Origin of the sequence: Curtobacterium sp. MCLR17_055, from assembly GCF_003234305.1 — a bacterium.
Taxonomy (GTDB): Bacteria; Actinomycetota; Actinomycetes; order Actinomycetales; family Microbacteriaceae; genus Curtobacterium; species Curtobacterium flaccumfaciens.
Genome location: NZ_QKSX01000018.1, coordinates 1 through 56,898 on the forward strand (window position 1 = coordinate 1; position 56,898 = coordinate 56,898).

The 56,898-nt window shown below is 71.7% G+C and carries 48 protein-coding genes and 1 other RNA gene (1 of these 49 only partly in view); 34 read left to right on the plus strand and 15 right to left on the minus strand.

Annotation, left to right across the window (positions count from 1 at the left end):
- Window positions 1-77: 77 nt before the first annotated feature.
- Together DEJ09_RS14735 and DEJ09_RS14740 are read left to right on the plus strand one after the other, a co-directional pair.
- Complete coding sequence (locus DEJ09_RS14735) at window positions 78-926, plus strand: DUF1684 domain-containing protein (protein ID WP_111089114.1); 849 nt, start codon at window positions 78-80, stop codon at window positions 924-926.
- 101 nt (window positions 927-1,027) lie between these two features.
- Complete coding sequence (locus tag DEJ09_RS14740; protein ID WP_111089081.1) at window positions 1,028-2,050, plus strand: transporter; 1,023 nt, start codon at window positions 1,028-1,030, stop codon at window positions 2,048-2,050.
- A gap of 69 nt (window positions 2,051-2,119) precedes the next feature.
- Here DEJ09_RS14740 and DEJ09_RS14745 read toward each other — a convergent pair whose 3' ends face one another.
- Window positions 2,120-2,680: a histidine phosphatase family protein gene (locus tag DEJ09_RS14745; RefSeq protein WP_111089115.1), complete on the minus strand. Its 561-nt coding sequence runs from the start codon at window positions 2,678-2,680 to the stop codon at window positions 2,120-2,122.
- Between the two features lie 103 nt (window positions 2,681-2,783).
- On the opposite strand from DEJ09_RS14745, the gene DEJ09_RS14750 reads away from it, so the two are divergent.
- From DEJ09_RS14750 to DEJ09_RS14760, 3 genes are read left to right on the plus strand one after another with little or no spacing between them, the layout of a single operon-like run.
- Window positions 2,784-4,022 carry an LLM class flavin-dependent oxidoreductase gene (locus DEJ09_RS14750; RefSeq protein WP_111089082.1) on the plus strand — a complete coding sequence of 413 codons (1,239 nt, stop codon included), beginning with the start codon at window positions 2,784-2,786 and terminating at the stop codon, window positions 4,020-4,022.
- Window positions 4,019-5,404, plus strand: a complete 1,386-nt coding sequence (locus tag DEJ09_RS14755; protein WP_111089083.1) for an NtaA/DmoA family FMN-dependent monooxygenase — start codon at window positions 4,019-4,021, stop codon at window positions 5,402-5,404. The genes DEJ09_RS14750 and DEJ09_RS14755 overlap by 4 nt, the downstream gene beginning before the upstream one ends.
- On the plus strand, window positions 5,401-6,543 hold the full coding sequence (locus tag DEJ09_RS14760) for an LLM class flavin-dependent oxidoreductase (protein WP_111089084.1): 1,143 nt from the start codon (window positions 5,401-5,403) through the stop codon (window positions 6,541-6,543). The genes DEJ09_RS14755 and DEJ09_RS14760 overlap by 4 nt, the downstream gene beginning before the upstream one ends.
- Window positions 6,544-6,755: 212 nt before the next feature.
- On the opposite strand, the gene DEJ09_RS14765 is transcribed toward DEJ09_RS14760, so the two are convergent.
- Genes DEJ09_RS14765 through DEJ09_RS14775 form a run of 3 tightly spaced genes read right to left on the minus strand, consistent with a single transcriptional unit; the run spans window position 6,756 to window position 9,701 of the window.
- Window positions 6,756-7,772, minus strand: a complete 1,017-nt coding sequence (locus DEJ09_RS14765) for a transporter substrate-binding domain-containing protein (RefSeq protein WP_111089085.1) — start codon at window positions 7,770-7,772, stop codon at window positions 6,756-6,758.
- A gap of 40 nt (window positions 7,773-7,812) precedes the next feature.
- Window positions 7,813-8,586 carry an amino acid ABC transporter ATP-binding protein gene (locus tag DEJ09_RS14770; RefSeq protein WP_111089086.1) on the minus strand — a complete coding sequence of 258 codons (774 nt, stop codon included), beginning with the start codon at window positions 8,584-8,586 and terminating at the stop codon, window positions 7,813-7,815.
- A complete protein-coding gene (locus DEJ09_RS14775) occupies window positions 8,586-9,701 on the minus strand; it encodes an amino acid ABC transporter permease (RefSeq protein WP_111089087.1) in 1,116 nt (371 codons plus the stop codon). The genes DEJ09_RS14770 and DEJ09_RS14775 overlap by 1 nt, the downstream gene beginning before the upstream one ends.
- Before the next feature lie 154 nt (window positions 9,702-9,855).
- Here DEJ09_RS14775 and DEJ09_RS14780 point away from each other — a divergent pair, with 154 nt between their 5' ends.
- From DEJ09_RS14780 to DEJ09_RS14795, 4 genes are all read left to right on the plus strand, one after another.
- Window positions 9,856-10,107: a DUF4287 domain-containing protein gene (locus DEJ09_RS14780; protein WP_111054606.1), complete on the plus strand. Its 252-nt coding sequence runs from the start codon at window positions 9,856-9,858 to the stop codon at window positions 10,105-10,107.
- 60 nt (window positions 10,108-10,167) lie between these two features.
- On the plus strand, window positions 10,168-11,154 hold the full coding sequence (locus DEJ09_RS14785; RefSeq protein ID WP_111089088.1) for a hypothetical protein: 987 nt from the start codon (window positions 10,168-10,170) through the stop codon (window positions 11,152-11,154).
- A gap of 82 nt (window positions 11,155-11,236) precedes the next feature.
- Window positions 11,237-12,616, plus strand: a complete 1,380-nt coding sequence (locus DEJ09_RS14790) for an alpha/beta fold hydrolase (RefSeq protein WP_111089089.1) — start codon at window positions 11,237-11,239, stop codon at window positions 12,614-12,616.
- Window positions 12,613-14,163 carry a GMC family oxidoreductase gene (locus DEJ09_RS14795; RefSeq protein WP_111089090.1) on the plus strand — a complete coding sequence of 517 codons (1,551 nt, stop codon included), beginning with the start codon at window positions 12,613-12,615 and terminating at the stop codon, window positions 14,161-14,163. The genes DEJ09_RS14790 and DEJ09_RS14795 overlap by 4 nt, the downstream gene beginning before the upstream one ends.
- A gap of 28 nt (window positions 14,164-14,191) precedes the next feature.
- Here the strand turns inward: DEJ09_RS14795 and DEJ09_RS14800 are convergent, their stop codons facing one another.
- Window positions 14,192-14,758, minus strand: coding sequence for a GIY-YIG nuclease family protein (locus tag DEJ09_RS14800; protein ID WP_111089091.1), 567 nt, complete (start codon window positions 14,756-14,758; stop codon window positions 14,192-14,194).
- Window positions 14,759-15,676: 918 nt separating this feature from the next.
- Window positions 15,677-16,522 (minus strand): siderophore-interacting protein, encoded by an 846-nt coding sequence (locus DEJ09_RS14805; RefSeq protein WP_111089092.1) that lies wholly within the window; start codon window positions 16,520-16,522, stop codon window positions 15,677-15,679.
- Between the two features lie 84 nt (window positions 16,523-16,606).
- Here DEJ09_RS14805 and DEJ09_RS14810 point away from each other — a divergent pair, with 84 nt between their 5' ends.
- The 10 genes from DEJ09_RS14810 to DEJ09_RS14855 all read left to right on the plus strand — a co-directional run bounded on the left by DEJ09_RS14810 (window position 16,607) and on the right by DEJ09_RS14855 (window position 27,146).
- The gene (locus tag DEJ09_RS14810; RefSeq protein WP_111089093.1) at window positions 16,607-17,290 is read left to right on the plus strand and encodes a heme oxygenase (biliverdin-producing); all 684 of its coding nucleotides are present in this window, start codon (window positions 16,607-16,609) and stop codon (window positions 17,288-17,290) included.
- A gap of 183 nt (window positions 17,291-17,473) precedes the next feature.
- Window positions 17,474-20,131, plus strand: coding sequence for a phosphoenolpyruvate carboxylase (locus tag DEJ09_RS14815; RefSeq protein ID WP_111039858.1), 2,658 nt, complete (start codon window positions 17,474-17,476; stop codon window positions 20,129-20,131).
- A gap of 347 nt (window positions 20,132-20,478) precedes the next feature.
- A complete protein-coding gene (locus DEJ09_RS14820; RefSeq protein WP_258370585.1) occupies window positions 20,479-21,687 on the plus strand; it encodes a multidrug effflux MFS transporter in 1,209 nt (402 codons plus the stop codon).
- A gap of 59 nt (window positions 21,688-21,746) precedes the next feature.
- Window positions 21,747-22,082: an STAS domain-containing protein gene (locus tag DEJ09_RS14825; protein WP_017886068.1), complete on the plus strand. Its 336-nt coding sequence runs from the start codon at window positions 21,747-21,749 to the stop codon at window positions 22,080-22,082.
- Window positions 22,082-22,495: an ATP-binding protein gene (locus DEJ09_RS14830; RefSeq protein WP_035808261.1), complete on the plus strand. Its 414-nt coding sequence runs from the start codon at window positions 22,082-22,084 to the stop codon at window positions 22,493-22,495. Before DEJ09_RS14825 ends, DEJ09_RS14830 begins: the two co-directional genes overlap by 1 nt.
- Before the next feature lie 130 nt (window positions 22,496-22,625).
- Window positions 22,626-23,609 carry an AraC family transcriptional regulator gene (locus tag DEJ09_RS14835; protein ID WP_111039860.1) on the plus strand — a complete coding sequence of 328 codons (984 nt, stop codon included), beginning with the start codon at window positions 22,626-22,628 and terminating at the stop codon, window positions 23,607-23,609.
- A gap of 64 nt (window positions 23,610-23,673) precedes the next feature.
- Entirely contained in the window at window positions 23,674-24,297 is a 624-nt protein-coding gene (locus DEJ09_RS14840; protein ID WP_111089094.1) for an alpha/beta hydrolase, read from the plus strand.
- Between the two features lie 106 nt (window positions 24,298-24,403).
- Entirely contained in the window at window positions 24,404-25,444 is a 1,041-nt protein-coding gene (locus DEJ09_RS14845) for a hypothetical protein (RefSeq protein WP_111089095.1), read from the plus strand.
- 119 nt (window positions 25,445-25,563) lie between these two features.
- Entirely contained in the window at window positions 25,564-26,409 is an 846-nt protein-coding gene (locus DEJ09_RS14850) for a Nif3-like dinuclear metal center hexameric protein (RefSeq protein ID WP_111089096.1), read from the plus strand.
- A 2-nt stretch (window positions 26,410-26,411) separates the two neighbouring features.
- Window positions 26,412-27,146 (plus strand): zinc ribbon domain-containing protein, encoded by a 735-nt coding sequence (locus DEJ09_RS14855; protein WP_111089097.1) that lies wholly within the window; start codon window positions 26,412-26,414, stop codon window positions 27,144-27,146.
- Window positions 27,147-27,521: 375 nt separating this feature from the next.
- On the opposite strand, the gene rnpB is transcribed toward DEJ09_RS14855, so the two are convergent.
- The 3 genes from rnpB to map all read right to left on the minus strand — a co-directional run bounded on the left by rnpB (window position 27,522) and on the right by map (window position 29,725).
- Window positions 27,522-27,882, minus strand: an RNA gene (gene rnpB / locus DEJ09_RS14860) — RNase P RNA component class A.
- A gap of 188 nt (window positions 27,883-28,070) precedes the next feature.
- Window positions 28,071-28,820 (minus strand): polyphosphate--glucose phosphotransferase, encoded by a 750-nt coding sequence (gene ppgK, locus DEJ09_RS14865; protein ID WP_027465446.1) that lies wholly within the window; start codon window positions 28,818-28,820, stop codon window positions 28,071-28,073.
- A 41-nt stretch (window positions 28,821-28,861) separates the two neighbouring features.
- Complete coding sequence (gene map / locus DEJ09_RS14870) at window positions 28,862-29,725, minus strand: type I methionyl aminopeptidase (protein ID WP_027465447.1); 864 nt, start codon at window positions 29,723-29,725, stop codon at window positions 28,862-28,864.
- A 184-nt stretch (window positions 29,726-29,909) separates the two neighbouring features.
- On the opposite strand from map, the gene DEJ09_RS14875 reads away from it, so the two are divergent.
- The 6 genes from DEJ09_RS14875 (at window position 29,910) to DEJ09_RS14900 (ending at window position 39,703) form a co-directional block, all read left to right on the plus strand.
- On the plus strand, window positions 29,910-30,089 hold the full coding sequence (locus tag DEJ09_RS14875; RefSeq protein ID WP_111023013.1) for an SPOR domain-containing protein: 180 nt from the start codon (window positions 29,910-29,912) through the stop codon (window positions 30,087-30,089).
- A gap of 125 nt (window positions 30,090-30,214) precedes the next feature.
- Window positions 30,215-31,552 (plus strand): type I glutamate--ammonia ligase, encoded by a 1,338-nt coding sequence (gene glnA / locus DEJ09_RS14880; RefSeq protein WP_027465449.1) that lies wholly within the window; start codon window positions 30,215-30,217, stop codon window positions 31,550-31,552.
- A gap of 36 nt (window positions 31,553-31,588) precedes the next feature.
- A complete protein-coding gene (locus DEJ09_RS14885) occupies window positions 31,589-34,540 on the plus strand; it encodes a bifunctional [glutamine synthetase] adenylyltransferase/[glutamine synthetase]-adenylyl-L-tyrosine phosphorylase (protein ID WP_111089098.1) in 2,952 nt (983 codons plus the stop codon).
- Window positions 34,541-35,065: 525 nt separating this feature from the next.
- Window positions 35,066-36,700 (plus strand): glycosyltransferase family 2 protein, encoded by a 1,635-nt coding sequence (locus DEJ09_RS14890; RefSeq protein ID WP_111030163.1) that lies wholly within the window; start codon window positions 35,066-35,068, stop codon window positions 36,698-36,700.
- Window positions 36,693-38,279, plus strand: a complete 1,587-nt coding sequence (locus DEJ09_RS14895) for a glycosyl hydrolase (protein ID WP_111089099.1) — start codon at window positions 36,693-36,695, stop codon at window positions 38,277-38,279. Before DEJ09_RS14890 ends, DEJ09_RS14895 begins: the two co-directional genes overlap by 8 nt.
- On the plus strand, window positions 38,276-39,703 hold the full coding sequence (locus DEJ09_RS14900; RefSeq protein WP_071403961.1) for a UDP-glucose/GDP-mannose dehydrogenase family protein: 1,428 nt from the start codon (window positions 38,276-38,278) through the stop codon (window positions 39,701-39,703). Before DEJ09_RS14895 ends, DEJ09_RS14900 begins: the two co-directional genes overlap by 4 nt.
- A 473-nt stretch (window positions 39,704-40,176) precedes the next feature.
- On the opposite strand, the gene glnA (DEJ09_RS14905) is transcribed toward DEJ09_RS14900, so the two are convergent.
- Window positions 40,177-41,601 (minus strand): type I glutamate--ammonia ligase, encoded by a 1,425-nt coding sequence (glnA, locus tag DEJ09_RS14905; protein ID WP_027465453.1) that lies wholly within the window; start codon window positions 41,599-41,601, stop codon window positions 40,177-40,179.
- Between the two features lie 140 nt (window positions 41,602-41,741).
- On the opposite strand from glnA (DEJ09_RS14905), the gene DEJ09_RS14910 reads away from it, so the two are divergent.
- Window positions 41,742-42,197, plus strand: a complete 456-nt coding sequence (locus tag DEJ09_RS14910) for an RDD family protein (RefSeq protein ID WP_071244549.1) — start codon at window positions 41,742-41,744, stop codon at window positions 42,195-42,197.
- A 679-nt stretch (window positions 42,198-42,876) separates the two neighbouring features.
- On the opposite strand, the gene DEJ09_RS14915 is transcribed toward DEJ09_RS14910, so the two are convergent.
- Window positions 42,877-43,593 (minus strand): DUF4191 domain-containing protein, encoded by a 717-nt coding sequence (locus tag DEJ09_RS14915; protein ID WP_027465455.1) that lies wholly within the window; start codon window positions 43,591-43,593, stop codon window positions 42,877-42,879.
- Between the two features lie 128 nt (window positions 43,594-43,721).
- Between DEJ09_RS14915 and DEJ09_RS14920 the strand changes: the two genes are divergently transcribed.
- Entirely contained in the window at window positions 43,722-44,531 is an 810-nt protein-coding gene (locus DEJ09_RS14920) for a hypothetical protein (protein ID WP_146245741.1), read from the plus strand.
- Between the two features lie 88 nt (window positions 44,532-44,619).
- On the opposite strand, the gene sucB is transcribed toward DEJ09_RS14920, so the two are convergent.
- From sucB to DEJ09_RS14935, 3 genes are all read right to left on the minus strand, one after another.
- Entirely contained in the window at window positions 44,620-46,128 is a 1,509-nt protein-coding gene (sucB, locus tag DEJ09_RS14925; RefSeq protein WP_111089101.1) for a 2-oxoglutarate dehydrogenase, E2 component, dihydrolipoamide succinyltransferase, read from the minus strand.
- Between the two features lie 70 nt (window positions 46,129-46,198).
- The gene (lpdA, locus tag DEJ09_RS14930) at window positions 46,199-47,572 is read right to left on the minus strand and encodes a dihydrolipoyl dehydrogenase (RefSeq protein ID WP_111022800.1); all 1,374 of its coding nucleotides are present in this window, start codon (window positions 47,570-47,572) and stop codon (window positions 46,199-46,201) included.
- Between the two features lie 156 nt (window positions 47,573-47,728).
- A complete protein-coding gene (locus DEJ09_RS14935; RefSeq protein WP_111089102.1) occupies window positions 47,729-49,216 on the minus strand; it encodes a leucyl aminopeptidase in 1,488 nt (495 codons plus the stop codon).
- 76 nt (window positions 49,217-49,292) lie between these two features.
- On the opposite strand from DEJ09_RS14935, the gene DEJ09_RS14940 reads away from it, so the two are divergent.
- The 6 genes from DEJ09_RS14940 to DEJ09_RS14965 all read left to right on the plus strand — a co-directional run bounded on the left by DEJ09_RS14940 (window position 49,293) and on the right by DEJ09_RS14965 (window position 55,767).
- A complete protein-coding gene (locus DEJ09_RS14940) occupies window positions 49,293-50,222 on the plus strand; it encodes a proteasome assembly chaperone family protein (protein ID WP_027465460.1) in 930 nt (309 codons plus the stop codon).
- A 157-nt stretch (window positions 50,223-50,379) separates the two neighbouring features.
- A complete protein-coding gene (locus DEJ09_RS14945) occupies window positions 50,380-51,699 on the plus strand; it encodes a nitrate/nitrite transporter (protein ID WP_111089103.1) in 1,320 nt (439 codons plus the stop codon).
- A gap of 193 nt (window positions 51,700-51,892) precedes the next feature.
- Window positions 51,893-53,152, plus strand: a complete 1,260-nt coding sequence (locus tag DEJ09_RS14950) for an RNA polymerase sigma factor (protein WP_111089104.1) — start codon at window positions 51,893-51,895, stop codon at window positions 53,150-53,152.
- A gap of 6 nt (window positions 53,153-53,158) precedes the next feature.
- On the plus strand, window positions 53,159-54,418 hold the full coding sequence (locus DEJ09_RS14955) for a MurT ligase domain-containing protein (protein WP_111089105.1): 1,260 nt from the start codon (window positions 53,159-53,161) through the stop codon (window positions 54,416-54,418).
- Window positions 54,415-55,188, plus strand: a complete 774-nt coding sequence (locus tag DEJ09_RS14960) for a type 1 glutamine amidotransferase (protein ID WP_111089106.1) — start codon at window positions 54,415-54,417, stop codon at window positions 55,186-55,188. The genes DEJ09_RS14955 and DEJ09_RS14960 overlap by 4 nt, the downstream gene beginning before the upstream one ends.
- A 129-nt stretch (window positions 55,189-55,317) precedes the next feature.
- Complete coding sequence (locus tag DEJ09_RS14965) at window positions 55,318-55,767, plus strand: hypothetical protein (RefSeq protein WP_111089107.1); 450 nt, start codon at window positions 55,318-55,320, stop codon at window positions 55,765-55,767.
- Window positions 55,768-55,836: 69 nt separating this feature from the next.
- Here DEJ09_RS14965 and DEJ09_RS14970 read toward each other — a convergent pair whose 3' ends face one another.
- The gene (locus DEJ09_RS14970) at window positions 55,837-56,061 is read right to left on the minus strand and encodes a hypothetical protein (RefSeq protein WP_017886093.1); all 225 of its coding nucleotides are present in this window, start codon (window positions 56,059-56,061) and stop codon (window positions 55,837-55,839) included.
- A 167-nt stretch (window positions 56,062-56,228) separates the two neighbouring features.
- On the opposite strand from DEJ09_RS14970, the gene DEJ09_RS14975 reads away from it, so the two are divergent.
- A protein-coding gene (locus DEJ09_RS14975; protein ID WP_071244557.1) for a type IIA DNA topoisomerase subunit B crosses the window boundary here: on the plus strand, window positions 56,229-56,898 show its beginning. It continues 1,457 nt past the right edge of the window; only the first 670 of its 2,127 coding nucleotides appear in the window; its start codon is at window positions 56,229-56,231; its stop codon lies off the right edge, out of view.

Below are 56,898 nucleotides of genomic sequence, written 5' to 3' on the forward strand. Positions count from 1 at the left end.
ACCGTACGACGCGTGGCCCGCCGACGCACGGCGACACGATCGTCGCGCCGCCGGGCCACGCGTCGTACGGTCGACCCATGAGCACGACGACCCCGACGAGCGACACCACCCCGACGACTCCGACGTCCCCGGCCGCACCGACCTTCGCGGAAGCATGGACCGCCTGGCACGACGACCACGAGCAGGCCCGGGCGAGCGAGCACGGCTTCCTCGCGATCACGAGCATCCGTTGGCTCACCGCGACGCCGGAACGGTTCGAGGACGCCCCGGGCAGCTGGTCGACGGACGAGGACGGCCCGGTGGTCGCACTGGCCGACGACGAGACGATCGAGGTCGACGGACAGCCGGTCACCGGGACGCACCGGTTCGGCCCGCTGCCGGAGCGCTCGAGCACGAACGTGGTGTGGCACGACGGCGACGAGACCGTGGTGATCGAGGTCGCCCGGCGCGGCGGCAGTGACCTGCTCCGCCCGCGGCACCCGTCGAACCCGACCCGCGTCGGCTACCAGGGCACCCCGGCGTACTCGGCCGCTGAGCGCTTCGTCGTGGACGCGCACTTCGAGCCGTTCGACACCCCGCGCGAGGTCACCGTCGGCAGCGTCGTCGACGGCCTGCTGCACGTGTACGAGGCCCCCGGCGTCCTGACGTTCGACCTCGACGGGCCGCGGTCGCTCCTGGCGTTCAACGGGCACGCCGGCGGTCTGCACGTGCTGTTCACCGACCGCACGAGCGGAGTCACGACGTACGCGGCGAACCGGAGTCTCGACATCGCCGCGCCGGATGCCGACGGTGCCACCCGCATCGACTTCAACCGGGCGACGAACCTGCCGTGCGCGTACACCCCGCACGCGACCTGCCCGCTGCCGCCCGCCGAGAACCGGCTCGACGTCGCGGTCGAGGCGGGCGAGCAGCTGCCCGCAGCCTGACCGCGGAGCACGCACGGCCCGCGGGCACGCACGCCCCGCCGCGCGCACGGCCCCCGACCGCGCGACGCCGCAGCCGACCAGTCCACGAGAATGGGGGAGCCATGCCACGACCCACCTCCCGCATCCCGCTCAACACCCTCGCCGTCCCGTTCGGCCTCGCCGGCTTCGCCGAGACGTGGTCGTACGCCGCTCCCGTGCTGCACCTGCCCGCCGTGGTGCCGCAGGTGTTCTGGGCGATCGCGGCCGTCGCGTGGGTGTGGCTGCTCGGTGCGCACGCCGTCCGGGGCGCACGCGTCAGCGAACGGCTCGTCGACCAGCTCCGCCACCCGGCGCAGGGACCGATCGCCGCGCTCGTGCCCGCGACCGCGATGCTGCTCGGCGTCGACCTCGCGCGGTTCGCCCCCGTCGCCGGGCAGGTCCTGGTACTCGTCGCCGTGGCCACCGCGGCCGGGTTCGCCGCCTGGCTGCTGAGCACCTGGTTCGAGGGCCGGCTCGCCCTGGAGTCCGTGCACGGCGGCTACCTGCTGCCGACCGTCGCCGCGGCCCTGGTCGCCTCGGTGGCCACGCACGAGGTCGGCGTCGGCTGGTTGTCCTGGCCGGCCCTCGGCGTCGGCGTGTTCTTCTGGGGCGTCATGACCGGCCTGCTGCTCATCCGGCTGGCGTTCCGGCCGGCGCTGCCGGGGCCGCTCGTGCCGACGATGGCGATCCTGGTCGCGCCGCCGGCGGTCGCCACCCTGTCGGTGTTCGCTCTCACCGACGACGCTGTGACGCTGCCCGTGCAGGCCATCGCGGGGCTCGGCGTCCTGATGGTCCTCGTGCAGCTGGCCCTGCTCCCGCGGTACGTCCGCCTGGCGTTCTCGCTCGGGTTCTGGTCGTTCGTGTTCCCGGCCGCCGCGGTCGCCACCGCCGCGGTGGAGTGGTTCCGGGCACTCGCGCTGCCGTCCGCCTGGATCCCCACCACCGCGTTGCTGGCGCTGCTGAGCGTGCTCGTCGCGGTCGTCGGTGCCCGCTCGATCGGCCTCGCCGTGCACCACCTGCTCGGGCAGGCCGAGCGCACCCTGCACGACGCCGACGACGAGGACGCCGCCCCCGGCCCCGTGACGGGCGCGACGCTCGTGGTCTGACGAGCGGGGCGGTCGGGCCGCGCAGGCGGCGGACGGGAGGCCCGTGGCGGCCCCGCCCCGCGCCTCCCGTCAGGTCCCTGGGACGCCTCTCCAGCCGCTGGTCGCCCGCCAGGCGAGCGCGTCGAAGTGGAAGACGCTGCCCATGCCGGGCTGGTCGAGGGCGCGCGTGATCGGGAGGCCGCGCAGGTGGGCCAGGAGCAGCGCGCCGACCGCGCCGTGCGAGACGATCGTGAGGTCGCCGATGGCGCAGTGCCGGCGGACGGCCGCGACGATGCGCTGCTGGGCGTCGATCGCCCGCTCCCAGCCGCGGACCGACTGCTCGGGCTCCGCGAAGAACGCGTCGACGACGGCCTCGAACTCGGACGGCGGCAGGTAGCCGGTCGCGCTCCGGTCGATCTCGCCCAGCAGGGGGTCGCGCTCGACCGGCAGTCCGACGGCGCTGGCGAGCAGGTCGGCGGTCTCGACGGCCTTGCGCTCGGTGCTCGAGACGATCCGCCGGGAGCCCGGCGTCCACGCGAGCCGGTGTGCGGCGGTGGCCCGGACGCGTCCCTCGGGCGACAGCCCCCACGACTCGATCGGGACCGCGGGGTCGACCACCACTTCCGCGTGGGTCAGGAACGACGAGACCATCCGGCGATCCTCGCACGGTGCGAGGTACGTCACACGGCGACACCGTCGGTCACGTTCCGCAACACCGCTTCGCCGCCCCGCCGAACCGTCCTAGCGTCGCCCCATGACCGTGCCCGATCGCATCACCCTCGTCACCGCGCTGCAGGGCGCCGGCTGGCACCCCGCCGCCTGGCGCGCCGCCAGCTCGGCAGCGCACCGGCTCACGAGCCTCCGGCACTGGCGGGACGTCGTCGTCGAGCAGGACCGGCTCGGCGTCGACGCCGTCACCCTCGAGGACTCCTTCACCGCCGGCCCCACCGACCCCGACGGCGACCTCGACACGTCGACCGTCGTCGGCCGCCTCGACGCCCTCCTGGTCGCGAACGCGGTCGCCCCGGCGACCCGCGCGATCGGTCTGGTGCCGACCGTCTCGGTCACGCACACCGAACCGTTCCACGTCGCCACGGGCCTCCAGACCCTCGACCACGTCTCGCTGGGGCGGGCCGGATGGCGGATCCAGGTGAGCCCGACGACCCGCGAGGCCGCCCTGTTCGGCCGCCGCCCCGGCGGCGACGACGCTGCCACGCTGTTCGACGAGGCCCGCGAGGCCGCCGAGGTCGTCTCCCGCCTCTGGGACAGCTGGGACGACGACGCGATCATCCGCGACGTCACGACCGGCCGCTTCATCGACCGCGACCGCATCCACAACGCGGCGTTCTCCGGCTCGTTCGTCTCGGTGCACGGCGCGTCGATCGTGCCGCGGTCGCCGCAGGGGCGCCCGCCGGTGTTCACGCTCGCGCACCGCGCCGACGCGGCGGCGTTCGCGGTGGACGCCGCGGACGTCGTGCTGGTCACGCCCGGCTTCGACGGCCTGGAGGATCGGGGTGCGCTGGCACTCGTCCGTGACGCCGAGCAGGCGGCCGGGTCCGACCTCCGTCGTCCGGTCCTCGCGGACCTCGCGGTGCTCATCGGGTCGTCGCCGGCGGCCGCCGCCGACGAGCTCGCCGCGCTCGACGCGGCAGCGGGCGCTCCGTACGCCGTCGGCTCCGGGTCGGACACGTCCGTCCTCGCGACGACGGTGTCGGACCTGGTGGCACGGATCGCGGACCTGCGGGCCCTCGGGTACGCCGGCGTCCGGCTCCGTCCGCTGCGCATCCCGATCGACTCGACCGCCATCGCGCGGCAGCTCGTCCCCGCGCTCGTCACCGCGGGGCTCCGCGCCGACGTGGCGTCCCGTCCCACCGCCGACCTGCGCACGCGGCTCGGCATCGCGCCGGCGGTCAGCCGGTACGCGCGTCCTGCCGTCACCGGTGCCGGTGTCAGTTCCGGTGTCGGTTCCGTCTCCTCGGGGGTCTCAGCATGAGCGTCAAGCGTCAGGTCCACCTCGCCGCCCACTTCCCGGGCGTCAACAACACCACCGTCTGGAGCGACGACCGCGCCGAGAGCCAGATCGCGTTCTCGTCGTTCGAGCACTTCGCCCGGAACGCCGAGCGGGGGTGCTTCGACTTCCTGTTCCTCGCCGAGGGGCTGCGGCTCCGCGAGCAGAAGGGACGCATCCACGACCTCGACGTCGTCGGGCGCCCGAACACGCTCGCGATCCTGGCCGCGCTGGCCGGCGTCACCGATCACATCGGGCTCGTCGGCACGCTGCAGACGACCTTCAACGAGCCCGTGGAGCTCGCGAAGCAGCTCGCCACGCTCGACCACCTGACCGACGGCCGCGCCGGCTGGAACGTCGTGACGAGCTCGGACGCGTTCCACGGCGCGAACTTCCGCCGTGGCGGGTTCCTCGACCACGCCGACCGGTACACGCGAGCCGCCGAGTTCGTGGAGCTGTCGCGCGAGCTCTGGGACTCGTGGGAGTCGGACGCGATCGTGGCGAACGGGTCGGGCGCCGCCGGGACCCTGGGCGTCGGGGCCTTCGCCGACCGCTCCCGCATCCACGACGTCGACCACCACGGCCCGCAGTTCGACGTGACCGGCACGTTCCCGGTGCCGCGCAGCCCCCAGCGGCACCCCGTGGTCGTGCAGGCCGGCGACTCCGACGAGGGCCGCGACCTCGCCGCCGGGTACGCCGAGGTGGTCTTCTCGCTGCACACCGAGTTCGACGACGCGCAGTCGTTCTACCGCGACGTGACCGAGCGCCTGGAACGGGTCGGCCGGTCGAAGGACGAGCTGCTGATCCTGCCCGGCGCGACCTTCGTGCTCGGCGACACGGCGGACGAGGCCGAAGAACGTTCCCGGGCGATCCGCCGCGCCCAGGTCAGCCCGGCGACGGCGATCGCGTTCCTCGAACAGGTGTGGAACCGTGACCTGTCGTCGTACGACGTCGACGGGCCGTTGCCCTCGATCGAGCCCGACCTGGAGGGCGCCGACATCACCCGTGGCCGCGTCCGCCACACCCGCGACGTCCCCGCGCTGGTGCAGTCGTGGCGTGACCTCGCCGCGGCCGAACACCTGTCGATCCGTGACCTGGTCATCCGGGTTTCGACCCGTGGCGGCTTCGTCGGGACGCCCGCACACATCGCCGCCGAGATCGACCGGTACGTGCAGGAGCGCGCCACCGACGGGTTCGTCGTCGTGCCGCACACCAACCCGTACGGTCTCGACGAGTTCGTCGACCGGGTCGTCCCACTGCTGCAGGAGCGCGGCGTCTACCGGCAGTCGTACGACGAGGGCGCCACGCTCCGCCAGACGCTCGACCTGCCCGGACGGGTCCTCGACCGGCAGCGGGTGCTCGCATGAGCCGGGTCCCGCTCTCCGTCCTCGACCTCGTGCCGGTGAGCAGCGGGTCGACCCCCGCCGAGGCCCTGGCGAACACGATCGACCTGGCCGTCGCCGCGGAACGTGCCGGGTACGCCCGCTACTGGCTCGCCGAGCACCACCTCAACCCCGGTGTCGCCGGCAGTGCGCCGACCGTCGTCATCGGTGCGGTCGCCGCAGCCACCTCGACCATCCGGGTCGGCAGCGCCGCGACCCTGGTCGGCAACACCCGCGGGCTGCAGATCGCCGAGACCTTCGGCACGCTCGCCGCGCTGCACGGGCCGCGCATCGACCTCGGGCTCGGCCGCTCAGGAGCACCAGCACCGGGCACCCCGAAGCCGCCGTCGCTCGCCCCGCGGACCGACCAGGTCATCGACGGCCTGCTCGTCCCCGCGCCGTTCGAGTTCCGCATCGCGCCGGGCAGCCGGTTCGCCCTGCAGGGGGAGCTGCTCGGCCGGGTGCCGGGCGACGTCGAGCGGTTCACGGGCGAACTCGACCTGATCCGCGGCCTGTTCGCGGGCACCTGGTCGCGGGACGGTGCGGTGATCGAGGCCCCACCGGCCGCGAGCGCCGCCGTCGAGCTGTGGATCCACGGCTCCACCGGCGGCGAGAGTGCCCGGATCGCCGGCGCGCTCGGGCTGCCGTACGGCGCGAACTACCACACGTCCCCGGGCACGGTCCTGGCGTCGGTGCAGGCCTACCGCGACGCGTTCCGCCCGGGCGTGCTCGACGCCCCGCACGTCATCGTGTCGGCCGACGTGCTCGTGGCGCCGACCGCGGCCGAGGCGGACCAGCTCGGGCTCGGGTACGCCCAGTGGGTGCACTCGATCCGCTCCGGCGTCGGTGCGATCGAGTACCCCACCCCGGACCAGGCTCGGGAGGTGCGGCTCCCCGCTGAGGCCGAGGCGTCGGTGGCGGACCGGCTCGCGACGAGGTTCGTCGGCGACCCGGCACACGTCGCGGACCGGCTCGAGACGCTCCGGCGGGTCACGGGCGCGGACGAGTTGCTCGTCACGACGATCACGCACGACCACGACGCCCGGGTGCGCTCCTACGAGCTGCTCGCCGCGGAGTGGGCGGCGCCTGTCGTCGAGGGGGAGTCCGCTCTGGCTGCGGGATAGCTCGCTGCGTGCGCATGTTCCGACGTCCCACCTGTCGTTCGACTGGTGGGACGTCGTTCGTTGCGCACGCATCGGGTGCGTGTGCATGTTCCGACGATCCACGAGTCGTTCCCCTCGTGGATCGTCGATTGTCGATCGTCGAGCGGGGAGTGCCCCCCCGCACGCACGACACCCCCGCGACCACGACGGCCACGGGGGTGTCCCGGCACACCTCAGCTGTTGTCGAGCGGCAGACCCTCGGGGTTCACCTCGGACGTCTTCACGGCCTCGTTCGACAGGTTGTAGGCCGCGAGCCACTTCGCGTAGGTGCCGTCCTCGATCAGCTCGTCGATCGCCGCCGCGACGGGCTTCGCGATCCCGCTGCCCTGCTTCGTCGTCGCGGCGATGAGCCCCTGCAGGGACGAGCCGGCGCCGGAGTACGTGCCCGCGGTCTTCGTCGCCTTCGCGGTGCCCTTGCTCTGCGTGTTCTGGTAGGCGATCGTCGGGTTCGGGCCGAAGTATGCGTCGATCTTGCCCGAGTCGAGCGCGAGCTTGATCGCGTTGCCGTCCGGGTAGTACTTGATCGTGAAGTCCTCGCCCTTCGCCCGGAGTTCCTTCTGCCACTCGAGCAGGATGTTCTCCTGGTTCGTGCCGGAACTCACGGACAGGGTCTTCCCGGCGAGCACGGACGGGTCGCCGTCGAAGCGCAGCGAGCTCGACGCCAGCACCTGGAACGCCAGGTTGTCCTGCCGGTACGAGGCGAAGTCGTACTTCTCCTTGCGCTCCTCGGTCACCGTGACGTTCGAGAAGCCGGCGTCGTACTTGCCGCTGTCGATGCCGACGAACAGGTTGTCCCACGTGGCGTTCTGCACGTCAGCGCGCAGCCCGAGCTTCGCGGCGACGAGCCGTCCGAGGTCGGGCTCCGAACCGGTGATCGTCTTCTGGTCGTCACCGGTGAAGGCGAGCGGTGGGAACCCGGCGGGCAGGGCCCCCACGCCGATCGTCAACTTGCCGGACTTCCGGACCGCGGCGGGGAGCGCGTCGTGCAGCTTCGTGTCCTCGGTGACCTCGACGGTCGTCTCCTTCGCCGCACCGTTCGAGGCGGCGCCGATGGTGACGGAGCCGTCGGGTGCGCCGCTCGTGTCGGCGGAAGCGCCCGCGGAGCACCCGGCGAGGGCGACGACGACGCCGGCTGCGAGGACGAGGAAACCGGCGCGGTTGCGCCAGCGGGACGGGGTGGTCGTGGACATGGTTCTCCTTGGGGTGCGTGCGGGGATCAGGGGTCAGGGGTCAGCGGACGCGGGACAGGAAGTCGCGCGTGCGGGTGTGCTGCGGGTGGTCGAGCACCTGGGCCGGCGGCCCCTGCTCGACGACCCGCCCGTGGTCGAGGAACACGACGTGGTCGGCGACCTCGCGGGCGAAGGCGATCTCGTGCGTGACGATGACGAGCGTGGTGCCCGTGTCCGCCAACCCCCGGATGACGCCGAGCACCTCGCCGACGAGCTCCGGGTCGAGCGCCGAGGTCGGCTCGTCGAGCAGGACGACCGACGGCTCGAGCGCCAGGGCCCGGGCGATCGCGACCCGCTGCTGCTGCCCGCCGGACAGCTGCCGGGGGCGGGCAGCGCCGCGGTCACCGAGTCCGACCCGATCGAGCAGGGTCTGTGCCCGCGCTCGGGCCGTGGCGACGGGGACCCCGGCGGCGATCGGCCCCTCGGCGACGTTCTCGAGCGCGGTGAGGTGCGGGAACAGGTTGAAGTGCTGGAACACGAACCCGATCCGGGCACGCTGCCGCAGGATGTGCCGCTCGGGCAGCTCCTTCCAGCGCGGGACCCCGTCGCGGCCGGTGCGCAGGCGGACGCCGATGGGCTCGTCGCCGACGGTGACGACCCCGCGGTCGAGCGGTTCGAGGTGGTTGATCGCCCGGAGCAGCGTGGACTTGCCGGAACCGGAGGGGCCGAGGACGACGGTCACGCTGCCGGACGGCAGCGACAGGTCGATGCCGTCGATGACGACGCTGTCCCCGAACGCCTTGACGGCCCCGTGGATCGCGATGGCGGCGCTCATCAGATGCTCCTGTCGTCGACGGTGGAAGCGGACCCGGACGCGACCGCGCGCTCGGCGGCGGCTGCCCGTGTGCGGCGACCCGCGCCTCCAGGCCGTCCCGGACCACGTCCGGGCCCGCCGCCCCGCAGCGCGCTCCGCACCCGCTGCCACGGTGTCGGCGGCAGCGCACGGACCGACCCGCGGGCCGTCCAGCGCTCGACGTAGTACTGCACGATCGAGACCGCGCTGGTGAGCACGAGGTACCAGATGGTGGCGACGACGAGTAGCGGGATGATGTCGCCCGGGTACGTGCTCGACAGGTTCTGCACCACGCCGAACAGGTCGAGCAGTGACACGTAGAACAGCAGCGAGGAGGCCTTCAGCAGGCCGACGACCTGGTTCACGAACGCCGGGACGATCGACCGCAGCGCCTGCGGCATGATCACCCGCACGAACTGCCGGCGACGGGGGAGCCCGAGCGCCTGCGCGGCCTCGTGCTGGCCGTGGTCGACGGCGAGCACCCCGGCACGGACGATCTCGGACGCGTAGGCGATCTCACTGAGGCTCAGCCCGATGACCCCGATCGCCAGGTCGCCGAGCAGGTTCGCGGTCGGCACCTCGAACTGCGGCCCGAAGGGGATCCCGATGCCGATGGTCGGGTACAGCGACCCGAGGTTGTACAGGAAGACGAGCACCAGGATGAGCGGCACCGACCGGAACAGCCACACGTACCCCCACGCCAGCCCGGACAGGACCGGGTTGTGCGACAGCCGGGCGATGGCCACCAGGATCCCGCCAGCGAAGCTGATCACGGCGCTCAGCGCGGTGGCGGTGAGGGTCAGCTGCAGGCCGGTCAGGACCGCCGGACTGAACAGCCACTTGCCGACGGCCGGCCAGCCCCACTGCTCGTTCGTGAACAGCGTCTCGCCGAAGTTCAGCAGCACGACGAGCACGAGGGCCGCGGCGATCCACCGCAGCGGGTGCCGCAACGGCACGACGGAACGGTCGAGTGCGGCGTGTCCGGCCGCGTCGATGGTCGCGGTCTCCGGCCTGGAGGCGCGGCTCGCCCCGGTCGTCCGGCCCGCGTCGTCGACGCTGGTCGCCTCCCACTGCGGGGCCCTGGTGGTCTCGGTCATGTCGCGACCGTAGGAGGGCCGGACGCCGCCGACAACGCCTCGCGCAACACCCCGCCACGCGGCGCAACACCCGGCCATCCGGCGCAACGCGGCGTCACAGAACGGTGTCCTGCGTGACGTTCCGTGACGGCCGACGGAGCGCTACCGTTGCGCCATGACAGCGCATCGTGTGACCGCCCCGGTGCCCCCGGCGGACGGCACCAAGGTGAAGGGTCCGGCGTCGTACTTCCCGAGCATCGAGACGACCTACGGGCGCCCGGTGCAGGAGTGGCTCGACCTGGTCGCCGACCGGCTCGACGACCACCAGCACATGGAGGTCGTCGGGTGGCTCAAGGCCGAGCACGGCCTCGGGCACGGGCACGCGAACGCCCTGGTCGCCTACGTGAAGCACGCGCTGGCCTCCTGAGCGGTCGCGTCGCTCGCTTGTGGTGCGGCGGGTGTCGGTGGTCGTTCCTAGCGTGGGGGCGTGGCCGAACCCGTCGATGCGTGGTGGCGCCGCCGACAGTGGTCGCGCGGCGAAGCGGTGCCGTACGCCGTCGGACAGTTCCGCGCCGACTGGGCGCCGTACCCCGTGCTCATCCGGCAGTACCACCCCGACTGGAACCACGGCGTCGTCCTGACCCAGGTCCCCCCGGCGGCCGAGGTCCTGCTCACCTGGGAGTGCGACGTCGGGCACGTCTTCGTCGCGACCCCGTCAGAACAGCGGTCCCGCCCGGGCCGTGAACGCCGCCGCTCCGTGTGGTGCCCCGAGTGCGCGGTGCAGGCCCAGCCGCAGCGGTGGCCGGTGCTGCCGTCGGACTGGCCGCAGGCCGTGCCGGTGCCGCAGCGGGTCGTCCGGAGTGCCGGACGACAGACGCTGCCCGCGGCTCCGGTGCGCGGGGTCCCGGCCGGGGCCGTCGCGTCGAGCCGTTCCCGGTCCCGGTCCCGTCGGCCCGTCGCCGGCTCGGCCGGAGGGGCGCCAAGGCGGACCGCCCAGCCCGTTCCCCGCACGATCTGCCCGAAGACCCCGCGGCTGCCGTCGGGTGAGTCGTTCACGAGCGTCTGTGCCCCGGCGACGGCCTCGGCGGTCGAGGCCGAACTCCGGGGCATGCTGTCCGAGCGGTTCGCGTTCACCTACGACCACTCCGCCATCCGACTCGACCGCCCGTTCTTCGACCACGTCGAGGCCTGGCCGGACATCATCCTGCCCGAGCTCCGCGTCGCCATCGAGTACGACTCCACCGGTCGGCACGGCCTCGAGCACGTCGGCCCGCGGCAGGAGACCGACCGGAAGAAGGACCGCGCCGTCCGCGCCGTGGGGTGGGAGGTCGTCCGCATCCGCACCGGGCGGCTCCCCGCGCTCGGCCCGTACGACCTGCAGGTCTCGGGGATCTCCGGCCGGACCGTCGACCGGCTGGCGGACACCCTGCGCGAGCTCCGGGGCGCGCTGTTCGTCGACGCGTACGCCCGGTGACGCCGTCGATCGGGGTACACGCGCGACCCGGCGGGGTACGGCCCGGCTGGGAGCGGTCGCGAGCGACGGGTAGGTATACAGGGTGACCACCGTCTTCTGTCTCCACGCCCTCGGCGCGAGTTCCGAGGAGTTCGCGCTGCTGCGCGCCGAACTCCTCGGCGACCTCGACCTGATCGGCATCGACCTGCCCGGCTTCGGCCGCAGCCCGGCGTCGTCCGGCACCACCGTCGAGGAGATGGCCGTCCTGGTGGAGCGCGCGATCGGGGCGAGCGGCTCGACGGAGTGGATGCTCCTCGGGCACTCGATGGGCGGCAAGGTCGCCACGGTGGTGGCCGACCGCACGATCTCCGGCGCGAACGGCCTGTTCGGACTGCGGGCCGTGCTGCTCCTCGCCGCGTCCCCGCTCGCTCCCGAGCCGATGGACGACGACCGCCGCTGGACGATGCTCTCGTGGGCTGCCGGCGGCCCGATCTCCGTCGAGGACGCCGAGGAGTTCGTCTCCGCCAACACCGCGTCGCCCCTGGCGCCTGCGCGGCACGTCGCGGCGGTCCAGGACGTCGAGCGGACCGACCCCGCGGCCTGGACGGACTGGCTGTCCCGCGGCAGCCGCGAGGACTGGTCGGACGCCGCACCGAACCCCGTGCCCGCCCTGGTGCTCGCCGGTGCCGAGGACGGCGACCTCGACGCGGACGCCCAGCGCCGCCTGACCCTGCCGCACTGGCCGAACAGCGAGCTCCACGTCGTCGACGGCGCCGCCCACCTGCTGCCCTGGGAACAGCCCGAGGCCGTGGCCGAGCGCATCCGCGACTTCTGGCAGCGCCGCGTCACGGGGTCGCCGGTCGTCCCCGTGGAACACGCCCGCGTGATCGCCTCGCCGCGGGTCAGCGCCCGGACGCGGGGGCTGCTGGCCCAGCGCGCCCTGCCCGACGACCCGGCCGCCGCACCCCACGCGCTCACGCCGACGCAGCTGGACACCCTGCGCGCCGTCGCGCGGATCGTCGTCCCGCAGCCCGGCACCGACCAGGTCGACCTGGCACTGCGGGTCGACGCGCAGCTGGCCGCGGGGCTCGGCGACGGCTGGCGGCCGGACGGCCTGCCGGTGGACGCCGAGGCCTACCGTGCCGCGCTCGACGTGCTCGCTGCACCCGCCCGCGACGGCGTGCTCGACCAGGCCCTCGAGTCCGTGGCGGTCGGGCGGTACCGCGCTGACGGCGACCTCGACGCCGAGCAGCTGCGCGCGTGGTTCGAGGACGCCAGCGTCGACCTCGTGAAGCACTGGCTCGCACACCCCGCCACCATGGCCGCCATCGACTTCGACGGCTACGCGAACGGCGGCGACGGCGTCCGCAAGCAGGGCTTCCAGCTGCTCGCGGCGGGCGAGCGCGAGGCCTGGGAACCCGAGGCCCCCGCCGGCACCGCCACCACGATGGACACCGCACCGACGACCGGAGCTGCACGATGAGACTCGACGGACAACGCACGTACGGCACGGACGACGTCGTCGACGTGGTCGTGGTCGGCACCGGGGCCGGGGGAGCACCGCTCCTCGCATCGCTGGCCCGCCGTGGCCTGACGGTCGTCGCGCTCGAAGCTGGCCGCAACACCGAGCCGGGCGACCACGTGCCGGATGAGGTCGCCGCCCCCGGTGACATCAACTGGATGGACGAGCGGCTGAGCGGCGGCGGAGCCCCCACGGCCTTCGGCCCCAACAACAGCGGCACGGGCGTCGGCGGGTCGACGCTGCACTGGGGCGCGTTCACCCCGCGGCCGAGCGAGCACGATCTGCGACTGCGGACCGAGAGCGGCGCGGGGCAGGACTGGCCGATCAGCCACGCCGAACTCACCGGCTGGATCGAGCAGGTCGAGCACGACGTCGGCGTCGCCGGCCCCGAGCACTACCCGTGGGACCCCTCCCGCCGCTACCGGATGCGCCCGCCGGCCCGGAACGCCTCATCGGACATGATGATGCGCGGCACCGCGGCCGCCGGGATCACCGCGACCGACGCCCCGGTCGGCCTGACCACCGAGGACCGGCACCAGGAGCACCACGGGCTGCGCCAGGCCTGCGTGTCCTGCGGCTCGTGCCACCAGGGCTGCCGCAACGGCTCGAAGGTCTCGATGGACACGACCTACCTGCCGGCCGCCGTGGCGTTCGGTGCGGAGATCCGTCCGGAGTCCTTCGTGCACGGCATCGAGCTCGACGCGGCGGGACGGGTCGAGGCGGTCCTGTACACCGCCGCCGGCCGCGAGCACCGCCAGCGCTGCCGGACCCTCGTCCTCGCCGCGGGCGGTGTCGAGACGCCGCGACTGCTGCTGCACACCGGTGTCGCGAACGGCAGCGGGCAGGTCGGCCGGAACTTCACCGCGCACGGAGCCACCCAGGTGTGGGCGCGGTTCGACGAGTCGATGCGCTCGTACCGCGGGTACCCGTCGTCGATCATCACCGAGGACTTCGTCCGACCGGCGGACGCCGACTTCGCGGGCGGCTACCTCATCCAGAGCCTGGGCGTGCAGCCGCAGACCTTCGCGACCTCGCTGGTCCGGGGCGGCGGACTCCGCGGTGCCGAGCTCGTCCGGGCGCTGCAGGACTACCCGTTCTCGGCCGGCGTCGGCATCAACGCCGAGTGCCTGCCGTACGACGACAACCGCCTCGAGCTGACCGACGAACTCGACGAACACGGTGTCCCGCGTGCTCGGGTGTCCTTCACCCCGGGGTCGAACGAGGAAGCGATCCGCCGCCACGCGGTCCGCACGATGACGACCATCGTCGAGGCCGCTGGCGGTCAGGACGTCCGGGTGCTCGAACGCACGGCGCACACCATCGGCACCGCGCGGATGGGCACGGACCGCGAGACCTCCGTCGTCGACCAGGACGGCCGCTCGTGGGACGTCCCGAACCTGTGGATCGCCGACAACTCGGTGTTCCCGAGCGCGGTCATCGCGAACCCGGCGCTGACGATCATGGCGCTCTCGCTCCGTACCGCCGACCGCATGCTGCAGGCCGCCTGAGCAGGAGCCCCGACCGCCCGGTCGGGGCTCAGCCTCGGAGCGCGAGCGCCTCGCTCGTCCACCGGGCGTGCAGGTCCCAGGGGTCGTCGACCCCGGCAGCGACGGTGTCCACGTGGGCCAGGAGTTCCGGCGTGACCCGGAACCACTCGGTACCCGGGTACCGGCTGGCGGCGAACGTGGCGTGCCGTCGGCGTTCGAGGGTCCGGTCACCGCGCTCGAACGCCAGCAGGTCCTGGTGCGGGATCGCCGCGAGCCGCTGCCGGGGGTTCATCGTCGTGCCGATCTTGATGCGGTCGCCGAAGTCGTCGCGCATCCGCAGGTAGTAGACGACGTCGACCCGAGGGGGAGCGAGGTCGCCGTCCGGCACGTCACCCCATCGCCACTCGCACCGGGCACACACCATGCCCGAGGGGTACCGCACCCCGATCCGCGAACCGCACGCCGGGCACGGGGCGGGCAGTGCGTCCTCGACGCCGGGGTGTTCGGCCGCGAGGTCGGCGACGAACGCGACGTGCGCGCCGCACAGGGGGACGCCCGCGAGCCCGTCCGCGAGCACGCCTGCGCAACCCGGCACGCAGCACGACGAGGTGACCATGCGCCGAACGCTAGCCCGACCCACCGACGTGCCCCGGGCCTCCCGGCCGCTGCGCGCGCTGGGCCCACCGGGCATCCCGGGCGTACCTGGTCGAACCGGGCGTCCTTGGTCGAACCGGGCGTACCTGGTCGAACCGGGCGTCCTTGGTCCGTTCTTCCGACCAGGTATGCCCGTTCCCACCAGCCATCGCGCGCGCTCTGGGAAAGAACGGGCGTTCCTGCGGGAAACGGGCGCCCCGCACGTCCGCCGAACCGGGCGTACCGACCGAGATCGGGCGTGCCGGGCGTACCTGGTCGAATCGGGCGTACATGGTCCGTTCTTCCGACCAGGTACGCCCGTTCCCACCAGCCATCGCGCCCGTTCTGGGAAAGAATGGGCGTTCCTGCGACAGCCGGGTGCCTCGCACGTCCGCCGAACCGGGCGTACCGACCGAGAAACGGGCGTGCCGGCCGAGAACGGGCGTGCCGGCCGAGAACGGGCGTGCCGGCCGAGAACGGGCGGGCCGGGCGTACCTGGTCGAATCGGGCGTGCCTGGTCCGTTCTTCCGACCAGGTATGCCCGATTCCACCAGCCATCGCGCCCGTTATGGGAAAGAACGGGCGTTCCTGCGGGTACCGCGCGCCCGGCCGCCGGGCGTGCCGACCGAGATCGGGCGTGCCTGGCTGAATCGGGCGTACCTGGTCCGTTCTTCCGACCAGGTACGCCCGTTCCCACCAGCCATCGCGCCCGTTCTGGGAAAGAACGGGCGTTCCTGCGACAGCCGGGTGCCTCGCACGTCCGCCGAACCGGGCGTACCGACCGAGAAACGGGCGTACCGACCAAGATCGGGCGCACCCGGTCCGCTCTTCCGACCAGGTACGCCCGTTCCCACCAGCCATCGCGCCCGTCCTGGGAAGGAACAGACACGCAGGCCCGCTGTCAGTCGGTGAAGATCACCCCGACGGGCTCGCGCTTCTCCTCCTGGAACTCGTCCTCACCACGTCCGAGCGCCCAGTACGCCGACAACGACATCTCGCGCTTCTCCAGCCCCCAGTCGTCCTGCAACAGCCGACGGATCGCCTTCATCGCGGTCCGCTCGCCGTGCGCGAAGACCTGGACCGGCCGGGAGGCACGCGGCAGCCCGCTGGCCGTCTCCAGCAGGAGCGTGCCCGGCTGGGCGCCGGTGGCGTCCCGGTGCAGCCACCGCAGGTCGACCCCGGCCGGGTGCCGGATGTCCTGCTCGTCCGCGGGCCCTGCCACCTCGACCAGGGCGACCCCGGTGGCGGAGTCGGGCATCGACTCGAGTGCGGCGCCGATCGCGGGCAGGGCGCTGTCGTCACCGAGCAGCACGTGCGTGACCGCCGGGTCGGTGGTCGGCGCGTAGCCACCACCGGGCCCGGACAGGGCGAGCCGGTCGCCCGGCTGCGCGGACGCTGCCCAGGGACCGGCGAGGCCCTCGTCGCCGTGCACGACGAAGTCGATCGCGATGGTCCGCGTGGTGTGGTCGACCGCCCGCACCGTGTAGGTGCGGCGGGCCGGGCGGTCGTGCTTCGGGAGGGTCTCGCGCAGGGCCTCGAGGTCGTACGGCGGCACGAGTCCGAGCGATGGCTTCGCGAGCAGGAGCTTGACGTACTTGTCGGTCGAGCCGAGTCGGTCGGGGTCGGCCTGGGCGACGAAGTCCTCGAAGGCCGAGCCACCCAGGTGCACGCGCACCATGTGGGGCGAGAGCCGTTCGGTGCGGTCGACGACGAAGACGTGCTGGGGGCGTTTGGGTTTCGAGCTCATCGTGGGGGAGCTTCCTCTCGCGGGTTCGGCGCCACCTGGGTGATCCCTGCTTGACGCGCGCATCACTAAGGTTAGCCTTACCTCATGGACTCGACCGTCATCCCGTTCTCCGAGCTGCTGCGGCGTCGCACGCGGCGCTCGCACGGTGCCTCGGCCACGAGCGGCTTCATGCAGGACCTGCTCGGCGGCGACTGCGACGTCGCCGACTACGCGGACCTGCTCGGACAGTACGCCTTCGTGTACGACGCACTCGAGCGGGCGGCGGAACGCATGGCCGACCACCCCGTTGCGGCGCCGTTCGTCACCGCGCAGCTCACCCGGATGCCGGCGATCCGTGCCGACCTCGAGTACCTGATCGGCCCGGACTGGTCCGAGCTGGTGTGCCCGCTGCCCGCGACGACCGCGTACGTGCGACGCCTCAACGAGGTCGCGGCGGAGTGGCCCGGCGGCTTCGTGGCACACCACTACACGCGGTACCTCGGTGACGTGTCCGGCGGGCACGTGATCGGGCAAGTGCTGGCCGAGCGGTTCGGGTTCGACACGAACGGTGTCCTCTTCTACATCTTCGACCAGGTCGCCGACCCGAGCGACTTCGAGCACACCTACCGCGCCCAGCTGGACGCCGCGCCCTGGACGGCCGACGAGCAGGAGCGGGTGATCGCCGAGGTCGAGCTCGCCTACGACCTGAACCGTGGGCTGCTCGCCGGCCTCGATGCCCGCCGTGCGCCGTTCCGTCAGGAGCCGGGCAGCGCCTCCGTGCCTGCCTGACCCATCGGGGGAGTACCCAAGCAAGGCCGCGCGCGGGACCGCCCGGCCCCGCGCGGACCCTGCCCCGCGTCCGTCCGGACCCTGCCCCCGCGTCCGTCCGGACGGTCGACGTCATGCGCCCCCGGGTGCCGATACGCTGCTGGGACCCGGGACCAGCCTCCCGGACGACCCGGAAAGGACTCCATGACGGCGATCGACGGATCTGCACGCCACGAGCGCGCGCGGGACGACGTCAGCGGTGCGGTCGACAGTGACCTGCGCGCCGACGTCCGGTACCTCGGCAACCTCCTCGGCCGGGTGCTGCGGGAGAACGGGGGCGACGAACTGCTCCACGACGTGGAGTCGTTGCGCGCCGCCGTGATCGACGCCTACGAGGGCGACCACGCCGAGGGTGCAGCGCGTGCCCAGGCGATCGTCTCGGGCATGTCGGCCGAACGCGCCGAGGCCGTGGCGCAGGCGTTCACCACCTACTTCCACCTGACGAACCTGGCCGAGGAGCACCACCGCGTGCGGGTCCTCCGGCAGCGCGGTGACGACGGTGGGGTGGCCGGCGACTCGTTCCCCGCCACCTACGCCGAGCTCGTCGCCGAGGTCGGCGAGGCCGAGGCCGCCGAGCGCCTCCGCACCCTGCGGTTCCACCCGGTGCTGACGGCCCACCCGACCGAGGCCCGCCGCCGCGCGGTCACCACGGGTGTCCGCCGCATCACGGACCTCATCGATGAGCGCGACCGCGCCCGGAACGCGACGGCCCGCGCCGAGAACGAGCGCCGCCTGCTCGAGGAGATCACGACCCTCCTGCGCACCTCGCCGCTCCGCACCACCCGGCCGACCCCGCTCGACGAGGTCCGCACCGCGATGAGCGTGTTCGACCAGACCCTGTTCGAGATCGTCCCGCAGGTGTACCGCCTGCTCGACGACCGGCTGCAGGGCGACGACGCCGGCCGCGCATCCGTGATCGCCCCCGCGTTCGTGCGGTTCGGCACCTGGATCGGCGGCGACCGCGACGGCAACCCGCACGTGACGGCCGACGTCACCCGCCAGGCCGCCGAGATCGCGGCGGAGCACATCCTGCTCGGCCTCGCCCGCGCGACCACCCGAATCGGCAGCGCCCTGACGCTCGACGCGAGTGACACCCCCGCCGACGCCGGGCTCACCGCCCTCGTCGCCGCGCAGGAGTCCCTCGACCCGGGCATCGCCGAGCGCATCGGCGTCCGCGCACCGAACGAGACCCACCGCCGTGCGCTCCTGTTCGTCGCCGCGCGCATCGACGCCACCCGGACCGGCACCACCCCGCTGGCCTACGACGGCCCCGAGGCGCTGCTGGCCGACCTCCGCACGATCCAGGCGTCGCTCATCGCAGCCGGCGCGATCCGCCCGGCCAACGGCGAGCTGCAGAACCTGATCTGGCAGGTCGAGACCTTCGGGTTCCACCTGGCCGAGCTCGAGGTCCGCCAGCACTCGCAAGTGCACCGCACGGCCCTGGCGGAGATCCGCGCCGGTGGCGAACTGAGCGAGACCACCGAAGAGGTCCTCGCCGTCTTCCGCACGATCGCCGGGCTGCAGTCCCGCTACGGCGTCCGCGCGGCGAACCGGTACATCGTGTCCTTCACGCAGTCCCCGGCGGACCTGGCGAACGTGCACGAACTCGCGGTCGCCGCGCTCGGGTCCGCCGAGGCTGCGCCGGTGCTCGACGTCATCCCGCTGTTCGAGACCTTCGCCGACCTGCACGCCAGCGTCGACATCCTCGACGAGGCCGTCCGCACCGAGGCCTTCCAGCGACGCCTCGCCGCGACCGGCCGTCGGCTCGAGGTCATGCTCGGCTACTCGGACTCGTCGAAGGACGTCGGCCCGGTGTCCGCGAACCTGGCGCTGTACGACGCCCAGGCCCGCATCGCCGACTGGGCCCGCGACAACGACATCGAGCTGACCCTGTTCCACGGCCGGGGCGGTTCGCTCGGCCGGGGCGGCGGTCCCGCCAACGAGGCCGTCCTCGCCCAGCCGCCGGGATCGATCGACGGCCGGCTCAAGCTCACCGAGCAGGGCGAGGTCATCTTCGCCCAGTACGGCGACCAGGACATCGCCGCCCGCCACCTCGAGCAGATGGCCTCGGCGACGCTCTTCGCGTCGACGCCGTCGAACGAGGCGCGCACCGCCGCCGCGGCCGCCCGGTTCGCCGACCTCGCCCAGCAGCTCGACGACGTCTCGCGCGTCGCGTTCTACGACCTGGTCAAGGCCGACGGCTTCGCGCCCTGGTTCGCCCGGGTCACCCCGATGGAGGAGATCGGCCTGCTGCCCCTCGGCTCCCGCCCGGCCCGTCGTGGCCTGTCGGTGGAGTCGCTGGAGGACCTCCGCGCCATCCCGTGGGTGTTCTCGTGGACGCAGGCGCGCATCAACCTCGCCGGCTGGTACGGGCTCGGCTCCGCGCTCGAGGCCGTCGGCGACGTCGATGTCCTCCGCGCCGCCTACGCCGACTGGCCGCTCTTCGCCGCGATGATCAAGAACGTCGAGATGTCGCTCGCGAAGACCGACGAGCACATCGCCCGCCGGTACCTCGAGCTCGCCGACCGCGACGACCTCGCCGCGAAGGTGCTCGACGAGATGGTCCGCACCCGCGACTGGGTGCTCCGCGTCTCCGGCGGCAGCGACGTGCTCGAGGACCGACCCGTCCTCGCCCGCGCCGTGCGCCTCCGCAGCCCCTACGTCGACGCACTGTCGCACCTGCAGCTCCGTGCGCTGCGCGCCATCCGCACGTCCGGCAGCACGGACCCGACGGACGCCGACCACCGGCTCCTGCTGCTCACCGTCAACGGGATCGCGGCCGGCCTGCAGAACACGGGCTGACGCCCCCACCCCACGGACAGGAGGCCCGGTGCCAGCTGGCACCGGGCCTCCTGTCCGTCCGCGCGCACGTCCCGGGCCGCACCGCCCAGCGGTCACGAAGCGTCGGCTGCGCCGTCGCCGGGCGACGGAACGCGACCACTCGGCAGACGTGAGCGGGGTGTCGTGACCGCGCGCGTCCCCGGACGGGAGGCCCGTGGCGGGCCCGCACCGGGCCTCCTGTCCGTCCCCGCGCACGTCGCAGGCCCCCACTTCGTGAGCAGGAACGGTCGCCTCCGGCACCGGGAACCGACCGTTCCTGCTCACGAAGTGCCCGTCGAATCGATTCGGGGACGCGTACCGTGTCCGAGGTGACGACGGAGCGCAGCCTGGGACCGACGACGACCGTGCTGCCCCCGATCGTGCCGCTGGCGCTCATCGTCGGGGTCTCGCCGTTCGCGACGGACATGTACATCCCCGCACTCCCGGCCATCGCACGCGACCTCGGCACCACGCCCGGCGCGGTGCAGCTGTCGCTCACGGCGTTCCTCGTGGCCTTCGCGGTCGGCCAGCTGCTCGTCGGACCGGTGAGCGACGGGATCGGTCGTCGGCCGATGCTCGTCGTCGGGACCGCCCTGTTCGCCCTCGCGTCGGTCGGCTGCGCGCTCGCCCCCGACGTCGTGACGCTGGTGGTGGCCCGCGTCGCCCAGGGACTCGCCGGTGCCGCGGGCGCCGTGGCCGGTCGGGCGATGGTGTCCGACGTGACGAGCGGCACCCGGATGGCGAAGGTGTTCGGCACGCTCGCGGCCATCAACGCGATCGGGCCGGTGGTGGCCCCGCTGGCCGGGGGAGCTGTGCTGACGGTCGGGACGTGGCGGCTCATGTTCGTCGTGCTGGCCGTGCTCGGCGCCGTCTTCTTCGTGGCCGTGGTCCTGCGGTTCCGCGAGACCCTGCCGCCGGAGCGCCGTGGCGGGGTCGGGTTCGCGGCCAACGGGCAGCGGATCCGCGAGCTCCTGGCGATCCCGCGGTTCCGGGCCTACGTGCTGAGCGGGGTGCTGTCGACGGTGGGGTTCTTCGCCTACATCGCGACGAGCTCGTTCGTGTTCCAGTCGGAGTTCGGGTTCTCCGAGGGGCTGTACACGCTCGTCTTCGCCACGAACGCGTCGATGATGATCGTCACGACGCTGCTGTTCGGCCGGCTCGTCGGGCGGTTCAGCGAGGACGCCCTGCTGACCCTGGGCCTGGTCGTCGGGACGGTCGGGGCCACGGCCGTGCTGGTGTCGGCGCTCCTCGGGCTCGGGCCGGTGCCGGTGTGGTGCGCCCTCGCGGTCGTGACGGCCGCGTGGGGCTTCGTCCTGCCGGCGGCGATGACCCGCACGCAGCACGTCGGCGCGGCGCACCCGGGCACCGCGGCTGCCCTGCAGGGCGGCCTGACCTTCGGCATCGGCGGTCTCGGCACCCCGCTCGCCGGCGCCCTCGGCGGCACCGCGCTGGCGATGGGCGGGGTGATGGCAGCGCTGATGGCCGCGGCCGTCGTGGTCCAGGTGACGGCGACGCGGCGAAACCGGTCCCACAACTGAGGGGCTGAGCCGGTAGGTTGCTGGTTGCAAGGCGCACCGATCTGAGGAGACCCACCGAGATGGACATCGTCGTACACGAGGCGGAGACCGACACCGCCGTCCTGGAGTGCAGCGGCCGGCTCAACATGGTCTCCGCGCCCACCTTCCGCGAGACCGTGGCCCAGATCGTCGGCAACGGACGTTCGCGGCTCGTGGTCGAGCTCTCCGGGGTCGAGTTCATGGACTCCTCCGGCCTCGGCGCCCTGGTCGGCAGCTTGAAGACCGCACGCCAGGCCGGCGGCGACCTCCGCATCGCGGCGCCGTCGGAACAGGTCCAGATGGTGCTCAAGCTCTCCAACATCGACAAGATCCTGCGGACGTACCCCGACGGGGACGCCGCGGTGACCGACTGGTGATGACCGCCCCCGTCGCCGAGCACATGCTCGCACTGGCGTGCCCCCCGGACGACGTGTCCGCCGTGCACGACTTCCTCGCAGGCGTCTGGCAGCACGAGCCGTCCGTCGCCGCCGAGGACCGGATGGCCCTCGAGCTCGCCCTGGTCGAACTCACCTCGAACGTCATCGAGCACGGCGCCCGCCCGGACGGTGTCTCGTGCGAGCTCCGGCTCGAGATCGGCGACGAGCGCTTCCAGGCGCTGCTGTCTGACGACGGGGTCGCGGCGACGGTGGATCCCGACGCCGCCGTGCTGCCCGACGACTTCGCCGAGGGCGGTCGCGGGCTCGCGCTCGTCCGCATGGTCGTCGACGACCTGCGGTACGAACGCGTGGCCGACCGGAACCGCTGGACGGTGCTTCGCTCCCGGCACTGAGCGGGAGCACGGCCGTCATCGATCGGCCGAGTCGCAACGGTCGTCCGCCCAGCGCACTCCGTGGGCCGTAAACCGCAATGACGGGTCGGCGATTGTCGCGTTTCCCGGATACCGTGTCACGATTCGCGCGATGACTGTCGAGCCTGATCCCCGGATCCGGTTCGAGACGTCCGGCGCCGGACTCGACGCGGCCGTGCAACTGTACGAAGAGGCCTACGAGAGCACGGGGTTCTCGGCGTCCCGGACCGATCGTCCGTTCGCGTACCGGTTCCAGGTCGTGGGCGACGGATCGATGACCTTCCGCTCCACCCGGTTCGACGGGCGGATGCAGGGCGAGGTCGAGGTCCCCGACGAGTACGTCGTGATGTGGACGTCGGACGGCGGTGGCCGCGTCGACGTCGGTCGCCAGGAGGTCGACTTCGCACCGGGGGCCCCGCGGGTGTTCCCGACGCGGCGTCCCTTCGTGTTCGACCTGCAGGACGTCCGCCAGAGCCTCGTGCAGTTCGACCGCACGTACCTGGAGGGCGTCGCCGCCGAGGTGCACGGCACCCGGCCCGGCCCCCTCGTGTTCGACCACACCGCAGCGCCCCGGCCCGAGGACCTCCGCGCCTGGAACGCCCGGGTGCAGCGCGCCGCGGCGATCGTGCTCGGCCCGGCACCGCTCACCGCACTGGCCCTCGCCGAGACCGTGCGGGAGACCGCGCTGGCGTTCCTCGACACGTTCCCGCACGAGACCATCGCCCCCGACGTCGCGCTGCCACAGGGTGCCACTGGTCGTGTGCGCGAGGCCGTGGAGTTCATGCACGCCTTCGCCCACACGCCCGTCACGACGACGGACGTCGCCGAGCACGTCGGCCTGAGCGTGCGGGGGCTGCAGCAGGCGTTCCAGCGGCAGGTCGGCACGGCGCCCAACGCGTTGCTGCGGGGGATCCGGCTGGACCGCGTGCACGAGGAACTCCGCCGCGCGTCGGCGGGCGACCTGACGGTGGCGAGCGTTGCCTTGCGCTGGGGCTTCGCGCACCTCGGTCGGTTCTCGGCGGCGTACGCGTCGCGCTTCGGGCAGTACCCGCGCGACACGCTGCAGCAGCCCCGGGGCGCGGTCCCGCAGCTCTGAGCCGGGCAGGGCACCGCGCGTCACACTCCGGAACGGTGCCTCGCTTCTTCGCTACGCTGCCCCGGTGAGCAGAGCGCGACCGTGGGTGATCGTCCCCGGCATCTGGAACTCGGACCCGGACCACTGGCAGTCCGTCTGGGAGCGGGAGCGGGAGCAGCAGGACGAGCACGACGAGCGCATCCAGCACGACCACCGCCCCCAGCAGCCCGCCGCCGTCCGCATCGCCCCCACCTCGTGGAGCGACCCGGACCCGGACGACTGGTGCGCCGCGATCTCCACGGCCGTGGCCTCGTGCCCGGAGCCCCCGGTCCTCATCGCCCACAGCCTCGGTGTCCTGGCCGTCGCCGACTGGCTCGCCACCACGGCGGACGCTCCCGCGCTCGTCGCCGGTGCCTTCCTCGTCGCCCCACCCGACCCGCTCGGCGACACGTTCCCGGACGAGGCATCGGGCTTCGTGGCGCCGCGCCCGGTGCCCCTGGCCCAGCGGGTCCCGACGCGCCTCGTCGTGAGCGACGACGACCCGTACTGCAGCGCGGACCGGGCGCTCGTGTTCGCCGACGCGATGGGCGCGGACGTCGTCCGCGTCGGTGCCCTCGGGCACGTGAACGTCGCGAGCGGCGTGGGGGACTGGCCCGCGGGCCGGGAACTGCTGCGGGCGTTCGAGGACGGCCTCCGCCCACCTCGGTGACGACGGGCGCGACACGCCGCTCAACTCCGCCGCGATATGGCAGGCGGTGCAGCGACACACCGCGGATGTCCCGCGTTTCGGCCCGCGCGATATTTATCCTTCGGACATGGAGACCCAGTCCGGCGCACGCACCCCGCTCGTGGACCCGTTCGGCCGCGAGCTCGAGGAGTGGCTCCGCGACGCACCGGCGACCCGTGCCCCGTACGTGCCGGACCTCGTCGTCCCGCCCGTCACCGGCCCCGTGCAGCGCCCCGGACACGCCGCGAGCAGCAGCACCGCCGCCGCAGCGACCGCCGACGCGACGACCGCCGACCAGTCGGCCGCCCCGGCACCCGTCGCCGCGCCCGCGTTCCGCCGCGACCGCGCCCGCCACGCCGCCGTCTGCGCCCCGTCGTTCCCGGAGCCGCCGGAGCGTCTGGCCCTGCGCATCGAGGACCTCGCGGTGGAGGTGTCGTCGTCCACAGGCCGCAGCAGCATCGAGCGCATCGTCCTGCTCGAGGACGAGGTCCGACGCCGCGACGAGGACCTGGCACGCCTCGCCGCGTGGGAGGCCACCGTCGCCGGCTCGGAGGACCCCGAGGTGACGGCCGCCCGCGCCTTCGCCCACACCGTCTTCGCCGACCTGCTCACCGACGCCGCCGCCGAGGCGGACCGCCGCGACCGTGCTGCAGCCCGCCGCGCAGCGACCGCGCCGGTGGCGCTCGTCACCCGGCCGGCACCCGTGCCGACCCGCGCAGCACCGAGCGTCCCCGCAGCAGCGCAGGCCGCACCCACCGCGGAAGCCGCGCCGGTGGTGGCACTCGTCACCCCGGAACGCGACGAACCCGTCCGACCGGTGCTGGGCCTCCCGGCCGTGTCCCCGGTGTCCGCGGCCACGCGGCCCACCCCGCTCGTCCTGCCCGCCACCGGGCCGACGGTCATCGACCGCGCGGCCTTCGCCGCCGCGCTCACCGCGCACCAGGGCGTCACCGCGAGCACGCCGGTCGTCCTGCCGGACGCCGTCGCCGCACCCGTCGTCCCGGCCCCCGTCGTGGACGCGACGGAAGCCGACACCGACACCGACACCGACACCGCGGCAGCGCCGGCCCCGGCCGGCTGGTGGTCGCGACTCGTCGACCGCCTGCTCGGCCTGCTCGGTCGTCGCTGACGACCCGCGATCGCGGCGCGGTCGGTTGCACCGCTTCCGGCTGCACTGCCTGGAGGCCCGGATCACCCCACACGGACCGGCTGCCCCGTGCGGGGCGGTCGCCTCGGTAGACTGACGGGATGCCGACGCTCCGCGAACTCCAGGCCGTGATCGAGGACCTGTGGCCCGCCGCCGGTGCCGAGTCGTGGGACTCCGTCGGCCTCGTCGCAGGCGACCCGGACGCCACCGTCGAGCACGTGCACCTCGCCGTCGATGCGGTGCCGGCCACCGCCCGTGAAGCCGTCGAAATCGGGGCCGGGCTCCTGCTCACGCACCACCCGCTGCTGCTCCGTGGAGTGACGACGATCGCCGAGTCGACCTACAAGGGCAGCGTCCTCGCGACCCTCGTGCGTGGCGGCAGCGCCCTGCTCGCGGCGCACACCAACGCCGACGTCGTGACGACCGGCACCTCGGCCGTGCTCGCCGACCGCCTCGGGCTCACCGAGCAGCGCCCGCTCGACGCCGGAGCCGACCCCGACACGGGCATCGGTCGCGTCGGAGTGCTGCCCGAGGGGACGACCCTCGGCGCCCTCGCCCGGAAGCTCGTCAACCTGCTGCCGCCCACGGCCACCGGGGTCCGCGTCTCCGGTGACTTCGACCAGCCCGTCCGCACCGTGGCGCTCTGCGCGGGTGCGGGCGACTCGCTGCTTGGCCACCCCGCCGTGCTCGGCGCCGACGTCTACATCACGAGCGACCTGCGGCACCACCCGGCCTCGGAGTTCCGCGAACAGGCGCTCCTCGGCGGCGGGCCGGCGCTCATCGACACCTCGCACTGGGCCACCGAGTGGCTCTGGCTCGACGTCGCGGCGGAGCAGCTGCGCACCCGGGCCGGGGTCCGCGTCACCGTGAGCGACCTCCGCACCGACCCGTGGGACTTCGCCGTCCTGCCGGCCGCCGAACCCACCACCCCCACAGAAGGAGCCTGACCATGAAGGCAGCACCCGAGGACCAGGTCATCCTCCTCGACGTCCAGCGTCTCGACAACGACGTCACCCGCATCGCGCACCGCATCACGTCGTTGCAGAAGGGCGACCAGCTGACCGAGCTGAGCAAGCAGGCTGCTGCGCTCCGAAGCGAACTCGTCGCCGCCACCGGCGAGGTCGAGGACGCCGAGCGCGACCTCGCCCGCCTGGAGTCCGACACCGCCGTGGCACAGGCCCGTGTCGAGCGCGACACCACGATGCTGCAGAACGTCGCGAACGCGAAGGACGCCGCCGGACTGCAGAGTGAACTCGACTCGCTGCAGCGGCGCATCGGCGGCCTCGAGACCGCCGAGCTCGAGATCATGGAGAACCTCGACGGCCTCCGCGCCCGGGTCGGTGACATCGAGGCCAAGCTCGCCGACGTCGAGGCCGCCCGCGGTGGCCTGGTCGCCGAGCGTGACGCCGAGATCGCCCGGCTCACGGCCGACCGCGAGTCCGCCGAGCAGGCCCGCGCCGACGTCGCCGCCAAGGTGCCGGCCGAGCTGCTCGCCCTGTACGACCGGCAGCGTGCGCGCTACGGCTTCGGCGCCTCGCTCCTGCGGGGCGGCGTGTCGACGGCCTCGGGCGTGGCCCTCAACAACTCCGACCTGCAGACCATCCGCCGGGCTGCGCCTGACGACGTGGTGCTGTGCCCCGACAGCGACGCGATCCTGGTGCGGACGGCCGAGTCCGGGCTGTAGTCGCGAGCGACGTTCGTGGCTCCCGTCCGTTCGTGGGCTGGTCGCAACGCGTCGCGTGCGTGCCGCCGTGCGGTCACGAACTGTCGGCTGCGGCCCTGCCGGCCGACGGTTGGTGACCGCTCGGCGAACCTGAGCGGGGAGTCGTGACCGCGCGCGCCGCCTGACGGGAGGCCCGTGGCGGCGCCGCACCGCGCCTCCTGTCCGTTCGTGGGCTGGTCGCAACGCGCCGCTCGCCGGGCGCCGAAAGGTCACGAACCGTCGGCTGCGGCCGTGCCGGCCGACGGTTGGTGACCACTCGACGAACCTGAGCGGGGAATCGTGACCGCGCGCGCCGCGCGCGACGTCCGCGCGGGCCAACGCAGCACGGAGAAGGGGCGAATGGGCCGGCCGTACGCCGGGTTCTGTCCCGCCGCTTGCACGGCGGTGACGGCCATCTCTCTCGGACCGACGTTGCCGTCGGCCTCCAGCGGTCTACCCGAGGACTCGGCGAGCAGCCTCAACGTCCTCTGTCTGACCTTGCTCCGGGCGAGGTTTACCGAGCGGATCCGGTCACCCGGACCCCTGGTGGTCTCTTACACCACCGTTTCACCCTTACCGACGTTGCCGCCGGCGGTCTGCTTTCTGTGGCACTATCTCGCGGATTGCTCCGGGTGGGTGTTACCCACCGCCCTGCTCTGTGGAGCCCGGACGTTCCTCGGCGCTCCCGGGGGAGCGACGCGACCGTCTCACCGACCCATTCGCTGGAGCGAGTCTACCCGGCTCCGCGGTGCCCGATGCGAGGGCAGCCCCACGGGCGCGCGCACCTGATGAGAACGGGCGTACCTGGTCGGAAGTTCCGACCAGGTACGCCCGATTCGACCAGGTACGCGCGCGACCAGCTACGCCCCCGACCAAGTACGCGCGACCAGGTACGCCCGACCAGCGCTAGACGCTGCGCGCCGCCAGGGTCGCGGCACCGATGATGCCGGCGTTGTTGCGGAGCGTCGCGGGGATGATGTCGGCCTGCAGGTCGAGCAGCGGGAGGAACTCCTCGTACTGCTTCGAGACCCCGCCGCCGACGACGAACAGCTCGGGGGAGAGCAGGGCCTCCAGCGTCGAGTAGTACTTCTGCAGGCGCTTCGCCCAGTGCTTCCACGACAGGTCGTCGCGCTCCTTGGCGGCGAACGAGGCGCGCGACTCGGCGTCGTGTCCCTCGATCTCCAGGTGCCCGAGCTCCGAGTTGACGATGAGCACGCCGTCGTTGATGAGCGCGGTGCCGATGCCGGTGCCGAGCGTCGTCACGATGACCAGGCCGTCCTTGCCCTTGGCCGCACCGAACTGCTGCTCGGCGAACCCGGCGGCGTCGGCGTCGTTGACGAAGTGGATGGAGCGGCCGAGTTCCTTCTCGAACAGCGCCTCGGCCTCGAAGCCGATCCACTTCTTCGACACGTTCGCGGCGGACATCGTCTTGCCGTCCCGCACGATCGCCGGGAAGCAGACGCCCACGGGGACGTCGTCACCGGGGGCGAGCTCGCCGATGATCTCCTTGACCACCGCCGTGATGTCCTGGGGCTTCCCGCCCTCGGGCGTGGCCTTCTTGATGCGGTCCGTGGTGAGGGCGCCGGACGCGACGTCGACGATCGCGCCCTTGATGCCCGTACCACCGATGTCGACGCCGACTGCGAGGGAGGTCATGAGGTTGTCGTGCCTTTCGGTTGCCTACCGGAGGTGTCCGGTCAGGAGACGGTGAGGAGCTCCGCGCCGCGTTCGGTGACGACGAGGGTGTGCTCGAACTGCGCGGTCCACGACTTGTCACGGGTCGAGACCGTCCAGTCGTCGGACCAGATGTCGGCCTCGATGCCGCCGAGCGTGAGCATGGGTTCGATGGTGAACACCATGCCGGGTTCGATCACCGTGTCGTACTGCGGTGCGTCGTAGTGGGGGATGATCAGGCCGGAGTGGAACGCCCGACCGACGCCGTGTCCGGTGTAGTCGCGGACGACGCCGTAGCCGAAGCGCTTCGCGTACGCCTCGATGGCACGACCGATCACGTTGACCTGCCGGCCCGGGGCGACGGCCCTGATGCCGCGACGCAGTGCCTCTTCGGTCCGGGTCACCAGGTCCGACACCTCGGGCGCTGCCTGCCCGACGACGAACGTGCGGTTCGTGTCGCCGTGCATGCCGTCCTTGTAGGCGGTGATGTCGATGTTGACGAGGTCGCCCTCCTGCAGGACGGTGTCGTCGGGGATGCCGTGGCAGATGACCTCGTTGAGGCTCGAGCAGAGCGACTTCGGGTAGCCGCGGTACCCGAGCGTGGAGGGGTAGGCACCGTGCGCGACGACGAACTCGTGCCCGATCCGGTCCAGCTCGTCGGTGGTCACGCCGGGGCGGATGGCCTCGCCGACGGCGTCGATGGCCTGCGACGCGATGCGACCGGCGACGCGGATGCGCTCGACCTCGTCCGGTGTGTAGGTGTCACCGAGACCGTGCTCGTGGGGCTCGACCTTCCCGACGTACTCCGGACGCTCGATGTCCTTCGGGACGGCGCGGTGCGGGGAGATGCGGCCGGCGGTCAGGTGTCCGTGTTCGTCCCGGGGCATGCGGACCACTCTAGCCGCGGCGCGACGCGCCGAGCGCAACCGCCCCAGGGCGCAGCCCGACGCGCCGAGCGCAACCGCCCCGGGGTGCGGCCCGACGTGGTGGGCGTGACTGCCTGGAGGCCCGGTGCCGGTCCGCCGGACCGGCACCGGGCCTCCAGGCGGTCACGTGGGTACGGTGGGCGACATGAGCGAAGAACGCATCGAGTCCCAGTGGTGGTTCAACGACAAGACCGGCCAGGTCGAGCAGGGCCCGCAGTCCCCGCAGCGCGACCGGATCGGCCCGTTCGCGACGCGCGAGGAGGCGCAGCACGCGCTCGACCGCATCGCCGCGAACAACGAGAAGTGGGACGCCGAGGACCGCTGAGCTCCGCGGCCGGCGCCCCGCCGACGCCCCGGTGACGGCGCGTCGCACGGCCCCGCGCACACCGCCGGACCACTAGCCTGGGACGAGGCCCGCCAGCGGCCACCCGATACACGGAAAGGTCGTGCATGGACAAGCAGACGGACTTCGTGCTCCGCACCATCGAGGAGCGCGGCATCAAGTTCATCCGACTCTGGTTCACGGACGTCATCGGGACGCTGAAGTCGGTGGCGATCGCCCCGGCCGAGGTCGAGGGCGCGTTCGCCGAGGGCATCGGGTTCGACGGCTCCGCGATCGAGGGCCTCACCCGTTCCTACGAGGCCGACGTCCTGGCGCATCCGGACCCCTCGACCTTCCAGATCCTGCCGTGGCGCGGCGAGATCGACCCCACCGCACGGATGTTCTGCGACATCACGACGCCGGACGGGCAGCCCGCCGTGGCCGACCCCCGCAACGTGCTGAAGCGCACCCTGGCCCGGGCGAGCGACCGAGGGTTCACGTTCTACACGCACCCCGAGATCGAGTTCTACCTGTTGAAGAGCCGCGAGTGGAAGGACGGCGGCCCGCAGCCCGTCGACCAGGCCGGCTACTTCGACAACGTGCCCGGCGGCAGCGCGCACGACTTCCGCCGCCGGTCGGTCCGGATGCTCGAGGACCTCGGCATCTCGGTCGAGTTCTCGCACCACGAGGCCGGCCCCGGGCAGAACGAGATCGACCTCCGCTACGCCGACGCACTGACGATGGCGGACAACATCATGACCTTCCGCACCGTGGTGAAGGAAGTCGCGATCGAGCAGGGCGTCTACGCGACGTTCATGCCGAAGCCGATCTCCGGCCAGCCCGGTTCCGGCATGCACACCCACGTCTCGCTGTTCGAGGGCGACCAGAACGCCTTCTACGAGGCCGGTGGCCAGTACCAGCTGTCGCAGACCGCCAAGCACTTCATCGCCGGCGTGCTCAAGCACGCGCCGGAGATCACCGCGGTGACGAACCAGTTCGTCAACTCGTACAAGCGGCTCTGGGGCGGTGACGAGGCCCCGTCCTTCGTCACCTGGGGCCACAACAACCGCTCGGCCCTGGTGCGCGTGCCGCTCTACAAGCCGAACAAGGGCCAGTCCTCGCGGATCGAGTACCGCGGCATCGACTCGGCGGCGAACCCGTACCTGGCGTACTCGCTGCTGCTCGCCGCCGGCCTCAAGGGCATCGAGGAAGAGTACGAGCTCCCCGCCGAGGCCGAGGACAACGTCTGGAGCCTCAGCGACTCGGAGCGTCGGGCCCTGGGCTACAGCCAGCTGCCCGCGAGCCTCGACCACGCGCTGAGCCTCATGGAAGACTCCGAGCTGGTGGCCGAGACCCTCGGCGAGCAGGTGTTCAACTTCGTGCTGCTCAACAAGCGGCAGGAGTGGAAGCGCTACCGCGACCAGGTCACCCCGTTCGAGCTCGACACCAACCTCGGCGCGCTCTAGAACCGAGCGCCCTGACTCCTCGGGAGCACGTTCCACATGACCGGTCGGACGACGACGTCACGTTCGGAGCTGGCCCGTCTGGGGTTCGCCGAGCTGTCGGAGAGCCTCGAGCGGGCTGCCGACCTGGAGGCCCGGTTCGGCCCCGACGTGCCGCTGCCGGTCGCCGGGTCTGCCGCGCTCTGGGGTGGCACCGCTGATCCGGACGGTGCCCTGCGGATGCTCGAGCGGCTGCTCGAGCGCGCGCCGGACGAGCTCCGCCCCGTCCTGACGGACGACGCGGCGACCGAGCGCCTGATCCGCCTGCTCGGTGCCTCGATCGGGCTCGGGGAGTTCCTGCACCGCCGCCCGGCCGAGCTGGCACTGCTGCTCGAACCGGTCGGCGAACCGTGGTCGCAGGAGCGGTACACGGCGTCGCTGACCGAGGCCGTCGACGGTGCCACGGGTGAGGACGCCCGGATGCGCCTGCGGGTGCGCTACCGCCGGCACCTCGCCCAGATCGCCCTGTTCGACGTGCTGCACCCCGTGCCGACGGACGCGTTCCCGGCCGTCGCGGCGGGCCTCGCCGACCTGGCGGGCGCCACTCTCGACGCCGCGGTCGACATCGCCCGGCGCGAGGTCCCGTTTCCGGCGGCCGACGTCGCGGCGACCCCGCTCGCGGTGATCGCGATGGGCAAGGCCGGCGCCCGCGAGCTCAACTACGTCAGCGATGTCGACGTCATCTTCGTCACCGAGCCCACCGACGACGTCTCCACCGACCGGGCCGTGCTCGTCTCCACCCGCATCGCGATCGCCGCGATGCACGCGATCACGGACCTCGCCGCCGAGCCCGCGCTGTGGGAGGTCGACGCGAACCTCCGGCCCGAGGGCAAGGACGGTGCACTCGTCCGCACCCTCGACTCGCACGTGGCGTACTACGAGCGCTGGGCGAAGGGGTGGGAGTTCCAGGCGCTGCTCAAGGCCCGTCCGATCGCCGGGTCCGCCGACCTGGGCGACCGGTACGCCGAGGCCGTCGCGTCGTTCGTGTGGAACTCGTCCACCCGGCCGGGGTTCGTCGAGTCGGTGCAGCGCATGCGCGAGCGGGTGACCGAGCACATCCCCGACGCCGACGTCGACCGGCAGCTCAAGCTCGGCCCCGGAGGCCTGCGGGACGTCGAGTTCACCGTGCAGCTCCTGCAGCTCGTGCACGGCCGCGACGACCCGTCCGTGCGGGTCCGGTCGACGCTCGAGGCGATGGACGCCCTGACCGACGCCGGGTACGTCGGCCGTGCCGAGGCCGCTCGGTTCGGGCCGGACTACGCGCTGCTCCGGGTGCTCGAGCACCGCATCCAGCTCCGGCGCCTGCAGCGGACGCACCTCATGCCCTCCGACGAAGAGGAGCTGCGGGTGCTCGCCCGGTCGAGCGGTGTCGCCGCGTCGGCCCCGGCGCTCGAAGCCCGCTGGCGCGCCGTGAAGCTCGAGGTCCGCGGGCTCCACGAGCGCCTGTTCTACCGGCCGCTGCTGTCCGCGGTGGCCTCCACCGAGGACGAGATCGTCCTGACCAACGACCAGGTCGTCGACCGGCTCGCCGGTGTCGGCTTCGTCGACCCCGCCGGAGCCGTCGGCCACATCCGCGCCCTCACGCAGGGGACGAGCCGACGCGCGGCGATCCAGCGGAACCTGCTCCCGGTGCTCCTGCGCTGGATGGCCGAGGGGCCGGCGCCGGACCGTGCGCTGCTGGCCTTCCGGCGGTTGAGCGACGGGCTGGGGGAGTCGAGCTGGTTCCTCCGCATGCTGCGCGACTCGTCCGGCGCCGCACACTCGCTCACCACCGTGCTGTCCGAGTCGGCGTTCCTGTCCGGGCTGCTCGAGCGGTTCCCCGAAGCGGTCGCCTGGCTCGACGAACCCGAGGCGCTCCTGCGTCCGCGGCCGATCGACTCCCTGCTCGCCGAGATGACCGCGACCACCGCCCGACACGGCAACGACGTCGACGGCTCCGCGGCACTGCTGCGCTCGGCCCGACGGCGCGAGACCCTGCGGCTCGGCATGGCCGCCGTGCTCGGCTCCCTCGACGTCGACGGCCTGGGCCCGGCCCTGAGCGACGTCACCGAGGCCACCCTCGCCGGTGCCCTCGCGCTCGCCCGCCGGGACGCCCCCGAGGGCTTCGAGTTCGGGATCATCGCGATGGGCCGGTACGGCGGGCGGGAGCTCGGCTTCGGGTCGGACGCCGACGTGCTGTACGTGTACCGCGCACCGGACCTGGCGCCCGAGGTCGCGTCCCGGACCGCCCAGACCATCGTGCGCGAGCTGAACCGCCTGACCGAGGACACCATCCACCCGCTCGACCTCGACATCGACCTGCGCCCCGAGGGCAAGAACGGTCCCGTCGTGCGGACGCTCGAGTCCTACGGCGCCTACTACGCCCGCTGGTCGCTCACGTGGGAGGCGCAGGCGCTCCTCCGTGCCCGCGGTGCCGTCGGTGACGCACAGCTCCTGCGTGACTTCGAGCACCTCGCCGACCGCACGCGGTACCCGGAGCGGATCGACGACCACCAGGTGCGCGAGGTCCGCCGCATCAAGGCCCGCGTCGAGTCGGAGCGGCTGCCCCGCGGCGCCGACCCGGCCCGGCACCTCAAGCTCGGTCGCGGGTCGCTCAGCGACGTCGAGTGGTTCGTGCAGCTCCTGCAGCTGCAGCACGCGCTCGAGATCCCGTCGCTCCGGACCACGTCGACGCTCGAGGCGCTCGACGCCGCGGTCGACGCCGGACTCGTCGGTGCCGAGGACGGCGAGCGGCTCGGTGCCGCCTGGCGCTTCGCGTCGCGCACCCGCAGTGCCCTCGTGCTGTGGTCGGGGAAGACCACCGACGTGCTGCCCGTCGACCGCGTGCAGCTCGAGGGCGTCGCACGGCTGATGGAGTACCCGCCGGGCTCCGCGAGCCGCCTCGAGGACGACTACCTCGGCGTCACGCGGCGCGCCCGCCAGGTGTTCGAGCGCGAGTTCTACGGCGCCTGACCGGCCGCCGACGCAGCGCCGAGCACCCCGCGACACGCCCGAGCGTCTGCGGACGGACCCGACCTGAGCAGCCATCGAAGGTTAATTCTCCGTGTCGCACGACGTCCCCCGACGGCACCCTCTTCGTACCCCTGTTCGAAACGGAGTCCGGCTCGTTACCGGGCCGTGACCGAACTCCCACCGGACCGCCAGGGGACCTTTTCCGACGTCCCCCGACACGCCGCGTGACCACCTGCTGACCTGGGCTTTCCGTCGGACCCGACCCGTACCTCCAGGCCGCACCTGTCGCCCATCAGGGCGACCCTGCGTCGAGGCGTGGTCCGCAGGAGTGCTGTCAGCACCACGGGGGACCGCTCTGACCGGCCGAGAGGGGGACCGGTGTGTACCCCGTAACGCGCCCGTAACGCCCCCGGACGGGGGTCGCGTTGCGCGCGCGTTCAGGTTCTGCATCAATTGCATCACCCGAACCGGCCCTGATTCCCCGATGAAGCGGAATCTCCACCTCGAACGTTGAAGCAGGGATCAGTGTTCACCTTCATTCTGCAGATCAGGCAGATGGTCGAAGGCCACCCCGAGTTCTACCTGTTCGCCGTGTACTCCGCGGTGATCTGGTTGCTCTGGTTGCTCAAGGTCGTCATCTCCGCCCGCTACCGCCCCTTCACCGGCACCTTCGTCGGTACCACCAGCGTCGTCGTCCCCGTCGTGGACGAACCGCTCGACCTCTTCCGTGACGTCATCGGCCGCATGGTCGAGCAGCAGCCCGGCGAGATCATCGTCGTCATCAACGGTGCCCGCAACGAGGCGCTCGAGGAGGTCTGCGACGAGTTCGCCCCGCTCGTCCGCTGGACCCACACGCCCATCCCGGGCAAGCGCAACGCCGTCAAGGTCGGCACCGAGATGTCCAACGGCGACATCACCGTGCTGGTCGACTCCGACACCGTCTGGACCCCCGGCGCGCTCGAGGAACTCCTCAAGCCGTTCGCCGACGAGTCCGTCGGTGGCGTGACGACCCGGCAGCGCATCCTCGAACCGGAGCGCAGCTGGATCACCCGCTGGGCCGACTGGCTCGAGAACTCGCGGGCGCTCTACTCGATGCCGGCACAGAGTGTCCTCGGGCAGATCGGCTGCCTGCCCGGGCGCACCATCGCGTTCCGCCGGAGCATCCTGATGCGGGTGATGGACCGGTTCATGCACGAGAAGTTCATGGGCGTGTTCCTCGAGGTCTCGGACGACCGGACGCTGACGAACCTCACGCTCAAGGAGGGGTACCGGACCGTCTACCAGTACACGTCGCTGGTCTACACGGACGCCCCGCTGCAGGTGAAGAAGCTGTTCAAGCAGCAGCTCCGCTGGGCCCGCGGCTCGCAGTACAACACGCTGCGGATGCTGCCGTGGATGCTCGGCCACGCCCCGGTCCTCGCGGCGTTCTTCATCACCGACATCATCCTGCCGTTCATGCTCTTCGGCGTGATCGCCGGCTGGATCTACCGTGCCTTCACCGGCCAGGGCGAGAACCTGTACCAGGGCATCCTGTCGCAGTACGGCTTCTCGACCGGGTTCGTCTACGTCGCGGCGCTCATGGTGATCTCGAGCGTGCTGAGCATGGCGATCCGCCAGATGCGGCACCTGTCCGAGAAGCCGAGCGACTTCTTCCGCCTGCCGATGTTCATCATCGTGTCGACGTTCTTCCTGATGCCGATCCGGCTCATCGGCTTCTTCCGCCTGGCGCACGCGTCCGGCTGGGGGACCCGGGCCGGTGCCTACGCCGGGGGCCCGATGCAGGAGGACCCGGCGGACGCCGTCCAGCCGCTGTCCTCCACGGCGCAGGTCCCGGTCAGTCCGATCGACGCCGAGCGTGCCCGGTCGGCCGGGTCCGGGCAGGCGGGTTCGGGCGCTGGTTCGCCCGCTCCGCTCGAGACCGTCGACCAGGTGGCCGTGGACCGTGCGTTCGACGAGCTCTTCGGCGCCGACGCGGCGACCAACTCCACCACCACCGTCCTCGCCACCCGCCGTGAGGCCGCAGCCGCGGTCGCGCAGCAGGAGGCCCAGCGAGCAGCCGCGCCGGCCCCCGCCCGAGCTCGCCGGTACAACCCGTACGCAGCGATCCCGTACGTGATCGGCATCGCGATCTTCGCCCTGGAGGCGTTCCTCATTGTCTGACTTCATCCGTTCCTCGAGTGCTTGGTGGGCGCAGTCCAGCAAGCACGCCCGCCGGACGGCCATCGGCACGACGGCCATCGTGCTGGCGCTCGGCCTCATCACCTGGTCGGTGTGGATCTCGCCCTCCGGCCCCGTCTCGACCGCCGTGCACCAGGCTCTGGGCGTCGAGGCGCCGAAGGCCAAGAAGGTGTCCGCCGCCGAGCTGCAGACGCAGCTCGACGCCGCCCAGGAGCGCATCTGGTCGCTCGAGGGCAAGCTCGACTCCCGCACGGCCCAGGCCGGGTCGCGTGGCGACCAGATCTCGGAACTCAAGGCGCAGATCGCGTCGCTGCAGTCCCAGCTCGGTGCCGCGAAGGACTCGGGAGGCTCGTCCAACGTCAACGCCGCGGGTTCCGGCAGCGGTGGCTCGGGTTCCGGCGGGTCTGGTGCCGGTTCGGCCGGTGGGTCCGGGTCCGGCTCGGGCTCGTCCGACAACGGGTCCGGCAGCGGCTCCGGTTCCGGCAACGGCTCCGGGTCCGGCTCTGGTTCCGGCAACGGTGGCGGCTCGAAGCCGAACCCCGGTCCCTCGACCGACCCGGGTGCCACCCCGGTCGTCACGCCGACCAAGGCCGAGATCCTCGGCCAGCAGTCGCGCTGGTTCGGCCTGTACACCGCGCAGTCCCCGTTCAACTGGGCCGAGTACGACGAGGTCTCCCGTCAGGTCGGCACCGCGTCGAACATGACCGGCTTCTTCCAGGGCTTCGACCAGGAGTTCAACGCCCCCGCGGTGCAGCGCTCCTGGGCCAACGGCCGTGTCCCGCTCATGACGTGGGAGACGGTGCCGGCGCAGACCGGCAACGACCAGAAGTACGTCCCCGGGTACACCAACGAGGACATCTCCGGTGGGTCGTTCGACGCCTACCTGACGAAGTACGCCAAGGCGCTGGCGGCCAACGGACAGCCGATGGTCATCCGTCTCGACCACGAGATGAACGGCTCCTGGTACAACTGGTCCGAGGGTGACGACCAGAAGAACCCGGCCGGCTCCTACGTGAAGATGTGGCAGCACGTGCACGACGTCTTCCAGGCGAACGGCGCGAACAAGTACGTCATCTGGGACTGGTCCCCGAGCCGCATCGACAAGCTCGGCAACCCGAAGTACCAGACGCTCGACTACATGCAGCAGTACTACCCGGGTGCGGACTACGTGGACTGGGTCGGCATGAGCGGCTACTACCGCGACGCCACCGAGCAGCCGACGTTCGGCACGACCTTCGGAGCGACGCTCACGCAGCTCCGCCAGATCGCGCCGGGCAAGGGCATCATGCTCAACGAGATCGGGGCGACCGAGACCGGCACGAGTGTCGCGAACCCGCAGAAGACGCAGTGGATCAACTCGCTCTTCGATGCGCTGGCGGACCCCGCCAACAAGGACATCGTCGGCTTCGCGTACTTCAGCGAGACCGCGACCACCATCATCGACGGCAAGCGCACCACGAACGACTGGCGTCTCAACTCCCGCGCCGATTCCCTCAAGGCCTTCGCCGAGGGCATCAAGCGCAACGACATCGACTACGACCTGCAGGAGGTCACGCAATGAGCGAGTCCAAGAAGTCGACCGCATCGGCCGACACCCGCCCCGCACCCGTCATCAGCGTCATCGGCACCGGCTACCTCGGCGCCACCCACGCGGCCGCCATGGCCGAGATGGGCTTCGAGACCATCGGTGTCGACATCGACCCGTCGAAGCTCGCCGCACTGTCCGCCGGTGAGGTCCCGTTCTTCGAGCCCGGTCTGCCCGAGCTCATCACGAAGCACGTCGCCAGCGGCAAGCTCCGCTTCACCTCCGACATCGCCTCGGCCGTCGCCGCCGCGGACGTCCACTTCGTCTGCGTCGGCACCCCGCAGAAGGCCGGGTCGCACGCCGCGAACCTGGCCTACGTCGAGAGCGCCACCCGTGGCGTCGCCGAGAACCTCACCCACCCGGGCCTCATCGTCGGCAAGTCGACGGTCCCGGTCGGCACGGCAGCGCGACTCCGTGGCATCGTCCGCGAGTTCACCCCCGCCGGGATCGACGCCGAGCTCATCTGGAACCCCGAGTTCCTGCGTGAGGGCAAGGCCGTCGAGGACACCCTGCACCCGGACCGTCTGGTCTGGGGTGGAGCCTCCGAGGCCGCCGACGCCGTGATCCGCGAGGTCTACGCCGCGCCCATCAGCGAGGGCACCCCGGTCATCACGACCGACCTCGCCACCGCGGAGCTCGTCAAGGTGAGTGCCAACGCCTTCCTCGCCACCAAGATCTCGTTCATCAACGCGATCTCCGAGATGTGCGCCATCACCGGCGCCGACGTCTCCACGCTCGCCGACGCCCTCGGCCACGACGCCCGCATCGGCCGGAAGTTCCTGAACGCCGGCCTCGGCTTCGGCGGCGGCTGCCTGCCGAAGGACATCCGGGCGCTCATGTACCGCGCGAACGAGATCGGCGCGGGCCAGGTCGTCGGCCTCATGCAGCAGGTCGACGAGATCAACATGGGGCAGCGCCAGCGGGTCATCGACATGGCGATCGACTCGGCCGGGGGATCGGTGCTCAACCGTCGCGTGGCCGTCATCGGTGCCGCGTTCAAGCCCCTGACCGACGACGTCCGGGACTCGCCGGCGCTGAACGTCGCCGCCGCGCTGCACCTCCGCGGCGCCCAGGTGACGCTCTGGGACCCCGAGGCGATGGAGCCCGCGAAGCGCTCGTTCCCGACGCTGAGCTACGCCGCCTCGATGACGGACGCGATCGAGGGCGCCGACGTCGTCCTCGTGCTCACCGAGTGGGACGACATCATCACCGCCGACCCGGTCGCCCTCGGCGACCTCGTCGGGCGCCGCGTCGTCATCGACGCGCGCAACTGCCTCCCGGTCCTCGACTGGGTGAAAGCGGGGTGGACCGTCCGTTCCCTGGGACGTCCCACGCCGGTCACGGGTGCACCCGTGAGCGTCGCAGCGGGGACGAACGACGCGTTGGCCACGAGCCGCTAGTCACCGTTCGCGAGACGGGGTCCGTGCCGGGCGGCGCGGGCCCCGTTCCCGTGCGCCCGGGGCTTGGTCTGTCCGGGCGGTTCCGGGCGTACCTGGTCGAATCGGGCGTACCTGGTCGGAAGTTCTGACCAGGTACGCCCGATTCCGCTTTCCAGTCCGGCTGCTATGGGAAGGAACGTGCGCCGCGACCGCCTGGAGGCCCGGCGCCCGCCCGCCGGACCGGCACCGGGCCTCCAGGCGGTCGCGTCCGCACCCCGCGCGCACGGTGGCAGCGTCCTCTCGCGAAAGCGACAGAACCCCGGGGAATGTTCGCGGCGTTCTGTCGCTCTCGCGGGTGCCAGCGCCCAGGCCGTCAGCGCACTGTCGCTTTGGCATACACACGAAGGGCCCCGCACCTGACGGTGCGGGGCCCTTCGTGTGGTGTCAGCGAGACTCAGACGCGCATGCGCAGAGCGCGAGTGCGTCAGCGAGACTCAGACGCCGAAGTACAGCTCGTACTCGAACGGGTGCGGGCGCTGGGCCAGCGGGAGGATCTCGTTCTCACGCTTGTAGTCGATCCAGGTCTGGATGAGGTCCTCGGTGAAGACGTTGCCCTTCGTGAGGAACTCGTGGTCCGCCTCGAGCGCGTCGAGCGCCTCGTCGAGGGAGCCGGGGACCTGGGGGATGCCCTTGGCCTCCTCGGGCGGGAGCTCGTAGAGGTCCTTATCGACCGGCTCGTGCGGCTCGATGCGGTTCTGGATGCCGTCGAGGCCCGCCATCAGCTGCGCGGCGAAGGCGAGGTACGGGTTGCCGGAAGCGTCGGGCGCGCGGAACTCGATACGCTTGGCCTTCGGGTTGGTGCCCGTGATCGGGATGCGGATCGCCGCCGAGCGGTTGCCGGCCGAGTAGACCAGGTTGACCGGAGCCTCGAAGCCCTTGACCAGACGGTGGTACGAGTTGATCGACGGGTTGGTGAACGCGAGCAGCGCCGAGGCGTGCTTCAGGATGCCGCCGATGTACCAGCGCGCGAGGTCCGAGAGACCGCCGTAGCCGTTCTCGTCGTAAAAGAGCGGCTTGCCGTCCGACCAGAGCGACTGGTGGGTGTGCATGCCCGAGCCGTTGTCGCCGAAGAGCGGCTTCGGCATGAACGTGGCGACCTTGCCCCACTGGTCAGCCGTGTTCTTGACGATGTACTTGAACTTCAGGATGTCGTCCGCGGCGTGGACCATCGTGTCGAACTTGTAGTTGATCTCCTGCTGGCCGCCGGTGCCCACCTCGTGGTGCGAGCGCTCGAGCTCGAAGCCCGCGTCGATCAGCTTGAGGGTGATGTCGTCGCGCAGGTCGGCGGTCTTGTCGACCGGCGACACGGGGAAGTAGCCGCCCTTGTACGGGGTCTTGTTGGCGAGGTTGCCGCCCTCTTCGTCACGACCGGTGTTCCAGGCGCCCTCTTCGGAGTCGACCGCGTAGAAGGACTCGTTCTGCGTGACCGAGTAGCGGACGTCGTCGAAGATGTAGAACTCGGCCTCGGGGGCGAAGAACGCGGTGTCCGCGATGCCCGTCGACGCGAGGTACTTCTCGGCCTTCTTCGCCACCTGGCGCGGGTCGCGGCCGTAGATCTCGCCGTTCCGCGGGTTGTAGATGTCGAAGATCATGATGAGCGTGCGCTCGGCGCGGAACTGGTCGACGTACGCCGTGGTGACATCGGGGATCAGCTGCATGTCGGACTCGTGGATCGACGCGAAGCCGCGGATGGAGGAGCCGTCGAACAGCTGGCCGACCGAGAAGAAGTCCTCGTCGACGGTGGATGCCGGGATGTTGAAGTGCTGCTGCACACCGGGCAGGTCCGTGAAGCGGATGTCGAGGAACTTGACGTCGGTGTCCTTGATGAAGGCCAGGACCTCGGAGGAATCGCTGAACATGGGGCCGATCTCCAATGGGTTGGGTGATGTCGGAGGCACCGGTCAAGGCACCTCCGACGAGGCTATTGACATGGGGTTTCCCGGACATGACTGGTTTGTTTCGGGCGTGTTACGCCCGGGCTGTCGCCTACGCTGGGACCATGGCCCGCAGCACCCCCAGTCCGTCCGCGCCCTCCGAGCACCCGGACGGATGGCCGGGCAAGGACCTCGGTCTGCCCGAGTCCGGGCCCCGGAGTGTGGGGCGGATCGGGCGGCGGGTCGTCGCGCTCCTCATCGACGGCGCACTTGCTGACCTGGTCGCCTACGTCACCGGGGTCTGGTCGCCGGTGAACGGTTCGGGCGACATCGCGCACTCCTGGGTGCAGATCGCCATCTTCGCCGTGCTGCAGATCGTGTTCATCTGCCTGCTGTCCGGGTCGTTCGGGCACATCTGCGTCGGTCTGCGGGTCGTCCCGATGCGTGGAGGCTACGTGGGGGTGTGGCGGCCGATCCTCCGGACGGTGCTGCTCTGCCTGGTGGTCCCGGCGCTCATCATCGACCGCGACAGCCGGGGTGCGCACGACCGCATCGCGGGGACGGTGCTCGTCCGCCGCTGATCGCGTCGGCCGCGGGTGCGGGTGCGAGTGCGGCGCGCGGGCGGTGGCCGTCGGCACCGTGCGAGGTTGCTCATCGGGTGCGAGGTTGCGTACTCCGTGCGTGCTCCGTCCCTTCGCACCGAGTACGCAACCGCGCACCGTGCAGGGCTCAGCCGCTCGCCCTCGCACCGTGCGAGGTAGGGCGCCGGGCATGCGCCGCTCGCCCTCGCACCGTGCGGGGTTGCTCATCGGGTGCGAGTTTGCCCGCCCCGTGCGCCGTCGGAGTCTCGCACGGAGCCGACAACCTCGCACGGTTCAGGGCCGGGGCCGCGCCCTCGCACCGTGCGAGGTTGCGCGCCGGGCCTCCGCCGCTCGCCCTCGCACCGTGCGGGGTTGCTCGTCGGGTGCGAGGTTGCGTACTGCGTGCGTGCTCCGTCCCTTCGCACCGAGTACGCAACCGCGCACCATGCAGGGCCCAGCCGCTTGCCGTTGCACCGTGCGAGGTTGCTCACCGGGTGCGAGCATCCCGTCCCCGTGCGCCGTCGGAGTCCCGCACCGAGCCGACGACCTCGCACGGTTCAGCGAAGGTCGCACGGTGCGGGACCCGCGAACACCCCCGCCCCCGCCGGCACTCCACGCACACACGAGAACGCCCCCGACCTGATCTGGTCGGGGGCGTTCTCGTTCCGAGGGGCTTCGGTCAGCGCGGCCGTCCGGCGCGAGCCCGCATCGGGTCCATGCCCTTCGGGATCGAGGCCGCGGGGCTCTGCGTCAGCGAGTCGAGACGGTTCGCGACCGCCAGGACCTCGTTGCGGTTGAGCGACTTCTTGAGCTTGTTCATGGCACGGGGCAGCTTGTGCAGCGTCAGGCTCTCACCGGTGCCGTCACCCACGTGCAGCACGTGCACGGCGACGTTCGGGACGATGCGCTGCACCTTGCGGCGCTCCTCGTCGACCTGGCGGTTGAGGTTGCCACGCTGACCCTCGGTGATCAGGACGACACCCGGGCGACCCACGGCGCGGTAGACCGCTGCCTGCGAGCGACCGTGCACCGCGACGGGCATTTCGCTCGAGCGCCACTGGCGACGGAGCGAGTTCGACAGCACGGCACCGACGGCGCCAGGCTGGCCTTCGATCTGCGAGTACGCGGCGCGTTCGGCCAGACGACCGAGCACGATGAGGAAGAGCAGCACACCGAGCAGCACACCGGCGACGATCCACAGGACGATCGCGAGCCAGTTCTGCCCCGGCAGGAGCAGCGCCAGCAGGACACCGAGGACGACCGGGCCGACGAAGGCGAGGGCGAACCACCAGACCGACGACGGGTCGGCCTTTCGGGTCATCTGGAAGACCTGGAACATCTGCTTGAGACGCCCCGGCTCCTTCGCCTTCTTGTCTGTGGAAGAGCTGCGTGCCATGCGAACAGGATACGGCCTCCGTGCGCCGGGGGAGACCGTCGCGTGTCCGGCTGTGCGCGAACACGTCTTGTCCACAGGTGGTGCGGGAGAGCCTGGAGGCCCGCCGCGCCACCGCCACGCTGGTCACCATGGAGACGAGTACCGAAGACCACCCGGATCGCTGGATCGCGACCGGCGACGAGCACGACGTGCTCAGCTGGGTCGCCGACCGCTCCGCGGCCGCCGAGCGGCACCTCGTCCCGGTGGCCGCGGTCGGCCGGACCCCGACGGGGCATCTCGTGGTCGACCTCGACCGGCCGACCGGCACACCGCTCGTGGCGGCGCTCGACCGGCTCGGCACCCCGACCACCGGCGTCGCGGTGACCCTGACGGTCCCACTCCTGGAGCTCCTGGTGGCGGTGCACGACGGCGCGGTCCTGCTCGGTGCCGCCGGCATCGACGACGTACTGGTGGACGACTCCGGTGCCGTCGTGCTCTGCGACCGCCCGACGAACGCGACGACCCCGACGACCCCGACGCGCACCGCACACCCCACACCCACCGCGCACTCGACCGACGCGACCCGCACCCTCGTGCTCGCAGCCCGGACGGTGTGGGACCGCGTCGACCCGGCCGATCCCGCTCAGCAACCGGTGCTCGACGCGCTGCAGGACGCCCTCGACGGTGACGGACCGAGCGCACGAACGGCACTCGACGTCGTCCATGGCACCGCCGCGCCCCGGCCGTTCCGCTGGGCCCCCGTGCCGAGCGACCTCGTGTTCGCCGAACCGCCGACACCGGACGGGCAGGACGGACTGCTCGAGCGCCTGCGGGACGTGGTCGAGCACGGCGTCCCGCTCGGAGCCGACCGACGGCTCCCGCTCCGCCGCGTGCTCGTGGGGCTCGTCGTCGCCGTCGGGTCGGTCGTCGCCGCCCTGACCCTGCTCGGCGGCGGGTGATGCCGAACCCGCCCGAGAACGGGAACCGGAACGGGAACGGCCCCGGCTCCCACGAGGGGAACCGGGGCCGTCGGCCGTGCTGCTCGGATCAGTACCCGAGGTTCGGGGCGAAGTTGCCCTCTTCGAGACGGTTCTTCACCGCGACGAGGTACCGCGAGGCATCCGCACCGTCGATGATCCGGTGGTCGTACGACAGCGCCAGGTAGACGAACGAGCGGATGGCGATGGCCTCCTGGCCGTCGACCTTCACGACCGCCGGACGCTTCGTGACGATGCCGGTGCCGAGGATCGCCGACTGCGGCAGGAACACCACGGGGGTGTCGAACAGCGCGCCACGCGAACCGGTGTTGGTCAGCGTGAACGTGCCGCCGGCCAGCTCGTCGGGCTTGAGCTGGTTGTTCCGGGTGCGCTCGGCGAGGTCCGCGATGGACTTCGAGAACTGCGCCAGGTCCAGCGAGGCCGCGTCCTTGATGACCGGGGTCAGCAGGCCGCGCTCGGTGTCCACCGCGATGGAGACGTTCTCGGACTCCGGGTAGACGATCTCGTCGCCCTCGACCGTGGAGTTGATCTTCGGGTGGGCCTTCAGCGCCTCGGACGCCGCGAGGGCGAAGAAGGGCATGAAGGAGAGCTTCGAGCCGGTCTTCTCGAGGAACTCCGCCTTGTGCGCGTCGCGGAACTGCGCCACCTTCGTGACGTCGACCTCGACGACGCTCGTGAGCTGTGCGGTCGAGGTCATCGACTGCACGGCACGCTCGGCGACGACCTTGCGCAGGCGGGTCATCTTCTCGCGGGTCCCGCGCAGCGGCGAGACCTCGGCGACGAACGGGCCGGACGCGGCGGCGGGTGCTGCTGCTGCCGAGGCGGCCGGGGCCTTCGCGGCGGCGGCGAGGACGTCCTCCTTGCGGATGCGCCCCCCGACACCGGAGCCGGTGACCGTGGACAGGTCCACACCCTGCTCGTTGGCGAGCTTGCGCACCAGCGGGGTGACGTAGCCGGAGGCTGCGCCGTCCTGCGTGGGGTTCGGCACCGCTGCGGCGGCCGTGGTGCTCGGCGCGGACGCCGGAGCCGGAGCCGGAGCGGCCTGGGCCGGCACGGCTGCCGGCGGAGCGGCTGCGGGCGGCGGGACCGGAGCGGCGGCCGGGACCGGCGCTGCCGCGGGCGGGGCGGACGGTGCCTGCGGGGCGGCGGGCTGCGTCTGTCCGGCGGGGGCCGGCTCGGGCTCGGTGGGCTCGGGCGCGGGGGTCTCGGCCTCCTGCTCCGTGCTTGGAGCGGCCTCGGGCTCCTCGGCGTCGGCAGCGGCGGCGTTCGCGTCGTCGGCGCCGGAGTCGGACGAGTCCGAACCGCCGTCGGACGAGCCGGAGCCGTCACCGATCTTCACGAGGGCGGTGCCGACCTCGACGGTCTCGTCCTCGGGAACGAGGATCTCCTCGACGACGCCGGCGATCGGCGACGGGATCTCGGTGTCGACCTTGTCGGTCGAGACCTCGAGCAGCGGCTCGTCGACCTCGACCCGGTCACCGACGTTCTTCAGCCATCGGGTCACCGTGCCCTCGGTGACGCTCTCGCCGAGCGCCGGGAGGTTGACGGATTCGCTCATCGGGTGGACTCCTCTTCGCGGGGGATTGCAGTGGTTGTTGATGTCATTGTCACAGTGCGGCCGGTGCCGGTCACAGCGCGTGCAGCGGCTTGCCCGCGAGGTGCAGGAACGCCTCGCCGAGGGCTTCGTTCTGGGTCGGGTGACCGTGCACCAGGGGAGCGATGTCCTCCGGGTAGGCCTCCCAGTTCACGGCGAGCTGGGCTTCGCCGATGAGTTCGCCGACGCGGGCACCGATCATGCTGACCCCGACGACGGGGCCGTCCACGACACGCACGACCTTGACGGAGCCGGAGGTCCCGATGATGTGGCTCTTGCCGTTGCCGGCCAGGTTGTACTCGTACGAGTCGACCTTGTCGGCGCCGTACTGCTCCTCGGCCTTGGCCTGCGAGAGCCCGACCGACGCGACCTCGGGGTCGGAGTAGGTGATCTTCGGGATGTTCTTGTCCTCGATGACCACTGGGTTGAGACCGGCGATCTCCTCGGCGACGAAGATGCCCTGCTGGAAGCCGCGGTGCGCGAGCTGCAGACCGGGGACGATGTCGCCGACGGCGTAGACGTTCGGGATGTTCGTGGCGAGACGCTCGTTCGTGGTGACGAACCCGCGGTCCATCGCCACGCCGACCTCGTCGTAGCCGACGTTCTGCGTGACCGGGCCACGGCCGACGGCGACGAGCAGGACGTCACCGTCGAAGGTCTTGCCGTCCTCCAGCGTGACGACGACGCCGTTCTCGTGCTGCTCGACGCCCTGGAACCGGACACCGAGCGAGAACTCGATGCCGCGCTTGCGGAACGCACGCTCGAGCTGCTTCGACATCGACTCGTCCTCGGCGGGGACCAGGTGCGGCAGGCCCTCGACGATGGTGACCTCGGCCCCGAAGGACTTCCAGACGCTGGCGAACTCGACGCCGATGACGCCGCCGCCCAGGATGACGACCTTGTTCGGGACGTAGTCCATGCGGAGCGCGGTCTCGCTGGTGATCACGCGGCCGCCGATCTCGAGCCCCGGCAGGGACTTCGAGTAGGAGCCGGTGGCGAGCACGATGTTCTTGCCGGTGACGGTCTGGTCGCCGACCTGCACGGTGTTCTGCGAGGTCAGACGACCCCAGCCCTCGACCACGGTGATGCCGCGGGCCTTGATCAGACCCTGCAGGCCCTTGTACTTGGAGTTGATGATGCCCTGCTGGTAGTCGATGACCTTGGGCACGTCGACACCGGCGAACTCCGCGACCACGCCGTACTTCTCGGCGTCGCGCGTCGCGTCGGCGACCTCGGCCGCGTGCAGCAGTGCCTTCGTCGGGATGCAGCCGCGGTGCAGGCACGTCCCTCCGAGCTTGTCGCCCTCGATGAGCGCGACGCTCATGCCGAGTTCGGCGGCCCGGAGCGCAGCGGCGTACCCACCACTCCCGCCACCGAGGACAACGACGTCGTAAGTCTGTTCCGTCACCTGGTGCAACTCCCTCGTGCGTGTCGGGCCGATCGGGCCCTACGTGGACACCGCGGAGGGCGGCGTCCGACGGTCGGACCGCGTGGTTCCGGTCCCGTCCCGTGCAGTACCGGTGGGAGGCGCGTCGGTGCGCCGTTCCCACCGGTACCAAACCTACTACTCGGACTGGAGGTCTTCTGCGAGAGCGATGAGCGTCCGGACCATCACACCCGTCGCACCCTTGCCCAACCAGGCGTACCCGCCGCCCTTGTTCTCCGACGGACCCGCGATGTCGAGGTGCGCCCAGGGGACACCCTCGCCGGCGAAGCGCTCGAGGAACTTGCCCGCGAGCAGCATGCCGCCGGCCGGGTTGCCGACCGTGGCGTTGACGATGTCGGCGACGTCGCTGGACAGCCGGGCCTCGAGCTCCTCGGGCAGCGGCATCGGCCAGATCGGCTCCGAGACGCCCTCGGCGACGGCGCGGACCTTCGCGACGAGGTCGTCGCTGCCCATCAGGCCGGTGGTGCGGTCGCCGAGCGCGACGACCTGGGCGCCGGTCAGCGTGGCGACGTCGACGAGCGCGTCGGGCTGCTCGAGCGACGCGGCGGCCATCCCGTCGCCGAGCACCAGGCGGCCCTCGGCGTCGGTGTTCGTGACCTCCACCGTGGTGCCGTTCTTCAGCGTCAGGACGTCGCCCGGGCGGGTCGCGGTGCCGGAGGGCATGTTCTCGGCGAGGGCGAGCCACGCGGTCACGCGCACGTTCAGCCCCAGACGGGCGGCGGCGACGGTCGCGGCGAGCACCGTGGCGGCACCGGTCATGTCGGTCTTCATGCCGAGCATCGACGCCGCGGGCTTGAGCGAGAGGCCGCCCGAGTCGAACGTGATGCCCTTGCCCACGAGGGCGAGGTGCTTCGTGGCGGACTCCGGCGCGTACCGGACGACGACCAGGCGCGGGGGACGCGCCGAACCGCGGCCGACACCGAGGATGCCGCCGAAGCCCTGCTCCTCGAGCGCCTGCTCGTCGAGGACCTCGACGGTGAGCGGCAGGTCCGAGGCGAACCCGGTCGCGACGTCGGCGACGTCCTGCGGCCCGAGGTCGCCCGCGGCGGTGTTCACGAGGTCGCGCACGAGCGACGCGGCGTCGGCGACGATCGCGGGGCGCACGGCGGCGTCGGCTGCGACGTCGGCGGCGACGACCTCGATGCGCTGGTCACCGCGGGCCGGGGCCTTGGTGCCGGTGCCCTTGTGCCGGGTGAAGGCGTAGGCGCCGAGCGCCGCGCCCTCGAGGGCGGCGTCGACGAGCTCGGCCGATTCCGTGGGCAGGGCGAGCGTGATCGAGTCGACCCGGGGGAGCTGTCGCACGGCGCTGCCGGCCGCAGCGCGGATCGCCGCGGCGCCCGTGGCGGAGCCGAGGCCGATCAGCGCGACCGACTTCGCACCGACGCCGGTGGCGGGCAGGCGGACGAGCTGGTCCTTCGCGCCGGTGACCCCGATCGCGGCGAGGTCGAGGCCGGCGAGGGCGTCGAGCGTGCCGAGGGCGGTGGGGGCGAGCACGGCGGGGCTGTCGGCCTCGCCGGACGAGCCCGGGCGGACCCCGACGACGAGCACGTCGGCGGTGGTGGTCTCGGGGGGTGAACTGGTGGTGGAGAGCGTCGGTCGGACCATGCTCCAACCCTACCGACGGCCTGTTCGCTGTCGGCGTGGTCGTCGCGCACCGGGGACGTCGGAGGCCCCGCCTAGCATGGGGACGGTGAACCACCCCGAGGAGCTCTACACGTTCGACGCGGACGCCCCGACCGTGCCAGCAGGGTTGCACCTGATCGCCGGGCTGACCGGTTTCGCCGATGCCGGATCGGCCGTGGCGCAGGTGACGAACTCGATCCTCGAGGACCTCGACACCGAGCTCGTCGCCGAGTTCGACCCGGACGTGCTGCTCGACTGGCGGGCCCGTCGCCCGGTCATCACCTTCGAGCACGACCACATCAGCGCCGTCGAGCCGCCCCGTCTGGCGCTGCACCTGGTGCGCGACGAGATCGGCCAGCCGTTCCTGTTCCTGTCGGGCTACGAGCCGGACTTCCAGTGGAACCGCTTCGTCCGCGCCGTCACCGGGCTCGCCGCCGACCTGCAGGTCGCCGACACCACGTGGGTGCAGTCCATCCCGATGCCGGTCCCGCACACCCGTCCGATCAGCCTGACCGTCTCCGGCACCCGGGCCGACCTCGTCGAGCAGATGAGCGTCTGGAAGCCCGAGACCCAGGCGCCGGCGAACGTCCTGCACCTGGTCGAGCACCGCCTCGCCGAGACCGGCGCGCAGGTCACCGGGCTCGTGCTGCTCGTGCCGCACTACCTGTCCGACACCGAGTTCCCCGACGCCGCCGTCGCGGCGCTGTCCGGCATCGCCGCCGCGACCGGGCTCATCTTCCCGACGGACGCCCTGCGCGAGTCGGGTCGCGAGTTCCTCACCCGCGTCGAGGAGCAGGTGGCCGGCAACCCCGAGCTGCAGCGCCTGGTCTCCGTGCTCGAGGAGCGGCACGACACGTACATGGAGGGCAACCCCGTCGCGTCGCCGCTCACCGGCGTGGACGGCGAGGTGCCGACCGCCGACGCGATCGCGGCCGAGCTCGAGCGCTTCCTCGCCGACCGGCGCACCCAGGGCGACGCGACCGACTGACCGTCGCGGGATCCGGACGTCCCCACAGGGCGGCCTGGAGGCCCGTGGCGGCCCCGCACCGCGCCTCCAGGCCGTCCTCCGGCCTCCTCCACGACGTGACGCGCGTCGACGACGCTCGTTGCGCATCGACGCTGGGACGCGTCGGTAGCCTGGACCGGTGAACTCCCGTCGTGCCTTCCTGATCTGGGGCGTCGCGGTCCTCGCGTACGTCCTCGCCGTGGTTCAGCGGTCCTCGCTCGGGGTCTCCGGTGTCGACGCGCAGGACCGGTTCGCCGTCTCCGCCGCGGTCCTGTCCACCCTCGCCGTGGTGCAGATCGCCGTCTACGCGGGGCTGCAGATCCCGGTGGGGATCGCCCTCGACCGCGTCGGCCCCCGCCGGCTGGTGCTCCTCGGCGCCGCGCTGCTGGTCGTCGGACAGGCGATCGTCGCGGTGTCCCCGTCGATCGGACCGGCCATCGCGGGGCGGGTGCTCGTCGGCGCCGGTGACGCGATGACCTTCATCTCGGTGATCCGCCTGGTGCCGATGTGGTTCAGCGGCCGGATCCTGCCGCAGATCTCGCAGTGGACCGGCAACCTCGGGCAGATCGGCCAGATCCTGTCGGCGTTCCCGTTCGCGGTGCTCCTGCACACGGTGGGCTGGACCCCGGCGTTCGGCGTCGCGGCCGCGGCCAGCGCAGTCGGCCTGGTGCTCGCCGCGGTCTTCGTGCGGAACGGTCCCGTGCCGGTGCGGACGGACACGATCCCGCTGCCGCACTCGTGGGGTGCCGCGTTCAGCACTTTCGGGCACGCGCTCCGGCGCCCGGGCACGCAGCTCGGGTTCTGGTCGCACTACGTCACGCAGTCCTCGGGCACGGTGTTCTCGCTGCTGTGGGGCGTGCCGATGCTCCGGGGGCTCGGGTACTCCCCGGGTGAGGCTGCCGGGTTCCTCACGATCATCGTGGTCGTCGGGTTCGTCGCCGGTCCGGTGCTCGGTGTGCTCTGCGCGCGGTTCCCGATGCGCCGGTCGAACCTGGTGCTCGGCGTGGTCGTCCTGCTCGCGGTGCTCTGGACGGCGATCCTGCTCTGGCCCGGGCACCCACCGACGTGGTTGCTCGTGCTGCTCGTCGTCGCGATGGGGATCGGTGGGCCCGGTTCCCTGATCGGCTTCGACTTCGCTCGGACCTTCAACCCGGTCGGATCGCTCGGCTCGGCGAACGGCGTGGTGAACGTCGGCGGCTTCCTGGCGGCCTTCGTGATGATGTACCTGATCGGCGTCGTCCTCGACGTCGCTGCGCGGGCTTCGGGCACCCAGGTGTTCGCCTGGGAGAACTTCCGGATCGCCCTCACCGTGCAGTACGTCGTGGTCGGTTTCGGCGTCGGGATGCTCCTGCACGCCCGCCGTCGGACCCGCCGGGTGCTGCACTCGGAAGAGGGAATACGCGTCGGGCCACTCTGGGTTGCACTCGTTGCACGCCTGCGGAAGCGGCACGTGCAATAATGATCACGGACCCGTTCGGGACCCCTGTCTGTCGGAACACTTCGGTGCGCCGGTGAACTCGGGGGACTTGACATGGGTCCTAGTGCTGCCCGGAACGGTAGGACTCGTACGACGCGGGGGACTGCGGCGCGGGACCTGGGCGGCGAGGGAGGCCACGACCCCACGAACGTGGCACGACGAGAGAGGTGATCGCATGGCTGCCCGGAGCACGACGATCGATCCCACGAAGGACACCGAGCCCGAGGGCGGTGTGGCAGAGGACGCCACGGACACCGAGGGCACCGCAGCGCCGAAGAAGCGCGCCACGAAGGCCCCCGCCAAGAAGGCGCCCGCCAAGAAGGCGGCGCCCAAGGCGAAGAAGACCGACGCCGTCGACGAGGCGATCGCCTCCGACGAGCCCGTCGAGGAGCCGACCGACGAGGCCGACGACACCGACGACAAGACGGCCAAGCCGGACGCCGCTGCCGCGGTCGCCGCCGGTGCGCTCGTCATCTCGCAGACCGACGACGACGAGGCGCCGGTCTACTCGACGACCATCACGGGTGCCACCGCCGACCCGGTGAAGGACTACCTGAAGCAGATCGGCAAGGTCGCCCTGCTCAACGCCGAGCAGGAGGTCGAGCTCGCGATGCGCATCGAGGCCGGCCTGTTCGCCGAGGACAAGCTGCAGCACGCGACGGGGCTCTCGAAGCCCGCCGAGCGTGAACTGCGCTGGGTCGCCCGTGACGGTCAGCGTGCGAAGTCGCACCTGCTCGGTGCGAACCTCCGCCTGGTCGTCTCGCTCGCGAAGCGCTACACCGGTCGTGGCATGCAGTTCCTGGACCTCATCCAGGAGGGCAACCTGGGCCTGATCCGTGCGGTCGAGAAGTTCGACTACACCAAGGGCTTCAAGTTCTCGACCTACGCGACGTGGTGGATCCGTCAGGCCATCACCCGCGCCATGGCCGACCAGGCCCGCACCATCCGCATCCCGGTGCACATGGTCGAGGTCATCAACAAGCTCGCCCGCGTCCAGCGGCAGATGCTGCAGGACCTCGGTCGCGAACCCACTCCGGAAGAGCTCGCCCGCGAGCTCGACATGACCCCGGAGAAGGTCGTCGAGGTCCAGAAGTACGGCCGCGAGCCGATCTCGCTGCACACGCCCCTGGGCGAGGACGGCGACTCGGAGTTCGGTGACCTCATCGAGGACACCGAGGCGGTCGTGCCGGCCGACGCGGTGGGCTTCACGATGCTGCAGAAGCAGCTCGAGAGCCTGCTCGACTCCCTGTCCGAGCGCGAGGCGGGCGTGATCCGCATGCGCTTCGGCCTCGGTGACGGCCAGCCGAAGACCCTCGACCAGATCGGTGACACGTTCGGCGTGACGCGTGAGCGCATCCGTCAGATCGAGTCCAAGACGATGGCGAAGCTCCGCCACCCGTCGCGGTCGCAGTCGCTGCGCGACTACCTCGAGTAAGCCGGCATGCGCTTCTTCATCCCGATCCTGATCGGGCGGATCCTCCGTGCCCTCGCTCGTGCGCGGGGCGGCGGGTCCGCCTACCCGGGGTTCATCGTCCTGAAGCTCGTGCCGGACTTCCTGCAGCACGTGACGAAGCAGTTCCCGAACGGCGTCGTCTTCGTGCTCGGCTCGAACGGCAAGTCGACGACCACGCACATGATCTCGGACATCGTGCGGGCCCACGGGCTGCGGGTCTTCACGAACCCGTCCGGCGCGAACCTGCCGCAGGGCATCGCGTCGGCCCTGCTGTCCGAGGTCTCGCTGACCGGTCGCCTGAAGGCGGACATCGGCATCCTCGAGGTCGACGAGGCCTTCGCGGTCGAGCTCGCCGGGATCCTGTCGCCCTCGACGGTGACGATGCTCAACGTGCAGGTCGACCAGCTGTACCGGTTCTTCGAGACCGAGCGCGTGGCGACGATGATGCTCGACACCGCCGCACTGTCGACGGCGAACGTCATCACGAACCACGACGACCAGTTCCTCGACGGCTACTCCGGTACCCCCGGGCAGCGTGTCCTGCGGTTCGGCGCGAGTGACGAGGTCATCGCCGCAGCGCCGAACGGTCTGCAGAACGCCGACTCGTTCGACGCCGGTGACCGTGCCCAGCACACCGCCGACGCCGAGGTCGTGGCCCACACGGGCGACGGCGCGACGATCCGCTTCGACGGTGCCGAGATCCCGGTCCGGCTGCCCGCCCGCGGCCTGCACTACGCGGTCGACGCCGCTGCTGCCACCGCGACGGCGAGTGCGGCCCTCGGTGCGCAGTTCCGCGCGGACGCCGTGACCAAGGCCTTCGGCACGATGAAGCCCGCGTACGGCCGCGGTGAGCGACTGCCCATCGCGGGCGAGTCCGCCGAGTTCACGATGTTCAAGAACGCCGCGAGCCTGCAGCTCAACCTCGACGCCCTGCCGGACCAGCCCGAGCAGGTCCTCATGGCGATCGACGAGGGTACGCCCGACATCTCCTGGATCTACGACATCGACTTCTCGAAGCTCGACCACGTGGACGTCGTCTCCGGTGACAAGGCGTGGCAGATCGCGATCGCGCTCGAGCACGCCGGTGTCCGCATCGGCCGGGTCGAGCCCGACGTCGAAGCGGCCATCAAGCACATGGAGCAGCTCGGCTCGTCGACCCGTGGGACGAAGAACTTCATCGTCAACTACGAGATCATGATGATCGCCCGCAAGGCCCTGGGCCACCCGGACATGGAGAAGACCGCATGACGGCCGATCGGCTGACGATCCTGCACGTCTACCCCCGGCAGATGGGCGTCTCGGGCGACCGTGGCAACGTCGCGGCGCTGGTCCGCCGTGCGGCCGCCGCGGACATCGAGACCCAGGTCCTCGAGTACGCGCCCGGTGACGACCTGCCGACCACGGCGGACGTCGTCGTCATCGGCAACGGTCCGCTCAGCGCGATGCGTTCCCTGGGCGACGACGTCACACGCATCGGTGGCGCTCTCCGCGCGTTCGCGACCGATGGTGTGCCGGTGCTCGCCGTCGGCGGTGGGTTCGACCTCGCGACGAACGAGGTCGTGCCGACCGAGGGTGCGCCGGTCGCCGGCTTCGGCGTGTTCGACGCCCGAGCCGTCCGTGGTGCCGAACGTCGCGTGAACTACTTCGTCCTCGAGACCCGGTACCCGCTGCTCCCCGGAGCACCGAAGCGTCTCGCGGGCTTCGAGGACCACGCCACCCGCATCGAGCTCGCAGCCGGGGTCACCCCCTTCGCCGACGTCGTCTCCGGCGGCGGCAACCAGGCCGGCTCCCCGGTCGAGGGCGCGATCGTCGGGAACTCCTTCGGCACGCACACCCAGGGTCCGGTCCTGCCGCTCAACCCGCAGCTGACCGACGGCGTCCTCGCCGCAGCGACCGCGCGCCTCGGCCGCGAGTACGCACCGGACGCCGAGCGCACGGCGACCATCGACCGCTACGCACGCGAAGCGCGCGCCACGGTCGATCGCTACGTCGACAAGGCGTTCAAGCGCATCACCTGACGAACGAAGCAGAAGGCCGGGTCCCGAGGGGGCCCGGCCTTCGTCGTCTCCGATGCGGTGGCAACAGTTGCCAAGGTGGACCGGTCGCGTGCAGGATGTGAAATGTTGGAAGCCGACAAAGGAGGCTTCATGCACACCAACAAATCCGTCCTCGCCCTGGTCGGTGCACTCGTCGTGGCACTGACGACTGCCGGGGCCGTCGTCCAAGCAGCTCCTGCTGAGGCGGCGACGCCGCGCATCAGTTCGGCCTGCAGTTCGGTGCCGACGACCACGACGGAGTACGACGGCGTCCCCGGGCCGATCTTCTACAAGCGGCTGCAGTGCATGGCCAGCAGGGCTGGGTACGGAGGCGCGATCGACGGACAGATGCGATCCGACGCCTGGTTCTTCGTCGCGAAGCGCCTCGCGGTCGGCGGGTACTACCAGTCGGGCGACTTCTACGGATCCGAACACCCCCAGACCATTGCAGCACTGCAGCGGTGGGCCGCCGCCCACGGTCGCTACAGCGGCCCCGTCGATGGCGTGTGGGGACCGAACAGCTATCGCGGCGCCGCCTGGGCGCTGAACCGAGCGTTCTAGAACGGGCTGCCGACAGACAGGAGGCGCGGTGCCAGCTGGCACCGCGCCTCCTGTCTGTGTCGGTCGCGACTACTTCGACTCGTAGAGTCGGCTGCTCTCGTCGTGCCACTCGATGGCGGTCGCCGCGAGCTTGTCCTTGAACTCGGCGCCGTGGTGGGCGCAGAAGTAGAGCTCGCCGCTCGACATGGTGGCTCGGATGTAGGCCTGCGCCCCGCAGCTGTCGCAACGGTCGGCGGCGGTCAGCTGGTGGTTGCTGACTTCGTCGATGGAGGGGTCCTGCACGGTCTGGGTCATTGCTGTGCTCCTCACGGATCGCAGGTGGTGCCGGGTGGTTGCACCATTTCAACACGTGATGCCTGAGAGCGACGCATTGTCGGGGCCTGTTTCGCTCAGCGCGGATCGCTTGGCCCCAGTGCGAGTGTCCCCACGGTGCTGTCGGTGCCGCTCGGTAAACTCCGACGGTGAGCTCCGACTACTCCGCACGCCATCTCTCCGTCCTCGAAGGGCTCGAGGCGGTCCGGAAGCGGCCGGGCATGTACATCGGCTCGACGGATTCCCGGGGCCTCATGCACTGCCTGTGGGAGATCATCGACAACTCGGTCGACGAAGCCCTCGCGGGACACGGTGACGAGATCGGTGTCGTGCTGCACGCCGACGGCTCGGTCGAGGTCCGGGACACCGCCCGGGGCATCCCCGTCGACGTCGAACCGAAGACCGGCCTGACCGGGGTCGAGGTCGTGTTCACCAAGCTGCACGCCGGCGGCAAGTTCGGCTCGGGGTCCTACGCGGCCTCGGGTGGCCTGCACGGTGTCGGCGCCTCGGTCGTGAACGCGCTGTCGGAGCGCCTCGACGTCGAGGTCGACCGGGGCGGCAAGACCTACGCCATGTCGTTCCACCGCGGCGAGCCCGGCATCTTCGACGACAGCAAGGGCATCGGCCCGGACGCCCCGTTCGCGCCCTTCACGTCCGGCAGCGAACTGCGCGTCGTGGGCAAGGTCAAGAAGGGCGTCACCGGCTCCCGGATCCGCTACTGGGCGGACCGCCAGATCTTCACCGCCGACGCCCGGTTCAGCACCGACGACCTGGTCACCCGTGCACGGCAGACAGCGTTCCTCGTGCCGGGGCTCGGCA

What these genes read in the sequence shown, in the direction of transcription:
- DEJ09_RS14735 (WP_111089114.1), top strand. Translation starts at nt 78, where the DNA reads ATGAGCACGACGACCCCGACGAGCGACACCACCCCGACGACTCCGACG.
- DEJ09_RS14740 (WP_111089081.1), top strand. Translation starts at nt 1,028, where the DNA reads ATGCCACGACCCACCTCCCGCATCCCGCTCAACACCCTCGCCGTCCCG.
- DEJ09_RS14745 (WP_111089115.1), bottom strand. Translation starts at nt 2,680, where the DNA reads ATGGTCTCGTCGTTCCTGACCCACGCGGAAGTGGTGGTCGACCCCGCG.
- DEJ09_RS14750 (WP_111089082.1), top strand. Translation starts at nt 2,784, where the DNA reads ATGACCGTGCCCGATCGCATCACCCTCGTCACCGCGCTGCAGGGCGCC.
- DEJ09_RS14755 (WP_111089083.1), top strand. Translation starts at nt 4,019, where the DNA reads ATGAGCGTCAAGCGTCAGGTCCACCTCGCCGCCCACTTCCCGGGCGTC.
- DEJ09_RS14760 (WP_111089084.1), top strand. Translation starts at nt 5,401, where the DNA reads ATGAGCCGGGTCCCGCTCTCCGTCCTCGACCTCGTGCCGGTGAGCAGC.
- DEJ09_RS14765 (WP_111089085.1), bottom strand. Translation starts at nt 7,772, where the DNA reads ATGTCCACGACCACCCCGTCCCGCTGGCGCAACCGCGCCGGTTTCCTC.
- DEJ09_RS14770 (WP_111089086.1), bottom strand. Translation starts at nt 8,586, where the DNA reads ATGAGCGCCGCCATCGCGATCCACGGGGCCGTCAAGGCGTTCGGGGAC.
- DEJ09_RS14775 (WP_111089087.1), bottom strand. Translation starts at nt 9,701, where the DNA reads ATGACCGAGACCACCAGGGCCCCGCAGTGGGAGGCGACCAGCGTCGAC.
- DEJ09_RS14780 (WP_111054606.1), top strand. Translation starts at nt 9,856, where the DNA reads ATGACAGCGCATCGTGTGACCGCCCCGGTGCCCCCGGCGGACGGCACC.
- DEJ09_RS14795 (WP_111089090.1), top strand. Translation starts at nt 12,613, where the DNA reads ATGAGACTCGACGGACAACGCACGTACGGCACGGACGACGTCGTCGAC.
- DEJ09_RS14800 (WP_111089091.1), bottom strand. Translation starts at nt 14,758, where the DNA reads ATGGTCACCTCGTCGTGCTGCGTGCCGGGTTGCGCAGGCGTGCTCGCG.
- DEJ09_RS14805 (WP_111089092.1), bottom strand. Translation starts at nt 16,522, where the DNA reads ATGAGCTCGAAACCCAAACGCCCCCAGCACGTCTTCGTCGTCGACCGC.
- DEJ09_RS14810 (WP_111089093.1), top strand. Translation starts at nt 16,607, where the DNA reads ATGGACTCGACCGTCATCCCGTTCTCCGAGCTGCTGCGGCGTCGCACG.
- DEJ09_RS14815 (WP_111039858.1), top strand. Translation starts at nt 17,474, where the DNA reads ATGACGGCGATCGACGGATCTGCACGCCACGAGCGCGCGCGGGACGAC.
- DEJ09_RS14825 (WP_017886068.1), top strand. Translation starts at nt 21,747, where the DNA reads ATGGACATCGTCGTACACGAGGCGGAGACCGACACCGCCGTCCTGGAG.
- DEJ09_RS14830 (WP_035808261.1), top strand. Translation starts at nt 22,082, where the DNA reads ATGACCGCCCCCGTCGCCGAGCACATGCTCGCACTGGCGTGCCCCCCG.
- DEJ09_RS14835 (WP_111039860.1), top strand. Translation starts at nt 22,626, where the DNA reads ATGACTGTCGAGCCTGATCCCCGGATCCGGTTCGAGACGTCCGGCGCC.
- DEJ09_RS14845 (WP_111089095.1), top strand. Translation starts at nt 24,404, where the DNA reads ATGGAGACCCAGTCCGGCGCACGCACCCCGCTCGTGGACCCGTTCGGC.
- DEJ09_RS14850 (WP_111089096.1), top strand. Translation starts at nt 25,564, where the DNA reads ATGCCGACGCTCCGCGAACTCCAGGCCGTGATCGAGGACCTGTGGCCC.
- DEJ09_RS14855 (WP_111089097.1), top strand. Translation starts at nt 26,412, where the DNA reads ATGAAGGCAGCACCCGAGGACCAGGTCATCCTCCTCGACGTCCAGCGT.
- ppgK (WP_027465446.1), bottom strand. Translation starts at nt 28,820, where the DNA reads ATGACCTCCCTCGCAGTCGGCGTCGACATCGGTGGTACGGGCATCAAG.
- map (WP_027465447.1), bottom strand. Translation starts at nt 29,725, where the DNA reads ATGCCCCGGGACGAACACGGACACCTGACCGCCGGCCGCATCTCCCCG.
- DEJ09_RS14875 (WP_111023013.1), top strand. Translation starts at nt 29,910, where the DNA reads ATGAGCGAAGAACGCATCGAGTCCCAGTGGTGGTTCAACGACAAGACC.
- glnA (WP_027465449.1), top strand. Translation starts at nt 30,215, where the DNA reads ATGGACAAGCAGACGGACTTCGTGCTCCGCACCATCGAGGAGCGCGGC.
- DEJ09_RS14885 (WP_111089098.1), top strand. Translation starts at nt 31,589, where the DNA reads ATGACCGGTCGGACGACGACGTCACGTTCGGAGCTGGCCCGTCTGGGG.
- DEJ09_RS14900 (WP_071403961.1), top strand. Translation starts at nt 38,276, where the DNA reads ATGAGCGAGTCCAAGAAGTCGACCGCATCGGCCGACACCCGCCCCGCA.
- glnA (WP_027465453.1), bottom strand. Translation starts at nt 41,601, where the DNA reads ATGTTCAGCGATTCCTCCGAGGTCCTGGCCTTCATCAAGGACACCGAC.
- DEJ09_RS14910 (WP_071244549.1), top strand. Translation starts at nt 41,742, where the DNA reads ATGGCCCGCAGCACCCCCAGTCCGTCCGCGCCCTCCGAGCACCCGGAC.
- DEJ09_RS14915 (WP_027465455.1), bottom strand. Translation starts at nt 43,593, where the DNA reads ATGGCACGCAGCTCTTCCACAGACAAGAAGGCGAAGGAGCCGGGGCGT.
- DEJ09_RS14920 (WP_146245741.1), top strand. Translation starts at nt 43,722, where the DNA reads ATGGAGACGAGTACCGAAGACCACCCGGATCGCTGGATCGCGACCGGC.
- sucB (WP_111089101.1), bottom strand. Translation starts at nt 46,128, where the DNA reads ATGAGCGAATCCGTCAACCTCCCGGCGCTCGGCGAGAGCGTCACCGAG.
- DEJ09_RS14935 (WP_111089102.1), bottom strand. Translation starts at nt 49,216, where the DNA reads ATGGTCCGACCGACGCTCTCCACCACCAGTTCACCCCCCGAGACCACC.
- DEJ09_RS14940 (WP_027465460.1), top strand. Translation starts at nt 49,293, where the DNA reads ATGGGGACGGTGAACCACCCCGAGGAGCTCTACACGTTCGACGCGGAC.
- DEJ09_RS14950 (WP_111089104.1), top strand. Translation starts at nt 51,893, where the DNA reads ATGGCTGCCCGGAGCACGACGATCGATCCCACGAAGGACACCGAGCCC.
- DEJ09_RS14955 (WP_111089105.1), top strand. Translation starts at nt 53,159, where the DNA reads ATGCGCTTCTTCATCCCGATCCTGATCGGGCGGATCCTCCGTGCCCTC.
- DEJ09_RS14960 (WP_111089106.1), top strand. Translation starts at nt 54,415, where the DNA reads ATGACGGCCGATCGGCTGACGATCCTGCACGTCTACCCCCGGCAGATG.
- DEJ09_RS14965 (WP_111089107.1), top strand. Translation starts at nt 55,318, where the DNA reads ATGCACACCAACAAATCCGTCCTCGCCCTGGTCGGTGCACTCGTCGTG.
- DEJ09_RS14970 (WP_017886093.1), bottom strand. Translation starts at nt 56,061, where the DNA reads ATGACCCAGACCGTGCAGGACCCCTCCATCGACGAAGTCAGCAACCAC.